This window comes from Campylobacter sp. DY7 (assembly GCF_057802535.1).
Genome location: NZ_JBYJAU010000009.1, coordinates 1 through 57,671, shown reverse-complemented (window position 1 = coordinate 57,671; position 57,671 = coordinate 1). Strand labels below are relative to the sequence as shown.

General features: G+C 28.0%; 58 protein-coding genes (1 of these 58 running past the window's edge). 53 read left to right on the top strand and 5 right to left on the bottom strand.

Translation table 11 applies throughout. The features are described 5' to 3' along the window. The 7 genes from grpE to AC1B00_RS06885 form a co-directional block, all read left to right on the top strand. Positions 1 to 74: the 3' end of a nucleotide exchange factor GrpE gene (gene grpE, locus AC1B00_RS06915; RefSeq protein ID WP_336611809.1), read on the top strand. Its footprint begins 490 nt before the window's first position; 74 of the gene's 564 nt are visible here — the last part of the coding sequence; the start codon falls outside the window, past its left edge; its stop codon occupies positions 72 to 74. A gap of 12 nt (positions 75 to 86) precedes the next feature. Then, positions 87 to 1,952, top strand: a complete 1,866-nt coding sequence (dnaK, locus tag AC1B00_RS06910) for a molecular chaperone DnaK (protein ID WP_488848952.1) — start codon at positions 87 to 89, stop codon at positions 1,950 to 1,952. 468 nt (positions 1,953 to 2,420) lie between these two features. Next, positions 2,421 to 3,788: a 2-C-methyl-D-erythritol 4-phosphate cytidylyltransferase gene (gene ispD / locus AC1B00_RS06905; RefSeq protein WP_488848950.1), complete on the top strand. Its 1,368-nt coding sequence runs from the start codon at positions 2,421 to 2,423 to the stop codon at positions 3,786 to 3,788. Then, complete coding sequence (locus AC1B00_RS06900) at positions 3,781 to 4,887, top strand: CDP-glycerol glycerophosphotransferase family protein (protein ID WP_488848948.1); 1,107 nt, start codon at positions 3,781 to 3,783, stop codon at positions 4,885 to 4,887. Before ispD ends, AC1B00_RS06900 begins: the two co-directional genes overlap by 8 nt. Further along, complete coding sequence (locus AC1B00_RS06895; RefSeq protein WP_488848946.1) at positions 4,884 to 5,816, top strand: hypothetical protein; 933 nt, start codon at positions 4,884 to 4,886, stop codon at positions 5,814 to 5,816. Before AC1B00_RS06900 ends, AC1B00_RS06895 begins: the two co-directional genes overlap by 4 nt. An 8-nt stretch (positions 5,817 to 5,824) precedes the next feature. After that, positions 5,825 to 7,498: a hypothetical protein gene (locus AC1B00_RS06890; RefSeq protein ID WP_488848944.1), complete on the top strand. Its 1,674-nt coding sequence runs from the start codon at positions 5,825 to 5,827 to the stop codon at positions 7,496 to 7,498. 1 nt (position 7,499) lies between these two features. Then, positions 7,500 to 8,546, top strand: coding sequence for a hypothetical protein (locus tag AC1B00_RS06885; RefSeq protein ID WP_488848942.1), 1,047 nt, complete (start codon positions 7,500 to 7,502; stop codon positions 8,544 to 8,546). A gap of 70 nt (positions 8,547 to 8,616) precedes the next feature. Here the strand turns inward: AC1B00_RS06885 and glnA are convergent, their stop codons facing one another. Then, a complete protein-coding gene (gene glnA, locus AC1B00_RS06880) occupies positions 8,617 to 10,047 on the bottom strand; it encodes a type I glutamate--ammonia ligase (protein WP_239817029.1) in 1,431 nt (476 codons plus the stop codon). 82 nt (positions 10,048 to 10,129) lie between these two features. Here glnA and AC1B00_RS06875 point away from each other — a divergent pair, with 82 nt between their 5' ends. The 37 genes from AC1B00_RS06875 to AC1B00_RS06695 all read left to right on the top strand — a co-directional run bounded on the left by AC1B00_RS06875 (position 10,130) and on the right by AC1B00_RS06695 (position 44,238). Next, positions 10,130 to 10,837, top strand: a complete 708-nt coding sequence (locus tag AC1B00_RS06875; protein ID WP_239817028.1) for a chemotaxis protein — start codon at positions 10,130 to 10,132, stop codon at positions 10,835 to 10,837. Beyond that, positions 10,837 to 12,084 (top strand): peptidase U32 family protein, encoded by a 1,248-nt coding sequence (locus tag AC1B00_RS06870; protein ID WP_488848941.1) that lies wholly within the window; start codon positions 10,837 to 10,839, stop codon positions 12,082 to 12,084. Before AC1B00_RS06875 ends, AC1B00_RS06870 begins: the two co-directional genes overlap by 1 nt. Positions 12,085 to 12,093: 9 nt before the next feature. Next, positions 12,094 to 12,576, top strand: a complete 483-nt coding sequence (locus AC1B00_RS06865; protein WP_239817026.1) for a DUF3972 domain-containing protein — start codon at positions 12,094 to 12,096, stop codon at positions 12,574 to 12,576. A gap of 165 nt (positions 12,577 to 12,741) precedes the next feature. Further along, positions 12,742 to 13,185, top strand: coding sequence for a 50S ribosomal protein L9 (gene rplI, locus AC1B00_RS06860; protein WP_239817025.1), 444 nt, complete (start codon positions 12,742 to 12,744; stop codon positions 13,183 to 13,185). Continuing rightward, complete coding sequence (gene hslV / locus AC1B00_RS06855; RefSeq protein WP_239817024.1) at positions 13,185 to 13,721, top strand: ATP-dependent protease subunit HslV; 537 nt, start codon at positions 13,185 to 13,187, stop codon at positions 13,719 to 13,721. The genes rplI and hslV overlap by 1 nt, the downstream gene beginning before the upstream one ends. Before the next feature lie 2 nt (positions 13,722 to 13,723). Further along, entirely contained in the window at positions 13,724 to 15,043 is a 1,320-nt protein-coding gene (gene hslU / locus AC1B00_RS06850; RefSeq protein ID WP_488848940.1) for an ATP-dependent protease ATPase subunit HslU, read from the top strand. Further along, on the top strand, positions 15,040 to 15,909 hold the full coding sequence (gene era / locus AC1B00_RS06845) for a GTPase Era (RefSeq protein ID WP_488848939.1): 870 nt from the start codon (positions 15,040 to 15,042) through the stop codon (positions 15,907 to 15,909). The genes hslU and era overlap by 4 nt, the downstream gene beginning before the upstream one ends. Positions 15,910 to 15,927: 18 nt before the next feature. Next, positions 15,928 to 17,616, top strand: coding sequence for a hypothetical protein (locus AC1B00_RS06840; protein WP_488848938.1), 1,689 nt, complete (start codon positions 15,928 to 15,930; stop codon positions 17,614 to 17,616). Then, the gene (locus tag AC1B00_RS06835) at positions 17,613 to 18,302 is read left to right on the top strand and encodes a hypothetical protein (protein ID WP_488848937.1); all 690 of its coding nucleotides are present in this window, start codon (positions 17,613 to 17,615) and stop codon (positions 18,300 to 18,302) included. Before AC1B00_RS06840 ends, AC1B00_RS06835 begins: the two co-directional genes overlap by 4 nt. After that, on the top strand, positions 18,302 to 18,670 hold the full coding sequence (locus AC1B00_RS06830) for a hypothetical protein (protein WP_488848936.1): 369 nt from the start codon (positions 18,302 to 18,304) through the stop codon (positions 18,668 to 18,670). The genes AC1B00_RS06835 and AC1B00_RS06830 overlap by 1 nt, the downstream gene beginning before the upstream one ends. Continuing rightward, positions 18,648 to 20,291 carry a pilus (MSHA type) biogenesis protein MshL gene (mshL, locus tag AC1B00_RS06825; RefSeq protein WP_488848935.1) on the top strand — a complete coding sequence of 548 codons (1,644 nt, stop codon included), beginning with the start codon at positions 18,648 to 18,650 and terminating at the stop codon, positions 20,289 to 20,291. Before AC1B00_RS06830 ends, mshL begins: the two co-directional genes overlap by 23 nt. Before the next feature lie 9 nt (positions 20,292 to 20,300). Next, positions 20,301 to 21,128: an ATP-binding protein gene (locus tag AC1B00_RS06820; RefSeq protein WP_488848934.1), complete on the top strand. Its 828-nt coding sequence runs from the start codon at positions 20,301 to 20,303 to the stop codon at positions 21,126 to 21,128. Beyond that, positions 21,121 to 21,933, top strand: a complete 813-nt coding sequence (locus AC1B00_RS06815) for a CDC27 family protein (protein ID WP_488848932.1) — start codon at positions 21,121 to 21,123, stop codon at positions 21,931 to 21,933. The genes AC1B00_RS06820 and AC1B00_RS06815 overlap by 8 nt, the downstream gene beginning before the upstream one ends. Then, positions 21,930 to 22,466 (top strand): hypothetical protein, encoded by a 537-nt coding sequence (locus AC1B00_RS06810; protein ID WP_488848931.1) that lies wholly within the window; start codon positions 21,930 to 21,932, stop codon positions 22,464 to 22,466. The genes AC1B00_RS06815 and AC1B00_RS06810 overlap by 4 nt, the downstream gene beginning before the upstream one ends. A gap of 44 nt (positions 22,467 to 22,510) precedes the next feature. Further along, a complete protein-coding gene (locus AC1B00_RS06805) occupies positions 22,511 to 24,205 on the top strand; it encodes a GspE/PulE family protein (protein WP_488848969.1) in 1,695 nt (564 codons plus the stop codon). Between the two features lie 3 nt (positions 24,206 to 24,208). Further along, a complete protein-coding gene (locus AC1B00_RS06800) occupies positions 24,209 to 25,444 on the top strand; it encodes a type II secretion system F family protein (RefSeq protein ID WP_488848930.1) in 1,236 nt (411 codons plus the stop codon). A 182-nt stretch (positions 25,445 to 25,626) separates the two neighbouring features. Next, positions 25,627 to 26,304 (top strand): response regulator transcription factor, encoded by a 678-nt coding sequence (locus tag AC1B00_RS06795; RefSeq protein WP_239817013.1) that lies wholly within the window; start codon positions 25,627 to 25,629, stop codon positions 26,302 to 26,304. Beyond that, positions 26,301 to 27,542: an ArsS family sensor histidine kinase gene (locus tag AC1B00_RS06790; protein ID WP_488848929.1), complete on the top strand. Its 1,242-nt coding sequence runs from the start codon at positions 26,301 to 26,303 to the stop codon at positions 27,540 to 27,542. Before AC1B00_RS06795 ends, AC1B00_RS06790 begins: the two co-directional genes overlap by 4 nt. 129 nt (positions 27,543 to 27,671) lie before the next feature. Next, positions 27,672 to 28,442 carry a 30S ribosomal protein S2 gene (gene rpsB, locus AC1B00_RS06785; RefSeq protein WP_336611825.1) on the top strand — a complete coding sequence of 257 codons (771 nt, stop codon included), beginning with the start codon at positions 27,672 to 27,674 and terminating at the stop codon, positions 28,440 to 28,442. Beyond that, on the top strand, positions 28,442 to 29,506 hold the full coding sequence (gene tsf / locus AC1B00_RS06780; protein ID WP_336611826.1) for a translation elongation factor Ts: 1,065 nt from the start codon (positions 28,442 to 28,444) through the stop codon (positions 29,504 to 29,506). Before rpsB ends, tsf begins: the two co-directional genes overlap by 1 nt. Next, complete coding sequence (locus AC1B00_RS06775) at positions 29,506 to 30,126, top strand: ABC transporter ATP-binding protein (RefSeq protein WP_488848928.1); 621 nt, start codon at positions 29,506 to 29,508, stop codon at positions 30,124 to 30,126. Before tsf ends, AC1B00_RS06775 begins: the two co-directional genes overlap by 1 nt. Then, positions 30,119 to 30,826, top strand: coding sequence for an SIR2 family NAD-dependent protein deacylase (locus AC1B00_RS06770; protein WP_488848927.1), 708 nt, complete (start codon positions 30,119 to 30,121; stop codon positions 30,824 to 30,826). The genes AC1B00_RS06775 and AC1B00_RS06770 overlap by 8 nt, the downstream gene beginning before the upstream one ends. Beyond that, a complete protein-coding gene (gene fliR, locus AC1B00_RS06765) occupies positions 30,814 to 31,572 on the top strand; it encodes a flagellar biosynthetic protein FliR (protein ID WP_336611829.1) in 759 nt (252 codons plus the stop codon). The genes AC1B00_RS06770 and fliR overlap by 13 nt, the downstream gene beginning before the upstream one ends. A 9-nt stretch (positions 31,573 to 31,581) precedes the next feature. After that, on the top strand, positions 31,582 to 33,300 hold the full coding sequence (locus tag AC1B00_RS06760) for a hypothetical protein (RefSeq protein WP_488848926.1): 1,719 nt from the start codon (positions 31,582 to 31,584) through the stop codon (positions 33,298 to 33,300). A gap of 2 nt (positions 33,301 to 33,302) precedes the next feature. Continuing rightward, on the top strand, positions 33,303 to 33,914 hold the full coding sequence (gmk, locus tag AC1B00_RS06755; RefSeq protein ID WP_488848925.1) for a guanylate kinase: 612 nt from the start codon (positions 33,303 to 33,305) through the stop codon (positions 33,912 to 33,914). 1 nt (position 33,915) lies between these two features. Further along, on the top strand, positions 33,916 to 34,146 hold the full coding sequence (tatA, locus tag AC1B00_RS06750) for a twin-arginine translocase TatA/TatE family subunit (RefSeq protein WP_488848924.1): 231 nt from the start codon (positions 33,916 to 33,918) through the stop codon (positions 34,144 to 34,146). Further along, positions 34,146 to 35,738 carry an arginine--tRNA ligase gene (gene argS / locus AC1B00_RS06745; RefSeq protein ID WP_488848923.1) on the top strand — a complete coding sequence of 531 codons (1,593 nt, stop codon included), beginning with the start codon at positions 34,146 to 34,148 and terminating at the stop codon, positions 35,736 to 35,738. Before tatA ends, argS begins: the two co-directional genes overlap by 1 nt. Next, positions 35,735 to 36,799, top strand: a complete 1,065-nt coding sequence (locus AC1B00_RS06740) for a YeiH family protein (protein WP_488848922.1) — start codon at positions 35,735 to 35,737, stop codon at positions 36,797 to 36,799. The genes argS and AC1B00_RS06740 overlap by 4 nt, the downstream gene beginning before the upstream one ends. Beyond that, positions 36,799 to 37,734, top strand: coding sequence for an agmatine deiminase family protein (locus tag AC1B00_RS06735; RefSeq protein ID WP_239817001.1), 936 nt, complete (start codon positions 36,799 to 36,801; stop codon positions 37,732 to 37,734). The genes AC1B00_RS06740 and AC1B00_RS06735 overlap by 1 nt, the downstream gene beginning before the upstream one ends. Positions 37,735 to 37,736: 2 nt before the next feature. Next, positions 37,737 to 38,675 carry a carbon-nitrogen hydrolase gene (locus AC1B00_RS06730; protein WP_488848921.1) on the top strand — a complete coding sequence of 313 codons (939 nt, stop codon included), beginning with the start codon at positions 37,737 to 37,739 and terminating at the stop codon, positions 38,673 to 38,675. A gap of 164 nt (positions 38,676 to 38,839) precedes the next feature. Continuing rightward, positions 38,840 to 39,904 carry a lysozyme inhibitor LprI family protein gene (locus AC1B00_RS06725; RefSeq protein ID WP_488848920.1) on the top strand — a complete coding sequence of 355 codons (1,065 nt, stop codon included), beginning with the start codon at positions 38,840 to 38,842 and terminating at the stop codon, positions 39,902 to 39,904. Between the two features lie 213 nt (positions 39,905 to 40,117). Then, entirely contained in the window at positions 40,118 to 40,585 is a 468-nt protein-coding gene (locus AC1B00_RS06720; protein ID WP_488848918.1) for a hypothetical protein, read from the top strand. A gap of 3 nt (positions 40,586 to 40,588) precedes the next feature. Then, positions 40,589 to 41,209: a hypothetical protein gene (locus AC1B00_RS06715; RefSeq protein ID WP_488848916.1), complete on the top strand. Its 621-nt coding sequence runs from the start codon at positions 40,589 to 40,591 to the stop codon at positions 41,207 to 41,209. 150 nt (positions 41,210 to 41,359) lie between these two features. Next, complete coding sequence (locus tag AC1B00_RS06710; RefSeq protein WP_488848914.1) at positions 41,360 to 42,352, top strand: c-type cytochrome; 993 nt, start codon at positions 41,360 to 41,362, stop codon at positions 42,350 to 42,352. A gap of 150 nt (positions 42,353 to 42,502) precedes the next feature. Continuing rightward, positions 42,503 to 42,823, top strand: coding sequence for a hypothetical protein (locus tag AC1B00_RS06705; protein WP_239816995.1), 321 nt, complete (start codon positions 42,503 to 42,505; stop codon positions 42,821 to 42,823). Positions 42,824 to 42,832: 9 nt separating this feature from the next. Continuing rightward, positions 42,833 to 43,957, top strand: coding sequence for a hypothetical protein (locus tag AC1B00_RS06700; protein ID WP_488848912.1), 1,125 nt, complete (start codon positions 42,833 to 42,835; stop codon positions 43,955 to 43,957). Next, a complete protein-coding gene (locus tag AC1B00_RS06695) occupies positions 43,954 to 44,238 on the top strand; it encodes a metal-sulfur cluster assembly factor (protein WP_488848911.1) in 285 nt (94 codons plus the stop codon). The genes AC1B00_RS06700 and AC1B00_RS06695 overlap by 4 nt, the downstream gene beginning before the upstream one ends. 69 nt (positions 44,239 to 44,307) lie before the next feature. On the opposite strand, the gene AC1B00_RS06690 is transcribed toward AC1B00_RS06695, so the two are convergent. The 4 genes from AC1B00_RS06690 to rpsU are packed head-to-tail and all read right to left on the bottom strand — an operon-like array spanning position 44,308 to position 46,022. After that, entirely contained in the window at positions 44,308 to 44,781 is a 474-nt protein-coding gene (locus AC1B00_RS06690) for a methylated-DNA--[protein]-cysteine S-methyltransferase (RefSeq protein ID WP_488848910.1), read from the bottom strand. Continuing rightward, on the bottom strand, positions 44,781 to 45,350 hold the full coding sequence (locus tag AC1B00_RS06685; RefSeq protein ID WP_488848909.1) for a UPF0323 family lipoprotein: 570 nt from the start codon (positions 45,348 to 45,350) through the stop codon (positions 44,781 to 44,783). The genes AC1B00_RS06690 and AC1B00_RS06685 overlap by 1 nt, the downstream gene beginning before the upstream one ends. Before the next feature lie 8 nt (positions 45,351 to 45,358). Then, positions 45,359 to 45,775, bottom strand: coding sequence for a helix-turn-helix domain-containing protein (locus tag AC1B00_RS06680; RefSeq protein WP_336611842.1), 417 nt, complete (start codon positions 45,773 to 45,775; stop codon positions 45,359 to 45,361). 34 nt (positions 45,776 to 45,809) lie between these two features. Further along, the gene (rpsU, locus tag AC1B00_RS06675; RefSeq protein ID WP_239816989.1) at positions 45,810 to 46,022 is read right to left on the bottom strand and encodes a 30S ribosomal protein S21; all 213 of its coding nucleotides are present in this window, start codon (positions 46,020 to 46,022) and stop codon (positions 45,810 to 45,812) included. A gap of 147 nt (positions 46,023 to 46,169) precedes the next feature. Between rpsU and ccoG the strand changes: the two genes are divergently transcribed. From ccoG to AC1B00_RS06630, 9 genes are read left to right on the top strand one after another with little or no spacing between them, the layout of a single operon-like run. Continuing rightward, complete coding sequence (ccoG, locus tag AC1B00_RS06670) at positions 46,170 to 47,510, top strand: cytochrome c oxidase accessory protein CcoG (protein WP_239818538.1); 1,341 nt, start codon at positions 46,170 to 46,172, stop codon at positions 47,508 to 47,510. Further along, entirely contained in the window at positions 47,489 to 48,082 is a 594-nt protein-coding gene (locus AC1B00_RS06665; RefSeq protein WP_275583443.1) for a TetR/AcrR family transcriptional regulator, read from the top strand. Before ccoG ends, AC1B00_RS06665 begins: the two co-directional genes overlap by 22 nt. A 56-nt stretch (positions 48,083 to 48,138) precedes the next feature. Further along, complete coding sequence (locus AC1B00_RS06660) at positions 48,139 to 49,275, top strand: efflux RND transporter periplasmic adaptor subunit (protein WP_239816988.1); 1,137 nt, start codon at positions 48,139 to 48,141, stop codon at positions 49,273 to 49,275. 2 nt (positions 49,276 to 49,277) lie between these two features. Continuing rightward, positions 49,278 to 52,418, top strand: coding sequence for an efflux RND transporter permease subunit (locus tag AC1B00_RS06655; protein ID WP_488848906.1), 3,141 nt, complete (start codon positions 49,278 to 49,280; stop codon positions 52,416 to 52,418). Then, positions 52,411 to 53,751: a TolC family protein gene (locus AC1B00_RS06650; RefSeq protein ID WP_488848905.1), complete on the top strand. Its 1,341-nt coding sequence runs from the start codon at positions 52,411 to 52,413 to the stop codon at positions 53,749 to 53,751. The genes AC1B00_RS06655 and AC1B00_RS06650 overlap by 8 nt, the downstream gene beginning before the upstream one ends. A gap of 7 nt (positions 53,752 to 53,758) precedes the next feature. Further along, positions 53,759 to 54,718 carry a bifunctional diaminohydroxyphosphoribosylaminopyrimidine deaminase/5-amino-6-(5-phosphoribosylamino)uracil reductase RibD gene (gene ribD, locus AC1B00_RS06645; protein WP_488848903.1) on the top strand — a complete coding sequence of 320 codons (960 nt, stop codon included), beginning with the start codon at positions 53,759 to 53,761 and terminating at the stop codon, positions 54,716 to 54,718. Beyond that, the gene (locus AC1B00_RS06640) at positions 54,719 to 55,243 is read left to right on the top strand and encodes a YqhA family protein (protein ID WP_239816984.1); all 525 of its coding nucleotides are present in this window, start codon (positions 54,719 to 54,721) and stop codon (positions 55,241 to 55,243) included. It abuts the gene before it with no gap. A 9-nt stretch (positions 55,244 to 55,252) separates the two neighbouring features. Continuing rightward, positions 55,253 to 56,254, top strand: a complete 1,002-nt coding sequence (gene hemE, locus AC1B00_RS06635) for a uroporphyrinogen decarboxylase (RefSeq protein ID WP_488848901.1) — start codon at positions 55,253 to 55,255, stop codon at positions 56,252 to 56,254. Continuing rightward, a complete protein-coding gene (locus tag AC1B00_RS06630; RefSeq protein WP_488848900.1) occupies positions 56,247 to 57,188 on the top strand; it encodes an asparaginase in 942 nt (313 codons plus the stop codon). Before hemE ends, AC1B00_RS06630 begins: the two co-directional genes overlap by 8 nt. Positions 57,189 to 57,671: the final 483 nt, after the last annotated feature.

The window sequence follows — 57,671 nt, the reverse complement described above, 5'->3', positions numbered from 1 at the left end:
CAGCTATGTTTCAAAAAGGCTATATGTTAAACGAAAGAATTATAAGAGCTAGCAAAGTTAGTGTATCAAAATAAAAGGAGAATATTATGGGAAAAGCAATAGGTATAGATTTAGGAACAACAAACTCATGTGTGGCAGTTTTTGAGCGTGGAGAAAAGAAAGTAATTCCAAACAAAGAAGGAAAAAACACAACCCCATCAATTGTTGCATTTACAGATAAAGGTGAAATTTTAGTTGGAGATAGTGCTAAGCGTCAAGCAGTAGCAAACCCAGAAAAGACAATTTATTCAATCAAAAGAATTATGGGTCTTATGATGAATGAAGAAAATGCAAAAGAAGCAGCAAAGCATTTACCTTATAAAATAGTTGATAGAAATGGTGCTTGCGCTATTGAGATTGCAGGTAATGTTTATACTCCACAAGAAATTTCTTCAAAAGTTTTAATGAAACTTAAAGAAGATGCTGAAAGTTATTTAGGAACACCTGTAACTGATGCAGTTATTACTGTTCCTGCATATTTTAACGACGCTCAAAGAAAAGCGACTAAAGAAGCAGGACAAATCGCAGGTCTTAATGTATTAAGAATTATAAATGAGCCAACAGCAGCAGCTCTAGCTTATGGTCTTGATAAAGTAAGTGCTGAAAAAATCGCAGTATATGACCTAGGTGGTGGAACATTTGACGTTACAATTCTTGAGACTGGTGATGGTGTAGTTGAGGTTCTTGCAACTGGTGGTAATGCTTTCTTAGGTGGAGATGATTTTGATAATAAATTAATTGATTATCTTGCAACTGAGTTTAAAAACGAGCAAGGTATTGATTTAAGAAACGACAAAATGGCTTTACAAAGATTAAAAGAAGCTGCAGAAAATGCTAAGAAAGAGCTTTCAAGCACAAACCAAACTGAAGTGAATTTACCATTCATTACAGCAGATGCAACAGGTCCAAAACACCTTGTAAAAACTATTACAAAAGCTCAATTTGAAGGAATGATTGATTCACTTGTGGCTGAAACTATCAAAAAAATTAATGAAGTTATAAGTGAAGCAGGAATTAGCAAGAGCGATATTAAAGAAGTTGTAATGGTAGGTGGTTCAACTCGTGTTCCTTTAGTTCAAGAAGAAGTTAAAAAAGTATTCGGAAAAGAACTAAATAAGAGCGTAAATCCTGATGAAGTTGTTGCGATGGGAGCTGCTACTCAAGCAGGAATTATTCAAGGCGATGTAAAAGATGTGCTTTTACTTGATGTTACACCACTTAGCCTTGGAATTGAAACTTTAGGTGGAGTTATGAGTAAAATTATTGAAAAAGGTGCGACAATTCCAACTAAGAAAAGTCAAACTTTCTCAACTGCAGAAGATAATCAAAGTGCAGTTACAATCAATGTTTTACAAGGTGAGCGTGAGTTTAGCCGTGATAATAAATCACTTGGTAATTTCAACCTTGAAGGAATTCCAGCAGCTCCAAGAGGTGTGCCACAAATTGAAGTAACATTTGATATTGATGCGAATGGTATTTTAACAGTAAGTGCTTTAGATAAAGCAAGTGGTAAAGCTCAAAACATTACAATCACAGGCTCAAGCGGACTAAGTGATGAAGAAATTAAAAATATGATAAATGAAGCTGAGAAAAACAAAGAAGCTGATAAACAAAGAAGAGAAGTAGTAGATGCTAAAAACCAAGCTCAAAGCTTAGTTCATCAAGTTCAAAAGAGCTTAGGAGAATTAGGTGATAAGGTAGAAGCTGCTACTAAACAAGAGATTGAAGGCGCTATAAATGAGCTAAATGATGTGATTAATAATGAAAACGCAACTAAAGCTCAAATTGATGAAAAAATGAAAAAGCTAAGCGATGCAAGTCATAAATTAGCTGAAAATCTTTACAAAAAAGATGAAAACAAAGACGCTAAAAAGAGCGAAAAAGACGACGCAGTAGATGCTGAAGTAGAGTAAAAAACAAACAAACTAGTCTAATTAGGATTTAATCCTTACTTTTTAGGAATTTCTTAATTGAAATTCCTAAAACTTCTTAAAACAAATCACACAACCTACATAAAAACTTAAAAATTAAAAACCAAATTCCTATTTCAAATTCTTTAAAATTTTCGTGGAATTTGAAATAGGAATTTGAAAGTATTTTTAACTAGAAAATAATAAATATTGATTTTTGTTTAAATATTGAAATCTTTTATTTTCAAATAAAAAAATATAAATATTTATTCTCATTTAATCACAATAAATAATTTAATATTGTCAATGGGGGGGGGTAATCCACATTATTTTATTTCAAAAATAAAACTCGCAAAATTTAATGATAAAGATTTAACAAATAGTTATGTTTTTTATTTAATAACAGACAAAAACCTTTATTAGAAGTTTAAAAAATATTGAAAATAAAAGATTTCAAGTTAAAGGTAAGGAATGAGAAAAAATATTGCGGTTATTTTAGCAGGTGGTAGTGGGAGTAGGTTTGGCCTTGATTATCCTAAGCAGTTTGTAAAATTAGCAGGTAAAACAATTATAGAACATACAATAGAAATTTTTGAAAAGCATAAGCAAATTGATGAGATTTGTATTGTATGTAAAAAAGAATATATTAACAAAATTGAAGAATTAAGTATCAAAAATCAATTTAAAAAAATTAAAAAAATCATAGCAGGTGGAAAAGAGAGAAAAGATTCATCATATAATGCAATTGTATCTTATAGTGATTTAGATGTTAATTTGATTTTTCATGACGCTGTAAGACCATTTTGTTCTAGTGAAATTATAACAAATGTTATAAAGGCTTTGAAAAATTATAATGCAATAGATGTAGCGATTAGCGCATCAGATACTATTATACAAACACAAAATGAGTTTATAAAATCAATCCCAAATCGAAGCGATTTAATGCAAGGACAAACACCGCAAGCTTTTAGATTGCAAACTATAAAACAAGCTCATGAATTAGCAAATATTGATAAAGATTTTATTTTTACTGATGATTGCGGAATAATAAAGAAGTTTTTGCCTGATGAAAAAATATTAGTAGTAAAAGGCGATGTTAAAAATATCAAAATCACTTATCAACAAGACTTACTCTTTGCTGATAAGATATTTCAATTAAATACCCAAAATATTAGTAGTGAAAATAGTTGTCTTGAAAAGTTAGAAGATAAAGTTATTATGATTTTTGGTGGCTCATCAGGTATTGGCAAAGAAATATCAACGCTTGCTAAATCTTATAAAGCTAATGTAAAAGTATTTTCAAGAAGTACAACAAATACAAATATCGCAAACATTAATGATGTTAAAAAAGCATTTTTAGATACTTATAATGAATTTGGAAAAATTGATTATGTTGTTAATTCAGCAGCTATTTTGATTAAATCTGCCTTAAATCATACCGATTTTGAAGATGTTAAAACGATAATTGATACTAATTATTTAGGTGCTATTAATATTTGTAAGATTGCTTATGAATATTTATATAAAACTAAAGGCTCTATTCTTAATTTTACATCAAGCTCTTATACAAGAGGTAGGTCAAATTATGCCTTATATTCAAGCTCAAAAGCTGCTATTGTAAATCTTACTCAAGCTTTAAGTGAAGAATATATTTTAGATAATATTAAAATAAATTGCATAAACCCACAAAGAACACTAACTCCTATGAGAATAAGAGCTTTTGGCAAGGAAGACCCTGCTACTTTATTAGATGCAAAACATGTAGCAAAAATTTCTTTAGATACTTTAATAAGCGAGCAAACTGGTTTAATTGTTGATATTGGGGTAAAAAATGCTTAAAAGATTATTTAAAAAATTAAAAAAAATTGAACAAAAAGAAATAGTAAATAATTATAAAGAACCTAGTATCTTTAAAGATTTTGAATTTGCTGTTTTTTCTGGAGAAGTAGGAGAGAATGCCTTTTCTCATATTAATATTTGGTATAAAGAATTTGAAAAATCAAATATGAATTTTTTAATCCTTTTAAGCAATGAAGAAGCCTTATTGATGCTTAAAGCATCGTATCCTTTGGCTAATTTTATTTTACTTGATAATAAAAGTAAAATAGATGATTTTTTCACTCGTTATACTACACTTAAGGCAATTTTTTATATTTCTAATACTGGTAATATTGCTAATTTTTTATACCAAACTCATTTAAAGCATATTTTTATAGGGCATGGAGATAGCGATAAAAGTTCAAGCGCTCATAAATTTTTTAGAGTTTATGATGAGATTTGGGTAGCTGGTGATGCTCATATTGATAGGATTAAAAATGCTAGATTTAATCTAAACGGCTTAGAGTTTAAAAAAGTAGGACAACCTGCAATGTTAGAAATACTAGAGAAAAAAGCTATTATAAAAGATAAGAAACTTTTATATCTTCCTACTTGGGAAGGGTATTTGCTAGAGCAAGATTATTCTTCTTTAGCACATATTCAAGATATTATTTCTTGTATAGATTTTAAAATATCAATAAAATTACACCCTTTAACGGGTAATAAAAATAAAAATTATCAAAACATAGAAGAAAAGATACAAAATGCTAATGTAATAGATAGAAAAATCAAATTAAGTGATGTTATAAATGATTACAATTATTTTATTTGCGATATTTCATCAGTTATTACAAGTGTTTTAGCGCTTGATTGTCCTATATTTTTATACATACCACAAGATAAAGTTATCAAAATAGCAAAATCAAATATGCATTATTGTGAGTATTGCTATGTATTTTCTAATTTAGAAGATTTTGAAATCGTATTTAGAAGAGTTGTAAATGGCGATGATTATTTAAAGACTAATAGGCAAAAAGCAATTGAGTATATTCTAAATATCAAAGATACTTTAAACAATACTTTTATAAAAGAACTTCATAATTTAAGGGGTATAAAATGATACTTTTAGCAACTTGTGAAAATGAAAAATTAGGCTTTAATCATATAAATTATTTTTTAAATGATTTTAAATCAACAAAAATAGATTTTGCTATTTTAGTAAGAAATGAAAAATTACTCAAAAAGCTCAATTCTTTAAATTTAGAAACTAAAATTTTTTATACCAAAAGTGCTGAAAATATAGAAGAATTGTTTAATGGTTTAAAAAATTTAAAGGCTATTTTTTATATGAGTAATAGCTCTAAAAACATTCATTTATTAAGATATAACGAATATAGACATATTTTCATAGGTTCAAAATATTCTAAAAGAGATTCAAAAGTTACTAATATGTTAAAAGCTTATGATGAATTATGGCTTCAATCTCGTGCAGAGTATAATAAACTAGCAGTTAATTTACCTTTAGATAAAATGCAAATTTCTTTAGTTGGTAAAATAGGTGCAAAAGAGTATTTAAGTAAAAAAACTAAAGATAAAAGCTTGTATATTTTCTCTAGCTTTGATGATGTGCAAATGAAAGTATTAAGATATGCACTAAAATCAAATGATACGATAGTTATTAAAGATAATGAAAATAATTATTTTACTTTTGCTGAATTACAAGATTATTTAAAATCAAACAACTTAGAATGTAAATTAGATACAAGTATTCAAGCGCAATATATAAAAGAAGCTAACAAAATTATTTGCGATGAAGCTAGTTTTAATGAAGATTTTTTGATAAATAACGCTCAAGTCATTGTTTATTACAAGAATAATGATAATAAATTAAATGATTTGTTAAAACACTTGCAATTTTATAAAACTTATGATGAATTTTTAAGCATTGATAATAATGATAAGGTTGCTTTAGGTAATTTCGTAGAGTATTACTTAGGAAAAAGCTTTTTGCTAAATGATATTTTTTGTAATAAATTAAAAAAGATTTAGGAATTATTATGAATGTAGTATTGCTTTCAGGTTCAAACGGAGTTAGGAAAAATAGTTTAAATGATGGAATTATTGATGCATTAGCTAAGTACGATAAGGCTAATAAAACAAAATCAAATTTTTATAATTATTCTTTAGGTGCAAGCACTTCAAATCAAAGATTATATGAACTATATAAAAATTATGAGATTATAAAAAATTGTGATTTAATTATTCTTGATTGTTTTTTAAATGATGCTGAGCATGGAGCAGATATGCCACTTGATTACTGCCATCGTGATATTGCTATGTTTTATGAAAATATTAGTAAATTAAAAATAAAAATTATTAATTTATTTATCGTTTTAGCAAGAGATTTTGAGCATGTTAAGATTGCTTATAATATGCATAAATATTATTCAAATCTTTACAATATAAGCACTTATGATATGCACGAAGACTTTATAAAATATGATTTAATGAGATTTTGTAAAGCAACAGATCCACTTCATCCAATGCGTGCAATTTTGTATGAAATAGGCAAAAATATAATTAAAAATTATGATAATTTTAAAGTTCCAATCGAGCAAAATACAAAAATTACAAATTTTAAGTGTGTTTTAGCAAAGGACTTAGCTAATAAAAATCAAATAATAAGACATAAAAATTCATTTTTTGAAGAAGAATGTATAAGAATAGATAAATCTAATTTTATTAGTTTAAGTGCTTTTAAGGGTTGGTATTTGCTAGGAATTCAAATATGGAATTATGATTTTAAAAAAGAAAGTGAAATCTCGTATGTAAAAGTAAAGAATAAAACTCAAGAAATCATCCGTGGTCAATGGTCGCAAAATGCTTATAAGACTTTTTACAGTACTTTTTTAATTGATGAAAATAGTGGGATTTTTATAGAAGATGAAAAATTAGAAAATCAAACAGATTCACAAATAAGAAAAGCAAAAAAAGAAGGCTGCAAGCGTGTATTTTATAGCGATATCATAGGTATATTTTTATGCGATAATTTTGTTTTAGAAGATTTAAAAAAACTAAAAAAGCAGTTTAGTAAAGAGCAAAAAGAATTAATGTTTAAGGTAGATTTATTGCCAAATATTAATTTTATTCAAAATCTTTTAAGTGAATATTCATCGTTTTATGAAAATAAATTATTAGCTTTAAAAAATAATGATTTAATTGAAGAAATTTTAAATGATTTAAACACTATAAGACTTGATTTTCATATAGAAAATAATATAAATCCAATAGAAGTGCTTAGCAAGCAAGATTTATTAATTGAGTATCCAAAATGGTTTAGAAGAGATGGCTATTACGGAATAAAAATAACTAACAATAAAAAAGATAAAAACTATCATCTACAAATAAAAAGCGCAATAAATTCAAAGTATGAATTAAAATTTAGAGGTTTAGCTAGAGAAGATGAAACAGGTAAAAAGCAAAAATTTTTAATTAATTATAAAAATATAAATATAGATGATAATTATTATGGAGATTTTTGTGTTTGGCATGATGAATATAAAAGCTTTAAAGCATCTTGTAAAAAAGATGAGGTTATCAATATTAGATTTAGTTTTGAAACTTATAAATTTAGCTATGAAGAAATTAAAGATTTATTAAAAAATGTTTATTTATGTGAAGATAAAAACATAATTGATTTAATATATGCTTATGTAAATACAAAGTTTTAAAATGATAGTAATTTATTTAGATAATAAAATCAAAGGTGCCATAAATCAACTAATAAGCTATTTTTTAGAAGGCATTTTTGATAAAGATAAAACTTTGGTGGTGTTTAAATTTTATTTTAAAAGTTATTTTTATTATAAAAAGGAACTTAGAAAATATGGTATAAAATATATTTGCTTTTATAAAAACCCTAAGTTAGAAAATGTGAAAATAATTTTTTATCCATTTAATTCTCAATCAAATTGTAAAATGCTTGCAAATTATAAAGCTAAGCATATTTTTATTACACATGGAGAAAGCAATAAGCTCTCAAGTATTAAGCCTATTATTAGAATTTATGATTATATTTTTTGTGCTGGAGATGTAGGAATTTTAAGGCATTTAAAATATAAAAATTGTAATGAATTAGATATAAAAAACAAAAAAATCATAAAACTTGGAGATACCTTTGTAGGTTGTAATAATTACGAAAGAGATTTAAAAAGTTTTAGTATTTTATACGCTCCTACTTGGGAAGGTGGGCTTAAGTCTGAATGTTATACAAGTCTTAGCAAAGATTTAAAATCATTTAAAATTATCGCAGAGTTTGCTAAAAATCATGCTTGTAATGAAATATTATTACAAGCTCATCCAAATACTGGACATAGAGATTTTAGATATAAAATATATTTAATGCAAGGAGAAAAATTTTTAAAATCACTTGGATTTGTAGTAAAAAAAGTAGGTTGGTATTACAATACAAATATTAAAAATTATAAGATTTTTCATGCGTTTACAGATATTTCTGCAATGGAAATAGGCTTGCTTAATAAAAATATTCCTATGAATATATTTTTTACAAATGCAAAAAATTCTATGATTGATGATGAGCTTTTAAACGATTATTACGAAAAAATAAATGCTTATAATATTGATTTAAATTTTAACTACGATGAATATTTAAAGAAAGTAAAGAATAAATATATTGGTTATACTTTTGATAATCTTTGCAATTTAAGTAAAAATAAAAGACTTGAAGTCATTATTGATTTTATTTTAAAAAATCATTAAAAAATATTTAATTAAAAATTGAAATTCCTATTTCATAATTTTTTGGAATTTGAAATAGGAATTATAAAAATTAACAAGAATAAGTTGTCTTAAATTCATAAGCAGTAGGGCGTTGTTCTACTGGCCAAACTTGATTTTTAAACTTCATATGTTGATAATCTTGTATGCAAACATCAGTAAATGCAGGCTTTAAGTAAGCATTATCACGAATAAGACTTTCTAAAGCACCCCTTAAAGTGTGTGGTAATTGCTCTATGCCTTTTTCTCTAATCTCATCAAGGCTTAGTTTAAATAAGTTTTCATCCATAGGACCTGCTGCTGTAAGCTCATTTTTGATACCATCAAGACCAGCTAAAAGCATTGATGAAAATGCCAAATACACATTGCTAGAGCTATCAGGGAAACGCATTTCAACTCTTGCGCTTTTTTCATTAATTCCATAAGGAACTCTACAACTTGCAGAGCGGTTTTGGCAAGAGTAGGTTAGAATTGATGGAGCTTCAAAGCCTGGTATTAATCTCTTATAAGAATTCGTAGTAGGATTTGTAAATGCTGTTACACTTCTTGCATGTCTTAAAACACCGCCTATATAATGGATTGCAGTTTTGCTAAGTCCTGCATAGCCGCTTTTATCATAAAATAAGTTTTTGCCATTTTTAAACAAACTCATATGAACATGCATTCCGCTACCATTATCAAGATGAAGTGGTTTTGGCATAAATGTAGCTGTTTTGCCATTTAGATGAGCTACCATTTTTACAACATATTTATAAATTTGTACATTATCAGCAGCTTCTACTAAGGTATTAAACTTAACTCCGATTTCGCCTTGACCTTGTGCGTTTTCGTGATGATGAACGAAGCATTCAAGCCCAACTCTTTCTAATACTTGAACCATTTCAGCTCTTAAATCTTGCATACTATCTACTGGTGGCACTGGAGTATAACCACCTTTTCTTCTAGGGCGATGACCTGTATTATACGCATCATCGTAGTGTTTTGCGTCGTTCCATTCGCCTTCTTCTGTATCTATTAAATACATAGAATGATTCATAGTATCAACAATCTTTACATCATCAAAGATGAAAAACTCATTCTCAGCTCCAAAATAAGCCTTATCAGCGATACCGCTTTCATCTAGCATTTTTAGTGTTCTTTTTGCTATTGTTCTAGGGCATTTTTCATAAAAATCATTTTTATAAACATCAAAAATATCGCAAATTACAATAACAGTATTATCACTCGTAAATGGGTCAATAAAAGTTGTTGTAACATCAGGGATTAGTATCATATCGCTTTTTTCAATAGGCTGCCAACCTTTATATGAACTTGCATCAAAAGGTATTCCGTTTTTAAGAACATCTTCATCTACGCTTTTCATTGTATAGGTATGATGATTCCAAGTGCCATCAAGAGAAGTAAATCTAAAATCTACAAACTTAATTTCATTGCTTATACAAAAATCAAAGAATTCGGTAACATTATTTACAAATTTAGCCATTTTTTTAACCTTAAGTTAGATTTGTTAGGCTATGATTTTAACTAATATTTTTTAATTAAGTATTATTTTAAGGAAGAAAATAATGACGCAAGAAGAATTAGACGCTTTAATGGCGGGAGGTCTTGATGATTTTGATGATGAAATCATTGATGAACCAAAAGCTAATGAAATCCAAGAAGAAGTAAAGATAGAAGATGAAGATTTAGCTTTAGAAGAAGAATATAAATCATATAGACCAGATTCAAGAAAATCATGGCCGCCACCACCACCAACAGAAGATCACAAAGTTGTAAATCAATTAGATGATGTTACTCGTGATAGCGAAGTTAAGGCTACTGAGTTGCTTGAAAAAATTGAAACAATGATGGATTATTTTGCAACTGCTGAAAAAATTATAAAGACATTTAAAAAGTCAGTTCAAAATCAAGTTGATTTATTTACAACTTTAAATGAGAAGTTTCCTAATGTTAATAAATTTAGCGAAGCTTTAGAAGATTGTAAAAATCAATTATCAAGCATTGATGAAGCGTTAGATAACTTAGCTATGGGTCAAGATGAAGCTATGATGGCAATGGATGCTATGCAATATCAAGATATTCATAGACAAAAGATCGAGCGTGTTATAAATGTTATGAGAGCATTGTCTAAATATATGAATAGCTTATTTGAAGGTAGAATTGATGATGAAAAAAGAGTTAGCAGTGCTGTTCATATTGAAGGTGATAGCACGGCTGATTTAGTAACAAACGATGATATTGAAGCATTAATTGCATCGTTAGGTAAAAAATAATGATAAGACCACAAATAATTGCTCCAGCAGGTAATTTAAAAAAATTAAAAATTGCTGTAAATTATGGTGCTGATGCTGTTTATGCAGGGCTTTCATCATTTTCTTTGCGTTCTCGTGCTGCTAAAGAATTTGATGAAACTAGCTTTGCAGAAGGTATTAAGTATGCTCATGATAGGGGTGTGCAAGTTTATGCAACTGTGAATGGTTTTCATGTAAGCGCACAAATTGAAGGGCTAAAAAGACACTTAGCATTGCTTGCTGAATTAAAGCCAGATGCTTTAATAATTGCTAGTATAGGTGCGATGAAATTAGCAAGAGAAATTGCACCAAATATTCCTATACATGTAAGCACTCAAGCAAATATTTTAAACTATGAAGATGCTTTAGTTTATAAAGAATTAGGAGCAAAAAGAGTTGTAATTGCTAGAGAATTAGGCTTAAAAGATGCTTGTGATATAGCAAAAAATGCAGATATTGAAATAGAAGCTTTTGTTCATGGTTCTATGTGTTTTGCTTATAGTGGAAGATGTTTAATCTCAGCAGTTCAAAGTGGCAGACGCTCGAATCTAGGAGCTTGTGCGAATGATTGTAGATTTCCTTATGAATTGTATGCCAAAAACTCAGAAAATAATGCTTTATTTAGAGTTGTAGAAGATGATTTAGGAACTCATATTTTCAATTCAAAAGATTTAAAATTAGCTAATTATATAGATAAAATTATGGAAAAAAATGCCATAAATGCTTTTAAAATTGAAGGAAGAACTAAAAGTGAGTATTATGTAGCATGTGCTACTAGAACTTATAAGCAAGCAGTTCTTGATACTTTAAATAATCAATTTGATGCTAAAAAATATGATGATGAATTAAATACCTTAAAATCTCGTGGTTTTACAGATGGATATTTAATGGCAAGACCTTATGAAAAAGAAGATACCCAAAATCACGAAACTTCTATAATGCAAGGAACTATGCAAGTTCATGGATTTAGCGAAAATGGTAAGAGTATTGCTAGTAAAGGTGTTATTAAAACAGGTTTTGAGTATGAAATTTTTGCACCTTTAAATGCAAAAATTGAGCTTGTTAGCAATGAAATAGGCGAAATTTATAAGCGTGATGATAAATATTTTTGTAAGTTTAAAAAACTTATAAATGAAAATAAAAAAGAATTTATTGAACTACACAGCGGTAATGTAAATGAGATTTTAAGTCCATCTTTATTACCAGAGTTTAGTTTTTTAAGAGCATAAAGGATAAAAATGCAAACATATCTTGAACTTAGTGAATTTTGTAAATTAGTTCATTTAAATGAAGAAGTTGTAATGGCTATGGTTAAAAGTGGTTCTTTAAAACATAAATATGAAAACGATAGACTTTTAATTGAAGCAAATGCAGGAACTTTTGCTATCGTTCCTGTTAAGGATAAAAACATTGAAGTTCAAGATATTGCAAATACTCCAGCAGGTAATTTTATAGAAAAAACTATCGGAACTATTTTAAATCTTCATGAAAAAGTATTAGATGCAAAAGATGAAACGCTAGATGTTTTAAGAGGAGAAAATGCTTTTTTAAAAGAAGCACTTTATTCTATGCAAGAACTTTATGATGAAGATAGAAAAATAATTGATACTTTAAATGCTGAATTAAAAGACGCTAGAGAAGAGATAGAGTATTTAAAGCGTAAATATAAGCTAATGTGGAATAAAGCCGTAGAAAACTATCAAAAGGATAATAAAGAATAATTAAGCTAATTTTAGCTTAATGTTTTTATTATTTATACTATTTAATAGAATATCAAAAAGAATTTGAAATAGGAATTTGAAAAATAAATTCTATAAAAACTTATATAAATTTGTTAAAAAATACCTTTTTTTATTACAATCTACATTATTATCAAAGGAGAATTAATGAAAGTACTATTAATTAAAGATGTAAAAGGCTTAGGAAAAGCTGGAGAAGTAAAAGAAGTAAAAGATGGATATGGACAAAATTTCTTAATCGGTAAAGGTTTTGCAAAAGTTGCTAGCACAGAAGTTTTAAGAAAACATGCAAGTGATGTAAAGAAAAAAGAAGAGCAAGACAGATACGAACTTGAATTAATGAATAAATTAAAAGAGAGTTTAGCTGATAAAAAAGTAATCGTTAAAAAACAATTAGGAGCTAATGGAGCATTGTTTGGTGGAGTTACAAAAGATGAAATTTCACAAGCTATTAAAGAGCAATATAATCTAGAGCTTGATAAAAAAAGCATACAAGATTATTCAATAAAAGCAGAAGGCGAATATAAAGTTAGTGCGAAATTAGGTCATGGCATTGTTGCTGAATTTGTTGTAGTAGTTAAAGGTGCTTAATGTTTCACGCTACAACGATATTGGCTTATAAAGGCAAAGAGGCTTCAGTTATTGGTGGAGATGGACAAGTTACCTTTGGTAACACCGTTTTAAAAGGTAATGCTGTAAAACTTAGAAAGCTTTATGAAGGAAAAGTATTAGCAGGATTTGCAGGAAGCACTGCTGATGCTTTTACTTTATTTGATATGTTTGAAAAAATGCTTGAAAGCAAAAAAGGTGATTTAGAAAGAGCTGTTATTGAGTTTTCTAAAGAATGGAGAAAAGATAAATACTTAAGAAAACTTGAAGCTATGATGATAGTTTTAAATAGAAAACAAATATTTTTATTAAGTGGAACAGGTGATGTTGTTGTTCCGCAAGATGAATGTATTTGTGCTATCGGAAGTGGCGGAGCTTATGCGCTTAGTGCTGCAAGAGCATTACACAATCATGCAAATCTTGATGAATTAAGTCTAGTTAAAGAAAGTCTTAAAATAGCAGGAGAGATTTGTATTTATACAAATACTAATATAACTACTTATGAATTAAGGGATTAATAATGCAGATGTTACCTAAAGAAATAGTTGAATTTTTAGATGAATATGTAATAGGTCAAGAAAAAGCTAAAAAAATTATAGCAATAGCTCTAAGAAATAGATATAGAAGATTAAAGCTTGATGAAGCTATGCAAGATGATGTTGTTCCTAAAAATATTTTAATGATAGGAAGCACAGGTGTTGGTAAAACAGAAATTGCAAGAAGAATTGCTAAATTAATGGGCTTACCTTTTATTAAAGTAGAGGCTAGTAAATATACAGAAGTTGGCTTTGTTGGTCGTGATGTTGAAAGTATGGTAAGAGATCTTGCAAACGCAGCTTTAAGCTTGGTAAAAAACGAACATTTAGAAAAAAACAAAACAAAATTAAGCGAATTAGTAGAAAATAAAATTTTAGAAAAATTATTACCACCTTTACCAAAAGGTGTGAGCGAAGAAAAGCAAGCAGAATATGAAACAAGCTTAGAAAAAATGAAAGAGCGTTTAAGAAATAAAGAATTTGAAGATAGAGTTATAGAAATTTTTGTAACTCAACGCTCACTTGAAACAAATCCAAATTTACCACCAGAACTTGCAAGTATGCAAGAAATGGTAAAAGTTATCGGTATTGCTGATAAAAAAATCAAAAAAGAGCTAAAAATAAAAGATGCTAGAAAAGTTTTAGAAAGTGAATTAACCGATAGCGTATTAGATAATGAAAGTATTAAAGATGAAGCTTTAAGAAGAGTGCAAAATGAAGGCATTATTTTTATTGATGAGATTGATAAAGTTGCAGTAAGTAGTGGTAACTCAAATAGACAAGACCCAAGTAAAGAAGGCGTTCAAAGAGATTTATTACCTATTGTAGAAGGTAGTGTTGTAAATACAAAATTAGGTAATGTCAAAACCGATCATATATTATTTATTGCAGCAGGTGCATTTCATTTAAGTAAGCCAAGTGATTTAATCCCTGAATTGCAAGGAAGATTTCCGTTAAGAGTAGAGCTTGATAGTTTAGGAGCTGATGAATTATATGAGATTTTAACAAGACCAAAAAATTCACTCTTAAAACAATATAAAGCATTATTAGAAACCGAAGGTGTTAATTTAGTATTTGAAGATGATGCTATTAAAAAAATCGCTAAAATTGCAGCTCAAGCTAATGAAAGTATGGAAGATATAGGCGCAAGACGCTTACATACTGTTATTGAAAAATTAGTTGAAGATATTTCATACGAGTGTGATAAATATCAAGGTAAAGATTGTGTAATTGATACTAAATTAGTAGATGAAAAATTAGGCAGTATCATAGAAAATCAAGATATAGCAAGATACATCTTATGAAAAGTGGTTTTGTAAGTGTAATTGGCAGAACAAATGCCGGAAAAAGCACTATGGTTAATTCATTACTAGGCGAAAATCTTTGCCTAGTATCACATAAAGAAAACGCTACAAGAAGAAAAATGAATGTAGTCATAATGCATAAAGAAAATCAAATTGTATTGATAGATACTCCAGGCCTTCATGAAAGCAATAAAAGTTTTAATCAATTGCTAATTGAGGCAGCAAAAAAAAGTATAGATGAATGTGATTTGATTTTATTTGTTATGAGTGTTTTTGATAAAATTGATGAGTATAAAAAATTTTTAGAATTAAAGCCTAAAGTAGAGCATTTAGTGGTTTTGAATAAGGTTGATTTAATAGAACCAGAAAAACTATTAGCAAAATTAAGCGAGTTTAATGCTTTAGAAAAAGTTCCAAATATTATTCCTTATACTTCAAAAAATAAATTTTATAAAACTAAATTATTAGATGAAATTATCAAGTATTTGCCAGAACATCCGTATTTTTTTGATCCTGAATATACAACAGATAAAAATACTAAAGATGTTATTAAGGAATTAATCATAGAAAGTATTTATCAAAATTTAAGTGATGAATTACCATATTGTTGTGAAGTTTTGATTAGTAAAGTTGTAGAAAAGGATAGTTCTTTAACAATTTATGCAGATATTGTTACAGATTCAGAAAATCATAAAGCAATGTTAATAGGCCGCGATGCTAATACTATTAAGCGTATAGGAATAGTTGCGAGAAAGAGAATTTCTGAATTATTTTTATTAAAAACCAATTTAAAGCTTATTGTAAAAGTTCAAAAAAAATGGTATGATAATGAGAACTTTTTGAAAAAAGTAGGCTTAAAACAATAAATTTTTAGAGGTATTTATATGGCTAAAACAGCGAAAAAAAGAGAAATAGTTGCTTACGATTCAAGCACCAAAAAACTCTATAAACTTGCTGATAATGTCCTTAGTGAAATAACAGTTAAAGAAAGAGCTAGCTCAGCTTATAATATCACTTATATGCCGGGTGATAATGTAAAGTATGTTTCTGTTGAAGTTCCTAATGGTTCTGAAGAGGATGAAATCAGTATAATTACAAATAAAACTTATGAGTTACTTGAATTGGATATAGAAAAGGAATATAAGATTTCTTATAGTATTTCTAATGCAAGTATTGGAATAAATACGGTTTATAATGTATTTGTTGTAGAAAATGAAAAAATTGAATCAGAATTTAAAGAGGTTGCAAACAAACTGCAATATATTGATTATATTGATATAGAACCTCTTATGTATCAAAATTATTATACAAGTAAAATAATTGAAGGTGATGGGGTTCAAGTATTCATATATTTTCATAAAACTTATGCTACACTTACTGTTTATAAAGATGGAGAATTGATTAATTACAAAATACTTAGCAAATTAAGTATTGATATGCTACATAGTAGTTTTTCTCATGATTTAGGAGAAAGAATTCCTGAGCATATGTTCTTAAATGAATTATCTAAGTATGGATTTGATCATATTGATGATGCGAAAAGAGTTTCTTTAAACAAGATTTTAGGTGATGCGTTTAAGTTTTTAACTTCAAATTTAGCAATTATTCTAAAAACTGCTCAGTTAGACAAAGCTACAATAAGTAAAGTTTTTGTTGGAACAGATATAGGGCTAAGCCAAAATTTCTTAAAAAAAGTAGAAGTATTATTTGCTAATTTTAAAAACATAAATGATGATGAAATTCTTGAAATGCTTTTAAATAATAAAGTTGTAGTTGGAATTAATAGTTTAGAAGTTACAGAATTTGTTAATATCCATAAAATTAAATATGATTTATTTAAAAACATTAGAAATTTTACCGTAGAAGTTAATTCGCCTTCAGAATTTACTAGCACTCCGGAAAAAGAAGGTGGAGAATTAAGAATTAACCCTTTTGTATTATTAAGCTTTTTAAGGGCTAATGAACAATTAAAATTACCTAATGATGTATTTAATATATCAATGTTTTTAAGACCACCGCCTTTTGCTAAAAGGTATTCGGGAAAATTAATCTTATCTATTCTTGCGATAGTTATTTTAGCTAGTATTTATCCTGTTTATAATTATGTAATAGGTCAATTATTAGAAATTGAAACAAAAGAAATAACAGAAAAAATACCGCCAAGACAAAACGAGTATGAAAGAATTGATAATGAGATCAAGAGTTTACAAGCACAATTAAATGACTTAAGAGATAGGACTAATGAAGCAGAAAGAACTCTTTCATTTAGATATGAGCTTTTAAATAATATACATGATAAAAAGGTTAATTATTTATCAAAAGCAAATGCTTCAGTAAAATTAGCTAATATTTTAAACTCAAGCCATATTAAAGTTACAAATATTACTTTTAACGACAAAGTTATTAACTTAAGATTAAAAGGAACAACTAGTGGTGTAACTGCGTTTTTAAAAGAAATAGGAGCTGATGATACTTATACAATAGAGTCTAGAGATGTTTTAATTAAGTTCTTAAATTCAGAAGATAAAGAAAAAGAATATGAAAGCAATATCGTAATAAGGATATTAAAATGAAGCAAGAAAGTTTATTTGATAAAATAGATAGCTACTATGAGAAACAGCCAAATAGTAATGTGTTTTATATGACTATTTTTTTATTTCTTATGCTTTTTGGGTATTTAATTTATGATTATACTTATGAATCATCTGAGGAATATGTAGCTACCGAAACACAAAAGTTAGACAATGCTAAAGCAGAGTTACAAAAGCTTGATGATTTTATTGAGCGTGAAAGACAAAATTCACAAATTCAAAGATTAACACAAGAAATAATGAGCGTTGATAAAAGAAAAAAAGAAGTTGATGCAGAGAATTTATATTTTGATGAAAAATTAAGAGATGCTTCTAGACTTCTTTATAATCAAAAAAATTGGTCTGAATTTATGGCTAAAATTGATGATATTTCAAGAAAATATAATGTAGTTTTAGGCGATGTAAACAGCAGTGTTAATGATTTAGTAAGCCAAAAGGTTGAAGAAGTATTTAATGTTAATTTCTCAATTGTAGGTAAATTTCAAAATATTTTACAGTTTGTAAATAGTTTAGAGCAATCAATTGATGTTGTTGATGTTAATATGCTAAAGCTTGATAAAATCAATAACAATAATGATTCAAATGAACAAGCAAATAATTCTGAAGTAAAATATACTAGCGATATTAAAGCAGATATTAAAATCTCAATATGGGGGATTAAATACTAATGAAAAAAATATTTTTTATACTTATTTGTTTTCAAGCTTTATTTGCAATGACAAGGGCTGAAATAGATAAGAAGTTTAGCGAATTAGTGGAAATTAGAGATACTATTGAGTATAGCGAAATAGTTAGAACTAATGACCCGTTTTATAAAGATAAGATTAAATCAGATGAAGTTATTACTTTTACTTTACATGCAATAGTTGATAAAAGAGTGAAAATAAATCAAAAGTGGTATGGATTAAATGATGCAATTGCAGCAGGTTACAGAGTTGTAAGTATCAATAAAGAAAGAGTAGGGCTTTCTAATTCAATTAATTATATAGAACTTAATTTAAAGGATAATCAGTATGTTAAAATCAATGTTAAATAAGACAGTTTTATCTATAAGTGCAGCATTAATATTATCAAGTTCTTTGAATGCAGCAGATTGTTCAAAAAGAGCTTTTGATATAAAGGTTAATAAAGAAGATACATCAGCGTATGAAATTATAAATCAATTATCAAAAGTTTGTGATTTTAGTGTCGTTTATAAGGATTCTTATTCTAAGAATATTTTAAATACAAGACAAGATGGAATAAGTATTAAAAATATGCATATTAATAATGTTTTTGATTTACTTATAAAAGAACAAGGTTTAGATTATGAATTTGCAAATAATATTTTAAAAATTCAAGGTCTTCAAACAAAAACTTTTAAATTAGATTATATTACATCTGTTCGTAAAGGTAGTGCAATTACTAAGGCAAATGTTGAATCTCAAGCTTCAAGCAGTGATAGTAGTAGTTCAAGTTCTAGTTCAAGTTCTGATAGCGATAATATGATTGAGACTAAAGAAGAGTTTGATTTTTGGAAGAATATAGGTAAAGAAATATCAGATATTGTTCAAAACTCAGGACAAAATATTCCTATCGTTCCACCTACGATTAACTCAAATGCAGGTTTAATAACTGTTACTTCAAGTAATGAAATATTAGATAGAATTGAAACATATTTAAATCAAGTTCAAGAATCGCTTAAAAAACAAGTAATAATTGATGTTTCAATTATTGAAGTAAGCCTAAATAAATCACATAAAACCGGTATAGATTGGACTCAGTTTAATTTAGGTTTTGATACGACAGGATTATTACCGGGTCAAGGAATTTCAAGCATAATTCCAAATGATGTTATCTTTGGTGGAACTGGTAGTATAAGAGATAAAAGTGCTAATTTTACTGGCGTTACTTTTGGAAAAACTCATAATGGAAGATGGAATGGAAAAGAAAATATAGCTTTAAATATGGGTGTTAACTTAACAGGTATGATAAATTTTCTTAAAGAAAGCGGAGATGTTAAAGTTGTATCAAGTCCAAAAATAGCTACTTTAAATAACCAACAAGCATTAATTACAGTAGGTAATACTTATAATTATAAACTTAAAGGAAGTAGCACAACAACTGATAGCGGTAGCACAGGCGATGCAGATGAAGAAAAATCAATATTTGTAGGTATTTTATTAAATATCTTACCTGAAATATCAGATGATAATAAGATTATGTTAAGAATTAACCCAAGCATTAGTGAATTATTACGCCCAGAAGATTCTAGGGTAAATAGTGCTAAAGGTTATAGAGAAGTTGCGCCTGATACAAGACAAAAGAAATTGTCGACAGTTGTTCAAGTAAGAGATGGTGAAACTATTGTTTTAGGTGGTCTAATAACTGATTCAGATACATTTAAAAAGAATGGAATTCCTGTTTTACAAGATATTCCTTTAGTAGGTAAATTATTTGGTTCAAAAGAAAAATCTAAAGATAAAGCAGAGCTTGTATTTGTTATAACTCCACATATAGTTGATTTTACTAAAGATAAAGAAGATATTAAAAAATCTTTAGAAGATTTAGGATATACTTTAGCGATTGATTATAAAGAAGATTTAAAGCCAACTGCAACCAAAAATATATTTAAAGAAAAAGCAGAAGAATTTGATTCAGTAAATGAAACTGAATAAAGGTTTGTTTTGAATAAATATACATTAGCAAAAGAATTATTTATAGATAATTTAGAAAGTCTTAGATTTATCAATCTTGATAAATCTAAGATTGCTTATCATAAGATTATCACTTCATTAGAAAAACCATTAAAATTAGTGTTATTTTATGGAAAACCAGGTTGTGGCAAAACATTTTTACTACATAAAATTGAAAAAGATTTAAAGGAAAAAAATAAAAAAATTATATTATTAGAACAGCCATTTTACTCAGAATCAGGATTTTATACTGAACTGCATAAAAAAATTTTTAATGAATATATTGAAATTGAAAAATATGAAGATTTTTTAAATATATTTAAATCAAAAATAACTCAAACTCCAGAAGAATTAAAATATGATGGCTATATGATAATGCTTGATGAAGCTCAAATGTATCCTAATATTTTGCTAGAAAAAATTAGATTATTATCAGATACTAGAATGTTTAAATTTTTATTTACTGTTCATAAGACAATAGCAGATGAAGATATATTAGCTCAAGAACATTTTACAACTAGAATTTGGGAAAGCATTGAGCTTAGTGAATCTAGTGAAAGTGAAATAAAAACATATATAGATAAAAAACTAGAAACTTTAAAAAATGGTTTAGACAAAGGATTTTTTAATAGCAAAAATTATAAGTTCATTTATCAAATTACAAAAGGTAATCTAAGAACTGTAAATATGTTATTATATAAAGCTTTTGAAATATACGAATTTTATGAACAAGAAAGATTTAGTGAATTTAATAATCCTAAAATTAATGAAAAAGTTTTAGAAATGGCTGCAATTGATAAAGGTTTATTGCATGCTTAATTTACATGAAGTTATAGAGCTTGAAAATAAATGGCTTGCATATACAAATAAAAAAAAGAAGAAGAAATATTTTATTGCGTATGTATTATTAGCAATATTCTTTGTATTGATTCTTTTATCTATTATTTTTTATGCATATTCAAAAGGTGCTAGTGAGCTTGAAATGAATGTTAAAAAAAGTAATCAAGAGATTAAAAGACAAATTGATGAAAAAAAAGTAAAGATTGAAAAAGAGAAAATACTTGAAAATAAAACAAAAATTGAAAATAAAATAATAGAGCCTATAAAAGAAGAAAAGCTTGTAGTTAAAGAAAATCAAATAATTGATGATAATAGTGATGAAATTTTAACTTTGAATATTATGAATATTGATGTTAAAAATACAACTTTTAAAAAATCTCAAGAAACACCTCAAAAGCAGATAATAAAAACAATACCTAAGACAGTAAATACAGGTAATATTGTGATTACTGATTTAAACACAAAAACATTAGATGCTAAAGAAGAATTAAATGATTTAGAATACTTAAAACTTAAATTTGCAGAGACAAATAGTATTTATTTTGCATTAGATATTGCAAATACATATTATTCTAAGGCTAAGTATAAGGATGCAAGAGATTGGGCTTTAACAGCAAATAAAATTAATCCTAAGAATGATGATAGCTGGATATTATTTGCTAAATCAAGTTATAAATTAGGTTTTAAAGAACAAGCTATTAATTCTTTAAATAATTATTTAAAACATAGTAATTCTAAAAAAATAAAAGATACTTTAGATTTAATTAAAAAAGGTCAATTATGAAAAAATTTTTATTCTTAATAATAGCTATTCAAAGTTTTGCTATTAATATTGCTGATATTAATAAAGCAATTACAAATAAAGAATATTCAAAAGTTTGTAATAATTCAATTTATGATATAGCTATAAAAAATAAAGATGATGGCTTATTAAATTTATATGCCATTGCTTGTTTAAAATCTGATTATATAAATAAATTATCGGCAGTAATTATAGCTTTAAGAAATTCTAAAGAAGCAAGAGCTAACGCTGTGTATTATTCTACAATTTTGTATAAGAAAAAACTATTGCATTCTGCCTTGGTAGATGGATTAAATATAAATGCAATTAAATTACCTAAATGTGATTATATTTTATCAGATATTTATGATGATTATATTAGTCAAAATTATACTAAACAAGATGATAAATATATTTTTAGCTATAATGATAAAATATATGAATTAAGTTTAAGAGAAGATAAGCCGTTTACAAAAATGGTTGTAAAAATAAAAAGTTTAAATAATGAAATTTTAGATGTGAAAGAGTACTGGTAATGGAATTTGTAGATCGTTTAGGAGTTTTAGTTTATAGAAGAAAGATGGAATTAAAGGATACTATTTCATCTTATGAAAATCCAGAAGAAAAATTACAATATTTAAAAAGTATATTAGATGAGAGCACCTTAGAATCTTTATTAATGGATTTATATAGGTCAAATGGAATAAGTTTAGATGATATTGCTATGTATTTTGAGATTAGCAATAGAGATTTTTTAGAAAAAGTAGCTCAAAAATTAAGATTTGAATATATAGATTTAGATTCGGTAGATATAAACTATAAGATTTCTGAGAAAATTCAATATTCAGTATTATCAAATTTTGGTTTTTTACCTTTTAAAGAAGATGAGATAAATCTTTATGTAGCATATAAAGAGCCATTTAATTTAGAAGCACAAGATAAAGTTCAGCATTTATTTAATAGAAAATTAGTTAAAAACTATGTTGCAAATCCAGCTCAAATTGATAGATATTTAAGCAAAATTCAATTAAATGAAAGTATAAAAGATATTATCAACGATATTAGAAAAGAATTAAGCTCTGATCCTACAATGGCTTCTGGAGGAGATCAAGATAGTTCGGGTATTTTAAAACTAATTGAAGTAATTCTTAGAACTTGCATAGTAAATCGCTCAAGTGATATTCACATAGAACCAACTGAAACCAACTGCATTGTTCGTGGAAGAATTGATGGTATGTTAACTGAGATTTTTATATTTGATAAAGATATTTATCCACCGATGGTTTCAAGAATGAAATTATTATCAAATATGGATATTGCAGAAAAAAGAAAACCACAAGATGGTAGATTTTCAGCAAGGGTTTTAGATAAAGAATATGATTTTCGTATTTCAACACTGCCTATAATCAATGGTGAAAGTATAGTTTTAAGGATTCTTGATAAATCAAAAATTTTAATTAGCTTAGGTAATCTTGGTATGCACCCAACTAACCTTGAAAGATTTCAAGCTGCAATGCATGCTCCTTACGGCATTATACTTGTAACCGGCCCAACAGGAAGTGGTAAGACAACAACACTTTATGCAGCACTTAATGATATGAAGAGTGTAGAAACTAAGATTATTACAGTTGAAGACCCAGTTGAATATCAACTTAATTTAATTCAGCAAGTTCATGTTAATGAAAAAGCAGGACTTACATTTGCTGCGGCGCTTAGATCTATTCTAAGACAAGACCCTGATATTATCATGATAGGTGAGATTAGGGATGCTGAAACTCTTACTATTGCTATACAAGCAGCACTTACAGGGCACTTAGTGTTTTCAACCCTTCACACAAACGATGCTGTATCAGCTGTAACTAGGATTGTTGATATGGGGGTTGAGCCTTACATGGTAAGTGGTGCATTAACTGCTATTGAAGCACAAAGGCTTGTAAGAAAACTTTGCCCTGCTTGTAAGCAAGTTACTAAAATACCTGATAATTTTTATTCAAGAATAGAAAAGTATTTACACGAAGTAGAAAGCCCACAATTTTATAAGCCTGTTGGCTGCCCTAAATGCTCTCAGACAGGTTATACAGGTCGTGAAATGATTAGTGAAATTCTTCCTATAAGCGATAGAATATCATCTATGGTTGCTGCTGGTGCATCTAAAGAAGAGATTAGAAAAGTAGCGTATGAAGAAGGTTTTGTTGATATGTTTCATGATGGTATTGTAAGAGCTGCTAAGGGCGTTACTAGTGTTGATGAAGTATTAAGAGTTGCGAAAGAGTAATAAATGAAGAAATTTCAAGTTGAATATATAAGTAAAGGACAAAAAAAAGTTTTAACTCTAACAGCACAAAATAAAGCAAGTGCAGTAGAGCAAGCTAAAAATAGAAATTTAGGTCGTATTGTAAAGGCTGGCGAAGTTCAAACGGTTTCTTTAGGTAGTGCCGTTGATAAATTGAAAAATTTATCATTCTTTAAACCGACTGTAAAATTACCTGATTTAATAGCTTCTATAAACCAACTAGGAGTTATGGCAGGTGCTGGTATTTCCATTCATGATAGCGTAAGAGAAGTTGCTAATTCTAGTGCTAATAAAAGAGTAAAAGAAATATTTTCTAAAGTTTATGAAGACTTAAACGCAGGTCTTAGTATAAGTTTATCTTTAGAGCCTTTTCAAGCTGAATTAGGGGATATCACTTTAGCTATGGTAAAACTTGGTGAGAGTACTGGTAAATTAGGTGAGAGCTTAAAAAAACTTGCAGAAATTTTACAAGAATTATATGACAATCAACAAAAGTTTAAAAAAGCTTTAAGATATCCTATTATAGTTGTTACAGCAATTGCAATTGCATTTACTATCTTAATGCTTGTTGTTGTTCCGCAGTTTAAAGAAATATTTGAACAATTAGGTGCTAATTTACCACCTGCAACAAAGGCGTTATTATTTATAGAACATACTTTAAGAAATTATGGTTTATATGTTTTAGCTGTTTTAATAGGTGGGATATTTATTAGTAGAAGATTTTATAGAATTAATGATAATTATAAAGCTTTAGTTGATAAATATGCGCTTAAGACCTATTTGATAGGTAAGATTATTTTATTTGCAACTATGAGTAGATTTAATCTAATTTTTACTGAGTTAGTAAGAGCAGGTATTCCTATTGCAGATGCTTTAGATACTTCTCTTAGAACAATAGCAAATACAACAATGAAAAATAAATTAAATGCAACCAAGGTTTCAATTTCAAGAGGTCTTAGTTTAACAGAAGCTTTTAAAGAAACTGAATTGTATGAAAATATGTTAATTCAAATGATTAAAGCAGGAGAAGCCAGCGGTCAGCTAGATGCAATGCTTGAAAAGGTAACTGCATATTATAAAGAAAGATTTAATAATATTATTGATAACTTATCAAGCTATATTGAGCCTATTCTTATGCTTTTTATTGCAGGTATGGTTTTATTCCTTGCTTTAGGTATTTTTATGCCTATGTGGGATTTAGGAAGCGCAGTTAAGAGCTAATTTTGATTTTTAACCATATTTATATATGGTTAAAAACTTTTTAAATTTACAATAATTTAACTAAGTTCTATACAATCTATATTTTAGAAATTAATTATTAAAATTACTCGGAATTTGAAATAGGAATTTGAGAATATAAATTATTGTAATTTCTAACAAAGTAATTCTTTAAAGGAGCAAAAATGACTAAAATATTAATGATAGAAGATGATTTAGAATTAGCAGAGATTTTAAAAGAGTATTTAGAACAATACGATATGAAAGTTGATGTAGCAGATGAACCTTATATAGGATTATCTAAATTAAATCTTACTACCTATGATTTAATTATTTTAGATTTGACTTTACCTGGTATGGATGGTCTTGAAGTGTGTAAAGAGATTAGAAAAAAACATACAAGTCCTATAATAGTTTCATCAGCAAGACATGATATAAACGACAAAGTAGAAGCTTTGGAATTAGGGGCTGATGATTATTTACCAAAGCCTTATGATCCAAAAGAATTAAAAGCAAGAATTACTTCTCATTTAAGAAGATTTGAGCAAATTCAAATAAGTGCAAATGAACATTCAAATAAGACTTTAGAATACGATGAATTTAAACATGCTATCTATTTTAAAGGTAAAGAATTAGTATTAACAAATGCAGAGTTTGATATATTAAGCTATTTGATTAAAAAAGAAGGTGGAGTTGTAAGCCGTGAAGAGCTTATATATAATTGCTCATCAATTAATGAAGAGAGTTCAAATAAAAGTATAGATGTAATTATTTCAAGAATTCGCCAAAAAATAAGCGATGATAGTAAAACTCCAACTCATATTCACGCAATTAGAGGAATTGGCTATAAGCTTACACAATGAAATCTAGTATTTTTTATGTAATAACATTTATTTTTATACTAGCAAGTTCTACGATAGGAGTAGCGTTTATTTGGCTTATTAATTATGATAAGATTAATTATTCAAATGAGCTAAATGCAAAATACTCTTATCTAGCAAACTTAAAACTTCAAGAATTAAACGATTCAATAACAAAAGAAGAATTTGATAATAAACAAAAGCAATTTAAATTAAAGCTAATTAGCAAAGACAATAAAAGAAGTATAATTAGTGATTCAATTATACTTGCAGAAGATAGTAATAACCTAGGAACTAGTAAAATTCTTACAAATAATGGAAAGAATTATTTGTATATAATGGCAAATGATAAAGAATTTTTATATGAAGATACTAATTTTAATTCATATAGATATATGAGTATTCAAATTATTTTATGTATTGTTATTTTGGTTTTACTAATTAGTTATATATTCGTTATAGGAAAATTAAGACCTATTAGAAGACTAAAAAGACAAATTACAAAATTTGCAAATAATGATTTAGATAATATAGAAAATATTAGTAAAGGTAGCGATGAGATTTCTCAAGTTTCTGATGCCTTTTATCAAGCTATTAAAAAAATTAAAGATTTAAATACTTCAAGACAATTTTTTTTAAGAAATATAATGCACGAATTAAAAACTCCTATTACAAAAGGTAGAATTACTGCTGAAATGCTTGAAGACACGAAATTTAAGCAAAGATTAATAAGTGTATTTGATAGAATGGTTATATTAATTGACGAGTTAGCAGCAGTAGAACAAATCACAAGTGGAGTAGCAAAAAACCCAAAAAAAATCTCTATAACTCATATTTTTAACGAAGCTAAGGAAATGCTTTTATTAGAAAATGAAAAAATAAATATAATTATAGATAATACTTTTTTAGTTTATGTAGATTTTAAGCTATTTACAACTGCTGTAAAAAATTTATTAGATAATGCAATTAAATATTCAGATGATAACGCTGTAAAGGTTATAATTTGTCAAGAGAGTATAAAATTTTATAATAAAGGTAAAAAATTAGAAAAGAATATAGAATATTATCTTGAGCCTTTTACACAAGGTGGAACTAAAGCTTCAAATTCATTCGGTTTAGGGCTTTATGTTGTAAATACAATCTTAGAAGCTCATAAATTAAAATTAAATTATAGCCATGATAATGGATATAATATTTTTTCAATAACTAATCTTACAAGCATTATAAAAGAAGAAAAATAATAAAATAACTCTATATTTACTTTTAAATAGTTAAAATAACGGCTTATTTCACACACACCAATCCTTATTTGTTGCAACTTTAGTTGTATTTGGGTGTGGAGGTAAAAACAATTTTTTAAGGAGAAACCTATGGTTACAATGAGAGATTTATTAGAATGTGGTGTGCACTTTGGGCATCAAACAAGACGCTGGAATCCTAAAATGAAAAAATTCATTTTTGGCGAGAGAAAAGGTATTTATGTAATTGATTTACAAAAAACAATTAGATATTTTAGATATACATACAATATCGTTCGTGATGCAGCAGCTGAAGGTAAAACAATTTTATTTGTAGGAACAAAAAAACAAGCTACTGATGCTATTAAAGAATACGCTATTAAATGTGGAATGCCGTATGTAAATCACAGATGGTTAGGCGGTATGATGACAAACTTCGAAACCATTCGCCAATCAATCAGAAAACTTGAAGTTATTGAAAGTATGCAAGAAGATGGAAGCATTAATCTTTTAACTAAAAAAGAAGCATTAATGTTAAACAGAAAAAAAGAAAAATTACTAGACTATTTAGGTGGTATTAGAGATCTTAAAACTCGCCCTGATATGATTTTTGTAATTGATACAGTAAAAGAAAGAATTGCGGTTGCAGAAGCAAATAGATTAAAAATCCCAGTAGTTGCACCAATTGATACTAACTGCGATCCTGATGTTGTAGATTTTCCTATCCCAGGTAACGATGATGCTATTCGCTCAGTTCAATTATTCTGCCAAGAAATGTGTGAAGCTATTCTAGAAGGTAAAGCTTTAAGAGAGCAAGATGGTGAAGTAGTTGAAAAAGCTGAAATTAGCGAAGATGAAAAACAAGAAGTTCTTGAAGAAGCTATGATGGAAGGAGAAGAATAATGGCAGAAATTACAGCAGCTATGGTAAAAGACCTGCGCGAAAGCACAGGTGCTGGAATGATGGATTGCAAAAACGCTCTTAAAGAGTGTGATGGAGATATGCAAAAAGCTGTTGAATACTTAAGAGAAAAAGGCTTAAGTAAAGCAGCTAAAAAAGCAGATAGATTAGCAGCTGAAGGATTAGTAGGCGTTAAAATTAGCGCTAATCTAGCTAGTTTAGTAGAAATCAACTCAGAAACAGATTTCGTTGCTAAAAACGATAAATTTGTGGATTTAGTAAATAAAACAGTAGAACAAGTTCAAGTAAGTGGTGTTAGCGATGTTGAAGGCTTATTAAATAGTTCTATTGATGGTGCTAAATTTGAAGATTATTTAAAAAACCAAATCGCAACAATAGGAGAAAACCTAGTTGTAAGAAGATTTGCTACTTTAAAAGCTAGTGGAAATGAAGCTTTAAGTGGATATTTACATACAAATGGTCGTGTAGGTGTTATCGTAAAAGCTAAATTTAATAATGCAGCAAATAAAGAAAAAGTAGAAGAATTTTTAAAACAACTTTGCATGCATATTGCTGCAATGAAACCAAGTGTTTTAAGCTATAAAGAATTAGATAAAGATTTTGTAGAATCAGAATATAGAGCTTTATGTGCTGAGCTTGAAAAAGAAAATGAAGAATTAGTTCGCCTTAAAAAACCACTTCATAAAATTCCACAATTTGCAAGTAGATTACAAATCACTGATGCGGTTTTAAAGCAAGCTGAAGAAGATATTAAAGCTGAATTAAAAGCTCAAAATAAACCTGAGCAAATTTGGGATAAAATCATTCCTGGTCAAATGGCTAGATTTATAGCTGATAACTCTATACTTGATTCTCGCCTTACATTAATGGGACAATTTTATGTAATGGATGATAAAAAAACTGTAGAGCAAGTAATTGCTGATAAATCAGCTGAATTAAAAGATGAATTAGTAATTGAAAGCTTTGTTAAATACGAAGTAGGCGAAGGCTTAGAGAAGAAAAACGAAGATTTTGCAGCAGAAGTTGCAGCTCAAATGGGTAATTAATGTTACAAGCAAACGGCATTTATAAAAAATATGATGCCGTTTTGTTTGATAATTTAAATTTAACTTTAAGGCCACAACAAACTTTAGCAGTTTTAGGCAGGAGTGGTTGTGGTAAATCTACTTTATTACATATTTTATCAACACTTTTAGAACCAGATAAAGGCGAAATTTTTTACAAAGGTAATAATATTTATAAAATAAGCGAAGACGAAAGATTAAAAATAAGAAGAAATGATTTTGGAATTATCTTTCAGCAACATTATCTTTTTAAAGGATTTTTAGCTTACGAGAATATTGAACTAGCAAGTGTTTTATCAAATCAAAAAATAGATGAAAATATTATTGATTTTTTGGGAATTAGAAATATTTTAAGCAAAAAAGCAAATGAATTAAGTGGTGGAGAACAGCAAAGAATTAGCATTGCAAGGGTTCTTTGTAAAAAACCTAAAATTATTTTTGCAGATGAGCCAACTGGAAATCTTGATCCAAATAATGCAAAAATAGCTATGAAGTTGCTAATTGATTATGTTAAAAATAATAATTCAGCATTATTTTTAATCACACATGATGAAACTTTAGCTTTAATGTGTGATGATATCCTAAGGATTAGCAATGGGTAAATTAGTGTTTTTAAGTGGAGCAGGGCTTAGTGCTCCATCAGGCTTAAGCACATTTAGAGATAATAATGGTCTTTGGGAGCAGTATGATTTAGATGTGGTTTGTAATTATGAAACTTGGCTTAAAAATTATGATTTAGTTCATGAGTTTTACAATAAAAGAAGGCTAGAGTTAAAAAAAGTAAAACCTAATAAAATGCATGAAAAAATAGCTGAATTATCAAATAGATTTGAAGTTATTAATTTTACTCAAAATGTTGATGATTTATTAGAGCGTGCAGGTTGTAAAAACGTTATTCATTTGCATGGAAAATTATTAGAATTGCATTGTGTTAATTGTGGTGATAAAATTAGATTAAATCTTGAAGATGATTTGGAATTTGAATTCGGAAATTGCAAAAAATGTCAAAGTAAGATGATGAAGCCAAGCGTTGTATTTTTTGGAGAACATGCACCATTTTATGCTGAATTATATTCAACTTTTTATAATCTTAAAGAAGATGATTTGGCTATTATCATAGGAACAAGTGGAGCAGTTATAAACATTAATTCCTTACTAAGATTTGCAAAATCAAAAAATATTTTAATAAATTTAGAAAAAAATAAATATATAGATGAATGTTTATTTTCTAATGTAATTTACAAATCTTGTGATGAATGTATTAATGAATTAGAGCAAATTATTCAAGAATGGAACTCGTAAGATTATTTAGCGAACAAAATATAGTTTTGTTTATGTTGCTATTAGCAAGAATGAGTGGTCTTTGCTTATTTTTTCCTTTTTATTCACATTTGCAAATTCCTGTGATTATTAAAACTAGTTTTATTATGATTTTAGTTTTCTTTTTTTATCCATTAGCCCATACAAACATAACTCCTAATTTAATAACCTATGCGATTGTGATGGAACTAATTTTTGGTTTAATTGCAGGATTATGTTTGCAGCTTACATTTGCTATTTTGCAAATGTGCGGAGAGCATATTAGTTTTATTATGGGTTTTTCTATGGCAAGTGTGCTTGACCCAAATACTGGTGCAAATACACCTATTATAGGACATTTTATTTCACTTTTAGCATTGTTATTGTTTTTAGCTTATGATGGACATCATTTGGTTTTAATGTTTTGGGCTAAGAGTTTAGATAGTGTTTTATTAGGTGATTTTATGTTAAGCAATGTTTGGTTTAATCAAATTATGCTTGAAGTAAAAGATATATATTTAATAGGGCTTAGTTTGGCATTTCCTATTATTGCTATATCTATGCTTAGTGATTTTGTATTTGGCTTACTTATGAAAACTATGCCACAATTTAACCTTTTAGTGGTAGGCTACCCTATAAAAATAACTGTCGCATTTATTGTTTTGATGACAATTTTAGCTACAATTTTATTTTATTTTAAAGAATTAGTATTGAAAGTGTTTAAACAACTTGAATTATTTATTAGTTAGGAAGGTGAAATGAAAGCTATATTAATAAACAAAAATCCAGCAATTTCAAGATTGATTAGTCTTAGTTTGCAAAAATTAAATATTGTTTATAAAGAAATAGATAGTGTTGAAGGTCTTGAAGAGTGCGATATTATAATAGCTGATAGTGAGTGTGATATTGATATTAATAAATGCAAAGAGATATCAAAAAAACTTATATTATTACTACCTAAAAACGAAACAAGTGATGAAGCTTTAGTAATTCATAAGCCATTTTTACCTACTGATTTTATAGATTTAATAAATAGTTTTAAAGATGAACTTAAAGAAGAAAAATTAAATATACATGATGAATTAGAAAACATTGATTTATTAAATGATACTATTGATTTAGAAGATTTTAAAGTTGATGATATTAACGATGAATTAGATATTTCATTTTTAGATGAGAATAAATTAGAAAATGATTTAGATTTTGAATTTAATGATTTAGATACTTTAGAAGAAATTGAAGAAAAATTAGAAAATAATTTTGAAGAAGACCCAATAAATTTAGATGATTTAGAAAATGATTCTTTAGAAGATATTTTAGACGATGATAATGGCAAAGAGCTAGAGGATAATTCTTTAGAATTAAATGAAGAGAATTTAGATAAGCCTTTAGATGATAATTTAGACTTTTTAGAAGAAGATTTAAATAATAATGAGTTAGAAGAAAATATTTTAGAAAATGATTTGGGTATTTCTAATGATGAAGAACTAGCTTTAGACAATGAATTTGATAATTTAGAAGAAAACGAATTAAGCAATGAAGAATTATCAAATGAATTGAATGATTTACATAATTTAGATGATTTTTCAATGCCAGAAAGCTTTGAAGAATTAAGAAGAGATTATGAAGATTTATTGCAAGATGATGATAAATTAGAAGAAACAATTTTAAGCGATGATTTAGAAACAAATTTAGATTTAAATGAAGAATTACTTGATGTTGATAATAATTTAGACTTAAGCGAAGATTTAGAAATAAAAGATGATTTAATAAATAATGATTTTAATTTAGATGAAGATTTAAGTTTAGATGATTTAGATACTAATCAAGATATGAAATTATCAAATTTAGAAGAAGAACTTAATTTAGATGAAGAAGTATTAAATGAAGATTTAGCAAATAGAGAATTTGATTTAGCTGAAGATTTTGATAATTTAAGCGAAGAATTACTAGAAGATGAAAGTAATTTAGAATTAAGCGAAGAATTAGATTTCAATGAAGATTTAGCCAATATTGATGAAGAAAATGCAAACAATGAAGGCTTTGAAAATTTAAATGATTTTGATAGCGAATTAAAAGAATTTGAAGATGATAATAATATTGAAGAAGAAATTATAGCTAATGATTTGGATATTCAAGAAAGTGATTTAATTAGCGATGAGATAAAATTAGAAGATTTAAAAGAAAAAAATGAAATAGGAGAAGAGCAAGTGAGCGATTTTGATGAATTAGACGAAATTGAAATTAAAAAAGCTTTAGGTGAAGAAATATCTTCAGATGAACCTATAATAAGCAAAGAAGAAGCTAAGCAAAATGAAATAATGAATAATATTGAAGTTAGTTCAGATGATGATATAAGCGAAGTTAGCGAGAATGTAACAAAGGCAGTAAATCAAGCTATTATAAATAGCACTAAGAGTACTAAAAATCGTATAAAAGATATAAATATATCAATTAACATAAGTTTTAAAGATTAATTATGGCAGGAATTTTATTAATATCAGGCCCAAGTGGTGCGGGCAAAAGCACCCTATTAGAGCGTTTAGCACAAGATTATAATGACTTTTATTTTTCTATATCAGCTACTACTAGAGCTCCTAGAGTAGGCGAGAAAGAAGGTGTAAATTATTATTATTTAACCCATGAAGAATTTGAATTAGGAATTAAGAATGATGAGTTTTTAGAATATGCAAATGTTCATGGTAATTATTACGGAACACCATTAAAACCAATATATGATGCTTTAGAAAATGGTAAAAATGTTATTTTAGATATTGATGTTCAAGGTTTTAGAATTGTTAAAGATAAATTAGGTAAAGACTTTTTATCAGTTTTTATAAGTCCTGAGAATGAGAAAGTATTAAAAGAGCGTTTGGTATCTCGTGGGACAGAAAGCGAAGATGTAATATCAAAAAGACTTCATAATGCAACAGCAGAAGTTCAAGCTATCGGAAGATATGACTTTTTTATAATTAACGATGATTTAGATAAAGCTTATAAAGAACTTAAATTGCTTTACCAAGCAGCAAACTTAAAAGTGTTAAATAAAGATATCAAAAAATTTATTTCAGAATGGAAAAAAGGAGAATAAAATGGGAATAGGTAGCGGATGGCACTGGATTATAGTTTTACTTGTAATAGTGTTATTATTTGGCGGTAAGAAATTACCTGAACTTGCAAAAGGCTTAGGAAAAGGAATTAAAACTTTCAAAAAAGAAATGGCTGATGATGCTCCAGCAAAAAGCATTAATGAAGTTGATGAATTAGCTGATAATACAAAAAAAACAGAGGCTAATGAAATAAAAAGCGAGCAAAAAGCCTAATGCTAAAGGATAGTGTTAAAGAATATTTAAGTAAAGAATTAGATTGTAACTTTAGTTTAGAAAGTCCAAAAGACAGAAGTTTAGCTCATTTTGCAATGCCGTGTTTTAGCTTTGCAAAAGAGCTTAGAAAATCTCCAAATCAAATAGCTCAAGATTTTGCAAACAAGCTTAAAAATTGCGATATTTTTAGTAGTGTTGAAGCTGTTAATGCTTATGTTAATTTCAAATTATCAAATGAATTTTTAGATAAATTATGTAAAAACGCTTTAAATAATCCTAAAGATTTTGCAAAAAGTCCTAAGAAAGATTATAAAATACTACTTGAATATGTAAGCGCAAACCCAACAGGACCACTTCATATAGGTCATGCAAGGGGTGCTATATATGGAGATAGTTTAAATAGAATTGCAAAACATTTAGGCTATACATTTGATACCGAGTATTATGTAAATGATGCAGGAAATCAAATAGATTTATTAGGAACTAGTGTAATTTTAGCTATAAAAGATTTTGTTTTAAAAGAAAAGGTTGAATATCCAGAAAGCTTTTATGGTGGCGAATATATGCAAGAGCTTGCTTTTAAATTTTATGAAGAATTTAAAAACGATTACGAGAGTAAAAAAGCTGAAATTGCAAGTTTAGCTAAAGATGAAGTTTTAAAAGAAATAAAGCAAACATTAGCAAATGCAAGAATTAAAATTGATAATTATGTAAGCGAAACTTCTTATTATTTTAAATTAGATGAAACTCTAAACAAGCTTAAAAATGCTAATGCAACTTATGAAAAAGAAGGTAAATTATTCTTAGTATCTACTAAATACGGCGATGATTTAGATAGAGTAATTGTGCGTGAAGATGGAAGAGGCACTTATCTTGCAGCTGATATTGTTTATCATGACGATAAATTAAGTAGAGGCTATGATAAGGTGATTAATATTTGGGGAGCAGATCATCATGGATATATTGCTCGTGTAAAAGCTGCAATGAGTGCTTTAGGTCATGATGCAAACAATCTTGAAGTAATACTTGCTCAAATGGTTAATTTGCTAAAAAATGGTCAGCCTTATAAAATGAGTAAAAGAAAAGGTAATGTAATTTTATTTAGCGATGTTTTAGAAGATATTGGAGCAGATGCTTTGCGTTATATTTTTATAAGCAAGCGTTGTGATAGCCCGCTTGAGTTTGATGTTGATGAGTTTAAAAAACAAGATAGCTCAAACCCAGTATTTTATATAAACTACGCACATGCTAGAATTCATCAAATTTTTGCAAAAGCAAATAAGAGCTTTGATGATGTGATTAATGTTGATTTAAGTAATTTTAATGATGAAAATGCACTTAATTTATTGTTTGATTCTTTAACTTTAAATGATGTTTTAGAAGATGCCTTTAATAGCAGAACTCTTTCTAAGGTTTGCGATTATTTAAAACAAATCGCAAGCTCATTTCATAAAATCTACAATGAAACCAGAGTAGTAGGTCATGAAAATGAAGAGCAATATTTAAAGATTTTTGCTCAAGTGGCATTAAGTATTAAAACAGGTTTTGATTTAATAGGAATTAACGCTCTAACAAGAATGGAAAAAGAATGAGCCATAAAAAACACAATAAATCCCCAGAGCAAGTAGCTTTGGGGATTAATAAAATTTATAAAAGTAAAAAAATAGAAAGTTATGTAGTTTTAATAGTCTTAGCATTTTGTTCTTATGCTATAGGAGAGCTTAGTTTTTTTAAGAAATTTGGAATATCAGCTTTAATAATTGCAGTTGTTTTGGGAGCTGTTATTGGAAATTTCGCACATCACAATGTAAGCTTACTTAAAAAAACAGGAGCTTTAGGGGTTTGCACTAAGCAAGTTTTAAGACTTGGAATTATTTTATATGGTTTTAGAATATCTTTAAGTGATATTGAGAGCATAGGCTTAAGTGGGGTAGGGCTTGCTGCTTTTATTGTATTTTCTACATTCTTTTTTGGTTTATTAGTTGGAAAAATTTTAAAAATAGACTTTTTGCAATCAGCATTAATTGCGAGTGGTTCTAGTATTTGTGGAGCTGCTGCAGTTTTGGCAAGTGAAAGTGTGCTTAAAGGTGGTTCTGCTAGAGTTGGGGTTGCGGTTTGCACTGTTGTTGTTTTTGGTAGTTTAGGAATGTTTCTTTTGCCTTTAACACAAAGTTTTTTTGCTTTAGATGAAAGACTTTTTGGCTTTTTAGTAGGTGGGACTTTACATGAAGTCGCACATGTGGTTGGTGCTGGTTCAAGCATAGGTGCTGAGGGTGCTACTAGTAGTATTGTTGTAAAAATGGTAAGAGTTTTAATGCTTGTTCCGTTTTTGATAATGCTTAGTTTTGGTTTTAAAAAAGAAGAAAAAAACGGCAGTTTCCTAAATCAAATTCCTTGGTTTGCTATATGGTTTTTAATAGCTTGTGGTGTATCTAGTATGCCTATTTTAAATACTGATTTTGCATTAAGTGTAATAAAACCAAATATAGCCGTATTTGATACATTTTTACTAAGTCTTAGTATGGTTGCACTTGGAGTAAATATAAGAAAGGATATGTTAAGCAAAGCTGGTCTTAAACCATTCATTATGGCTATTATTTTATGCGTTTGGCTAATAGTTTCAGCTTATGCTTATATAAAGGTGTTTTGTTAATGAGAGCAGAATGGCAAAAATGTGAATATATTTTACTTGCGTTACCGCACAAAAATAGTGATTGGTCGCCTTATTTAGAAGAGATTTTAAGCTCTTATTTAGATTTTGCAAAGGCAATTTCTAAACATTGTAAGGTGCTATTAGTTCATCACGAAAGTGCTGATTTAACTGAGTTTAAAAAGCTTGATAATATTGAGTTTTATTGCTTTAATACAAATGATACTTGGATAAGAGATTTTGGTCCTATTGATAATAATTTGGATTTTATCTTTAATGCGTGGGGTAATAAATTTAGCTCAAATCTTGATAATGCTTTTAATGAAAGTTTGTTTAAAAACTATCTTAAAAAGGATTTAAAGAAGATTGATTTTATTCTTGAAGGTGGCAGTATTGATACGAATGGTAAGGTATTACTAACTACAAGCGAGTGTTTATTAAACGATAATCGTAACAAACTTAGCAAAGAAGAAATTGAAAATACCTTAAAAGAGCATTTAAAGGTTAGCGAAGTTTTATGGCTTGAAAATGGCGTTATTATAGGCGATGATACGGATTCTCATGTGGATACTTTAGCAAGATTTATTGATGAAAACACCATAGCTTATAGTTCTTGCGAAGATTTAAACGATGAAAATTACGCAAGTTTAAAAGCAATGGAAGACGAGCTTAAGAAAACAAAATATAATTTAATTTCTTTACCAATTCCTAGCAAAAAGTATTATGAAGGAAAAAGATTAGGCTGCACTTATGCTAATTTCGTTTTTGTAAATAATGCTTTAATAATTCCTTGTTATGATGATAAAAACGATGAAATCGTAAAAGAAAAATTACAAGCTGCATTACCAAATCATGAAATCATAATGGTAAATGCACTTGTATTTGTAAGACAAAATGGCTCACTTCATTGTTCTTGTATGAATATTTTTAAGGATTGATTATGTTAAAAATCGGACTTGTATCTCAAAAATATAGTGAAAATATGAGAGAAATCACTAAAGAAAAAATAAAAAATGTAGCAAACAAGGGAGCAAAATTAGTAATTTTGCAAGAATTACACCAAAATGCTTATTTTTGCCAAGTTCAAAATACAAATAATTTTGACTTAGCAGCAAATTATGAAGATGATTTGAAGTTTTGGAGTGAAGTTGCAAAGCAAAATAAAGTGGTTTTAGTAACTTCTTTATATGAAAAACGCCTAGAAGGTTTATATCATAATACAGCAGTGGTTTTTGAAAGTGATGGCTCTATTGCAGGTAAATATCGTAAAATGCACATACCAGATGATCCGCACTTTTATGAGAAATTTTATTTTACCCCAGGAGATTTAGGATTTAAAGCGATAGATACAAGTGTAGGTCGCTTAGGCGTGCTTGTTTGCTGGGATCAGTGGTATCCTGAAGCTGCAAGACTTATGGCACTTGATGGCGCACAAATTTTGATATATCCTACGGCTATTGGTTGGCTTTATGAAAACGGCGTTAGTGATGATAATGAAACCATGCAAGATCAATTAAACGCTTGGCTAGGGGTTCAAAGAGGTCATGCGATAGCAAATTGCTTGCCAGTAGTTGGGGTTAATCGTGTGGGCTTTGAAGATGTAACTTTAAGCGGAGAAAGTAGCGTTACTCAAGATGAAGCAACTCACACTAAACAAAGCAAAGAAAACTCTAAAAATGGAATTGATTTTTGGGGTAATAGCTTTATTTATGACGCTCAAGGCAAAGAAATCTTTAGAAGTAATACAAGCGATGAGCTAGAAATTGTGATTGAAATTGACATGAAAAAATGCGAGCAAATAAGACGCTGGTGGCCATTCTTAAGAGATAGAAGAATTGAACACTATAATGACTTAACCAAAAGAGCTATAAAAGATTAAAACACTTTAAACCAACTCCTAATTCCTAATTCAAATTCCATTAAAATTTAAGGAATTTGAAACAGGAATTTCATATTCACAAAAAGTAGTAAATAATTAAATTTGATAAAGATTTTTAATACTTTATTAAATAAATGCTATGATATGAAAAATAAAGGAGAGTTATGTTTAAAATATTAATGATTTTACTAATTACAAATATTTATTCATATCAAATAAATAAGTTAAAAATAGAGCTAGATAGTATTTATAAAAACTTTCCTTATATTACAAAAGAAATAAGACAAGACCAAGATGAATTTTTAAAAAGCATTAATAATTGCAAAGATGATAATAATTGCATTATAAGTTCTTATAAAGCTAGAATAAAAGAGCTTAGCACTAGTCTTGAAAACTCAAAAACCTATCCTAAAGAACTAATAGAACATATAAAAATAATTCAAGAAAACTCAATAGAATGCAATAAAGATAACTATATGCGATATGAGCATGGACGATTTATTGATGAGCCAGAAAAATGTAGAAAATTACTAAAACTCAATAATTTTTGGCAAGATTTTTTTAGATATAAGGATATAAAAATAAAGCCAAAAATTGTAGATGCTAAGCCTTACGCAAGCCAAGAAGTAAAAGATACTCTTAAATACTGCTGGGATTTAGGGCTTGATAGAAAAGTTTATAAGTATATAAAAGATTATAGTTCAGATGATAGCAATGATAATGTCAGTTATCGTTTTATAGAAGTTGATAAAAATAATGAGCTTTATATTATAAGTAAAATTAAAGGTAAAAAATACATAGAAAAACATAAAAGTATAACTATAAGTGATGTAGTTTTAGATGATAAAAATTACTTAGCTTTATCAGGTGAAATTGGAAATATATTATTTATAGAAAAAGATTTTTGCAATCATCCTATGAAGAATAAAAATCTATTAGAACTTTTAAAAAATTCTAATAAAATGAAAATGTCAAATAAATATTACGAAGAAGCAAAAGAAACTTTTATTATAGAGTATAAGGGTAGTGATTATATTTTAAATTATCATAAATTTAATAATTTAAATCATATTAGATATGACAGTTATTATAATATAACTTTTATTGATATTTTAGATATGGTATCTAATGTAATTTATCAACCATATTCAGAAAAAACTATTGATAGATGTAATAAATTTAAAATTTTTGGTTGTGAAATAAATCTAAAAAAACATGGCAAATTTTAGATTAGATTTAAATGGTGATTTTATAAATATTAGAATTATATAGACAAAAACAAATCTCATAACAAAGTAATTATAAAACTTCTAATTCCTATTTCAAATTCCTTAAAAAATTATGAGAATTTGAAATAGGAATTAGAAATATTTTAATAAGCATAAAATTATTTTAAATTGATAGTTGATATAATCAATAAATTTTAAAATTAAGGAGAAATAATGGCTTTTAAGAACGCAGTAGTTACAAAAGAACTTGATGAAAAATATAAAATGACAGATATTTTTTGCAATTATACAGATAGCTTATATTATAAGCAAAATCGTATGTTGCCTGATGAAAAAAGAATAGTAATAGATGAGGAATTAGATTGTTTTATAATGCAAGCTTATAATTTTTTAGACCCTGAATTAGAGCGAGCAAGACTTAGTAAAGGCTTGTGGGTTTTATATTATAAAGGCAATTTGATTGAAGTTATACTTGATTATGATTTTGATATAACAATAGATGGTGTTTTATATGATAAAGTTTGGAGTATTTTTGATATTAAAAACAATGAATTATTAAGCGAAAAAGAAGTTATAAATCTTCTTAAAGAAATATTAGTTGTTTATAATGTAGCTGGTGCTTGGGGCGAAATTGAAGAAGACTATAAAGTATATGTAATAGATGAGATAATAAAAGAATAATATATGCAAAGAGATTATGATAAAGAGCCGGTAATTATCAAGGATATTAATACAATTTTTGATTTTTTACCTGCTTTTGTTTGTATGATAATAAGTTATATTGCATATTTTCTAACAGATAATCCTAGCACTTCACTTCATAGAAATGTTTTTATAATTATGCCATTTTTAGCACTACCTTACATAAGACCTTTTGTAAAGTGTAAAAGAGAAATCATAATTACTAAAAATACCATTAATTATCTAAATAATGGTGAAGTACTAGAAAGTATTGATTTAAATAAGCCTTTTAAGATATACAAAAGCTTTTCGGTAGTTCATCATAAATCGCAAAAACCCCATGAAGTAATTCAAATTTTATGGCTTTTTTTATTGCCTGCTACTATCTTGCAATACTTTATAAATTTTATTCTTAAATTATTTTATTATATATTTACGCTTAAACTAAAACACTATAAGGTAATGGACTCGGTAATGTTATTGCAAGATGAAAAGATTATAAATATCTTAAGCATTGAAAAATATCACGAGCTTGAAAAGTATTTTAAAGATAATCATAATATCAATATAAAAGAGCTTAAAATTTATTTTCATAAATATGGTTATATTTATGAAAAACTTTAATTTCAAATTCCTATTTCAAATTCTTTTTGTTTTATTTATTTTTTGTAAAATTGTAATATCTTTGTAATAAATTTTCTAAATTCGCCCCATTTTTCACAAAAAATTCACATAGATTTTTTAAGATTTAATAAATCAATTTAAGGAGAAGTTATGAAAACAAAATTAAGTTTTATACTTTTATTATCATCAGCTGTATTTGCAATTGACCCAAGTGTAGCAAAGATAAAATCAGCCACCGGACAAGAGCCAAAAGTAGTTCCTTGGGTAGTGCCAAGTGCTATGGATGATGATGGATATTTAGATGAGAGCAAATTGCCAAAGGGTTCAAAATATATTGAAGCTGTAATTTTAGGTAATAAAATAATGAATGAAACTTCGTATTACATAGGTCCAAAAGCAAAAGATGAGAGCAAAAGATATGCAGGAAATAATCTATCTTGCAGTAGTTGTCATGCAGCAGGTGGAACCGTGCCTTATGAAGCTGGATATGTAGGCATTTATGCTAGATTTCCACAATATTTAGCAAGAGGCGATCAAATCGCAACCATTGAAAATAGAATAAATGGCTGTATGGAACGCTCTATGAATGGTAAGCCACTACCTATTAATTCGCCTGAGATGAAAGCAATGGTAACTTATATGCACTATTTAAGCCAAGGTGTTCCTGTGGGTGCTAAGGTTGAAGGGCAAGGACTTACCAAAATAAAATTATTAAGTAGAGCAGCAGACCCTAAAAAAGGTAAAGCTATCTATGAAGATAAATGCTCAGCCTGTCATGGTGAAAACGGAGAAGGTGTTGTAAATGATGAACAAAGGGGTGGATATTATGTATATCCTGCACTTTGGGGAGATGATAGCTATAATACTGGTGCTGGTATGTATAGATTAATAAAAGCTGCTCAGTATATTAAAGGCAATATGCCAAAAGGAGATGCAACTTTAAGTGATGAAGAAGCCTTTGATGTAGCATCATATATTAATTCAAAACAAAGACCTATAAAGGCTAATCGTGAAGCTGATTTTCCTGATAGAAGAACAAAGCCACTTGATATGGATGTGCCACCTTATGATGATGATTTTGATGTAAATGAGCATAGATTTGGACCATATATTGAAATGGGTAAGGTAAGTAAAGCGAAATGATATTAAAGGAATTTCTTCATTGAAATTCCTTAAAACTGCAAAGAATTTGAATTCGGAAATTAATTTTCTAAATTACTTTTCAAAAATTGATGAAAATCAAAATTAATTTTTAAAACTTTTTTTACAATGCAAAATAAAAAAGGAGAAAAAATGTTTGATTTTAAATCTTGGAAAAAAGTAAGTTTAGCAAATGCTACTGTTGATTTTTATGAAAATGATGAATATTTAGCATTTGATAGTAGTAAATGTATGCCGCCTGAGCCTATGATAAATGCAAGAGTAGGGCTTAATAGCTTAAAGCCAAATCAAAAATTAATCATGCTAAATCACAAAAATCCATTAGGATTACTTCCTAGCGTTAAGCCTTATTATGAGATTGAAACTACTCAAAAAGATGGCTTATTTTGGTTAGTTTTTACAAAAATTAAAGAGCATGATAATTTTGATGAAGCTTGTAAAGATCATCCTTAAGGATTAATTATGTTAAACGCTTTTGCTCCACCATTTAAAGTGGTGGCGATTTATTTTATAATGGCATTTTGCTATTTGTTTGCTTTAATATTTTTGTTTTCTTATGCGAGTGATGATTTTTATTCTTATTCATTTAAGGCATTTTTGCATTGTTTTTTCGCTGGATTTAGTTTAAATATAATAATAGGAAGCTTGTATCAGCTAAGCTCAGTAATTTATGAAAAAGCATTTATCGGTATAAAGGGCGTATTTATGATAGCCTTAGCAACAAATATAAGCCTAGCTTTTATGATTTATGCTTTTATTACCTTAAATTATGAATTATTAAAAGTATGCGTAATTTTAGTAGCTTTATGTGTTTTTTATTTTATTATTTTATTTAAATTATCATTTTTTGATTTTAAAAATATAGCTAAAAGTGCTTTATTTTTAGGTGTTTTGTTTTTAGCTTTAGGTTTAATTTGTGCGGTTTTTTTAGTATTTATTATAAATGGCTCAATCGCTTTAGAATATGAATTGTTTTTAAATTTGCATATTTATTTTATGCTTGGCTTTGTTTTGTTTATTTGCATTGGAGCTGCTAGTGTTCTTTTGCCTATGTTTGCACTAACTCATAAACATAAAAATTATTTATTATGGCTTAGTTTTATTTCATATTTTTTTGCATTTTTTAATAAATTTATAGCTGTTTTTTCATTTTTAGCCTTTGTTTTGTGGTGCTTGTATATTTTGTATTTAAGGACTAGAAAGGCTAGGGATTATTGGAATTTAAATATAGTTTTTGCAAGTGTTGGGGCAATTTTGGCTTCATATGAATTTGTTTTAAATGATTTTGCAATGGCTTTAAGATTATTAATATTTTCTTGTATTTTGCCATTTATTATCGCTCATGTTTATAAGATTTTGCCTTTTTTGATTTGGTATCACTTCATTTCAAAGCTAATTGGCAAATGCAAAGTCCCTTTATTAAGTGATATGGTTTTAGGTAAGGTAGCGTATTTTACTATGTTTATTAATATTGCTTTGGTTTTTAGTCTTTATTTTAAGCCTTTAGTTTATTTATATATAGCTTTATTAATAGGGCTTTTTATTAATGTGATTAATTTTTTTACTTATATAAGGAGATTTAAATGAAAAAGCAAATAATTGATGCAATTAGCAGTGTAATTGATCCTGAAGTTGGCTTTGATATTTTGGCTTTAGGGCTTATTTACGATATAAAATTAAGTGATAATAAATGCGAAATCACAATGACTTTATCAACTAAATCATGCCCTATGCATGATTTATTAATAACTTGGGTTAAAAATGCCGTTAGTAAAGTAGTAGAAGATGTAGAAATTAATCTAGTTTTTGAGCCTGCTTGGAGTATTGAAATGGCTAGTGATGAGGTTAAAAAGGCTTTAAGTTTTTAATATAAATTACAAAGAATTTGAATTCGGAATTAGACTTTTAATTCCTATTTTAAATTCTTGTGTTTTTGCTTAAATATTTGTGCTTTTATATTTTTGTTCGTGTTTATTTAAAAATTCTTTCATATTTGAGACTTCGCAAGTAAATCTTCCTAAACTAGCATCAGAGCGAATTACTCTATGGCAAGGTAGAATGATTAAATAAGGATTTTTTGATAAGGCAGTTCCAACTGCTCTATAAGCTTTAGAATCTATTCTAAAGGCTAATTCTTTATAACTTATTGTTGTTGCATAAGGTATGTTTTTTAATTCATTTAATACATTTTGACTAAATTCTGAGAATTTACTTAAATCTAGCTTGATATTTGAAAAATCATATTTTTTACCATTAAAATAATTTTGCAATTCATCTTTTGCTAGCTTAGTAATATGATTTGGTTTATCTTTTAGGCTTTTTAGATTTGTAATATCAATAGAGATTAAATATTCATCATTAGCTTTTATTAATATTACAAAATCTTTTAATTTTAGTGTTTGAATATACATTAAGAGCCAAAGCCACTACTTTTAGTAGAGCTACTACTTCCGCTATTTTTAAAAAATCCACTACTTTTATTAGCACTAGTTGCGGTTGTGCTTTTAAAGCTATTTACGCTTCTTTGATAAGCACTTGGGTTTTGATAATGAGTAGCTTTGTTTGCATTAAAATGTGAATTGCCAAATAATTTATTTCCTATCCAAGAGCCTATGATTGCACCTGCAACAGAGCTAAGTAAAACTTCTCCTAATGAATGATTTGAGCTTATGCTTTCATTTGTTAGTGAGCTTTTTCCAGCTTCAATTTTAGCATTTTCAGCTTTTATTAGCTCATCCATTTCAGCTTTAGTTAAAACTCTTTCATTTCCATTGAGCTCTTTTAAAACAACTCTTGTTTCATCGCTTGGGAATTCATCTTTAATTCTATATTGTTTAGGCGCATATTCTTCTATGATTAAAAACGAACCTTGAGCCTTGTTTTGATTTTGCTCTTCACCGCCACAAGCACTAAGTAATGCACCAGCACTAATTGCTGCAAAGGTTGCTTTATAGCTTAGATTACTTAAATTCTTAAACATATATCCTCCTAAATCTTTGATAGTTTTTTGTTTCTTATGAAAACTTGATTATTTTCTAGCTTTATTCTTTTGCTTTTAAAAAGTCTTGATATTAAATATTTTTTGATTTTTTCACGCTTTTTTTTCTTAAATTTTAATAAATATTCATCTATTAAAATCCATTTTGCTTTTATAATTACTGGTAGATTAACTTTATTTTTTAATTCTTCGTTTTCTTTTCTTAATTCTTCGTTACTAATTTTTAGAATTCTAATTTGCTCTAACAATTCATCTTTAATAGCTACGCTATTTTGTTCTTGCTCTATTATTACATAAGTTTTGTTATCTTCTTTGATTGATTTTAATGAGCCTCTTCTAATTCTATTATAAATGGCTTCCTTGCTTATATTTAGATATTTTGCAGCGTCTTTTACTAAAAGTTTCATTACTAACCTTTAAAAAGGGGCGAACCCCTTTTTATTAAAGCTTTGCTTCGTAGTGTCTTAACATATATAGGCGTTTTAGCATTTTCTTTCTAGCTGAAATTTTTTGCTTTTTGCGAATTTCAGTCATAGGTTCAAAAAAGCGTCTTGCTCTAACTTCTGTTACGATTAGGTTACGATCAGTTTGCTTTTTAAATCTGCGATAAGCCTCGTCAAAAGATTCGTTATTATGAACTTTAATCCCTGGCACGGCAATCACTTCCTTTCGTTGTAAAATTAAAAAATGCTAATTTATAAAAAAATTGTAAATAAACAAAATTATTTTTAATTTAATATTCTTAACTTTAAAAGACTAGAATTATCTTAAACTTACAAATTAAGTTAAATTTAAGGAGAGATTATGCTAAGAATTACTAATTATTTTAAAAAACGCGTAGTTTTTTATGCTATTTTAACCTGTATTATCTTCATTACTCCTTTTATAAGGATTAATGGTAATCACCTTTTTTTATTAAGTTTTGATAAGAAAATGCTTAATTTATTCTTTGTATCTTTTAATACAAATGAACTTTATTTAATGCCTTTTTTACTTATTATGATGTTTGTTTTTATATTTTTTATTACAAATCTTTTAGGTAGAGTTTGGTGTGCTTGGAGCTGTCCTCAAACAATATTTAGAGTAATTTTTAGAGATTTAATACAAACAAAAATATTTAAACTCTATGGTGGAAGAAAAAATAAGCAAAATAATGCAAGAGATAAAATATTTGCTAAGATTTTTAGTGTTGCATTGTTTTATCCTATTAGTATAATTGCAGCTAGTAACTTCTTATGGTATTTTATACCGCCTGAAGATTTCTTTGCTTATATAAAAGAGCCAAGCGAACATTTAATATTAATCGGTATTTTATTCTTTTTATCTTTATTTATTACTTTTGATATTACTTATATTAAAGAGAATTTTTGTGCTTATATTTGTCCTTATGCAAGAATTCAAAGTGTAATGTTTGACAATGATACAAAAAGCGTTATATATGATGAAAGTCGTGGCGGAATAATCTATAAAGATGGCTTAAAAGTTAGCAAAAAACCTGTGGGTGGAGAATGTATAGGTTGTGAAGCTTGTGTTAAAGTATGCCCAACTCATATTGATATTAGAAAAGGAATGCAACTTGATTGTATTAATTGTCTTGAGTGTGCTGATGCATGTTCTAGCGTTCAAGCTAGATTTAATCGCCCTTCATTAATATCATGGTCTAGCACAAAAGAGATTAAGACTAAAGAAAAATATAATTTCTTAAGACCTAGAACTATTATTTATGTTGTAGTATTAATCGCTATGTTTATTGGTTTAGTATATAAAGCAGAACATAAAGAAACAATGCTTTTAAATATCAATAGAACAACAGAGCTTTATAGTTTAGAAGATGATGGAAAAATTGTAAATAATGCTTATTTAGTTTTATTTCATAATACTAGCGATAAAGACCATAGATTTTATATTCAATCACTTGATGATGATATAAAAGTAATAAAGCCAAAGAAAGATTTTAGAGTTAAAGCTGGTGAGAAAGTAAAACAAATAGTTGTTTTGAGTAGCGAAAATAAAAAAGTTAAAAAACACCACAAACATATCAAGCTAAAAGCTTATGCCTTAGATGATGAAAAAGTATTTACTATACAAGATACAATATTTATTTATCCTAAGGAGAAAAAATGGAAGGAAAAGAAGAAGTAATCTTGAAAGTAGCCCTTGAACTATTTTTAGAGAAGGGCTACGAAAATACAAGTTTAAACGATATAGTTAAAATTACTGGCGGCTCACTTGCTACAATTTATAAAAAATTTGAAAATAAAAACAATCTATTTTTAAAAGCTTTAAAATTTAGAGCAGACACAAGGCTTGATAATTTAAAGGATATAATCGCTTCAAAAATACATTTAGATTTACCTGAATTTTTGGAAGTTTTTGGTAATGAGTATTGTAATTTTTTTGTAGGCGAGGATAATGCTAAGTTTTTAAGGCTTGTGCTTGAGAGAACCTATAAAGATGTAATTGTGAAAAGAGAATGTGCAAAGGCTGATAAAGATGTGATTGTTAGATTTTTGTGCATGGTATTTGAGCAAAAAATAGATAAAAAGGTTTTAGAAGAAATTAGTGCTTATGATTTAGCGAATTTGTATTGTTCTATGATTAGAAGCAATAAAATATTTGATTTGATTTTTAACTCAAAAGAAACATTTTCAAAAGCTGAATTAAGTGAGCATGTAAAAAATGTAAATATATTATTTTTACGAGCTATTAGGTAATTTCATTTACTTTAATGTAATTATAATTACATTTTAAATCATAACAAGGAAATTTTATGAAGAAAATTATTAAATTAAGTCTTGTTGCAAGTATGTTATTTTTCGCAGCTTGTGGTGAAAACAAAGAACAAAAAAAGCAAGAAATGCCACCATCAATAGTTGATGTAAAAAAGATAGGTTTAGAGGATGCTAGTATTTACTACGAATACGCAGCAAAACTTGAAGCAAGTAAAGATGTAGTTGTTTTGCCTAAAGTTTCTGGCGAGATTAAAGAAATACTTTTTAAAGATGGTGATTTTGTAAAAAAAGGAACTGTTTTATATAAAATTGATGATGAGCAATATAAAGCAAATTTAGATTTAGCTTTAGCTGATATTAGTGTTGCTCGTGCAAACTATGAGAATGCAAGTGCTGATTTTAATAGAACCAAAGATTTATACAATAAAAAAGCAGTATCTAAAAAGGAATTTGATGCAAAAGAAGCAGCATATAAGAGTGCAAAAGCAAGTTTAAATAAAGCAAACGCATCTTATAAACTAGCTAAATTAAATTATGATTATACAAGCGTAAAAGCTCCTTTTGATGGATATTTACAAGCATCATTGATTGATATAGGAAGTTATGCAGTTGCAAATAATACAAAGCTAGTTCAAATAGTAGATCAAGATAATTTAAAAGCAACATTTTTTATATCAGATACAAATATGGAACAAATCAAAAGAAATAATAACGATTTAAAAAAAGCTAAAGCAAGTTTTATTTTAAATGGCAAAACTTATGAAGGCGAAGTTGAGTTTGTATCAAATTATAATGAATTAGCAAGCACAAAAGCTTATGCGGTATTTAAGAATTTAAATCAGGAATTAAGTGCAGGAACTTTCGTAAGTTTAAAGCTTAGCGAAATTACTCAAGCAAATTCTTTAGTAATTAGTAAAGAAAATTTATTACAAGATATAGATGGTTATTATGTATTTATAAAAGACAAAAATACTGCAAAACAAATTCATGTTAAAACTATTTTTGATGATGAAAAAATAGCAGTAATTGATGCTAGCAATAGTAGTTTAAAAGTTGATGATGAACTTATTTTAAATAATTATAAGAAGATTTATCCAGGTGCAAAAGTTGCTACAAAAGCAGAATTTGGTGCAATGATGCAAAAACAAGCTTCAAAAGAGCCAACTAAGGAATAAAAATGTTTTCTAAATTTTTTATTTATAGACCTGTTTTTGCGATAGTTGTCTCAATCATTATAACTATTGCCGGTATTTTAGGAATGAAAGGCTTGCCTATTGAAGAATATCCTAATGTTACTTCTCCAACGATTAGGGTTAGTGCAAGTTATTCAGGCGTTGATGCAGCTACTTTATCTCAAAATGTAGCAAGTATTTTAGAAGACGCAATAAATGGTGTTGAAGATATGATATATATAAGTTCAAGCTCAAGCTCAAGTGGTTTGATGCTAATGAACGTATATTTTAAAGTAGGGAAAGACCCATCAAAAGCATTAATTGATGTAAATAATAGAGTTCAAAGTGTATCAGCAAAAATGCCAGAAGAAGTTAAAAAATTAGGCGTTAATGTTAGCGAATCAAGCTCTAGTATTTTAGCAGTTATTAGTATTTATTCTCCTGATGAAAGTCGTGATGAGATTTATCTTAGCAACTATGCTACATTAAATATTGCTGATGAATTAAGAAGAATTGATGGAGTTGGAAACGTTGATGTTGTTGGCTCTAAAGATTATTCAATGAGAATATGGCTAGACTCTCGTAAATTAAATAAATATGACTTAACACCTGCAGCAGTAAGTGCTGCTATAAGAGAGCAAAACTCACAATATCCAACAGGAAGCATGGGTGATTTACCTTTAGAAGAAGTAAGTCCATTTGTTTATTCAATGAGTGCAAAAGGAAAATTAAGTAAAGTTAGTGATTTTGAAAATATCATAATCAAAGCACTTCCTAATGGAAATATTTTATATTTAAAAGATATAGCTAGAGTTGAAATTGGTTCTAAAAACTACGGCTTTACAGGTCTTAATAATGGTAAAAAAATGGTTCCATTAATGATTAATCTAAAATCAGGTGCAAATGCAATTGCAGTAGCGCAAGCTGTAAATGATAAGTTAAAAGAACTAAGTGCATTCTTCCCTAGTGGCATTGCTTACGATATGCCTTATGATACAACCGAGTTCGTTAAGGATAGTATTAATGAAGTTGTTCATACTTTTATTGAAGCAATTTTACTTGTTTTAATAGTTATGTATATGTTCTTAAAAAACCTTCGTGCAACTATTATTCCACTAATTGCAGTTCCTGTATCACTACTTGGAACTTTTGCGTTTTTATATCTTTTTGGTTTTACAATAAACCTAATTACGCTTTTTGCACTAGTTCTTGCCATAGGAATTGTTGTTGATGATGCTATTGTTGTGGTTGAAAACGTTGAGCGTGTGTTTAGAAGTGGAATTACTAAAGATGTAAGAGAAGCTACAAAAATAGCAATGGATGAGGTAACAGGACCTGTTATTTCTATTGTTTTGGTTTTAAGTGCTGTATTTATTCCTGTTTCATTTTTAGATGGTTTCGTTGGACAAATCCAAAGACAATTTGCAATTACTCTTGTAATTTCAGTTTGTATTTCAGGTTTTGTTGCATTAACTCTAACTCCTGCTTTATGCGGATTATTGTTAAAAGATCATGAAGATAAGCCGTTTTATTTAGTTAAAAAATTTAATGACTTTTTTGACTGGAGTACTGGGCTATTTGGAGCAGCAGTGGCAAAAGTTTTACGCCATATAATTCCTAGCTTAATAGTTGTAGCGATATTCTTTTATGGGATTTTTGCACTACTTAAGATTATTCCAAGTTCGCTTGTTCCTAGTGAAGATAAGGGTGCTATTTTAGTTTTATCACAATTAAAATCAGCAAGTTCGTTAGAAAAAACAATTAATTTCAATAATAAAATTTACAATATGGTTAAGGAAAATCCTGCAGTAGAAAGTATGATTTCTCTTAATGGTTTTGATGTTGAAAGCTCTGCATTATCTACAAGTGCAGGAATTTCATTTATTACTTTAAAAGATTTTAAAGATAGAAAAGACTTAGGTATTAATGGAGATAGTCAAAACTTAGCAAATACTTGGATGAAAAATATGTGGCTTGACCCTGATGGATTTGCGTTTTTCTTAAACCCACCACCGATTATGGGCTTATCGCTTACTGGTGGTTTTGAAATGTATGTGCAAAATAAATCAGGTAAAAGCTATGAAGAAATTAAAAAGGATATAGATGTTTTACTTGCAGAGGCTTCAAAAAGACCTGAATTAACACAAGCAAGAACAACTTTAAGCACTGATTATCCTGAGTTAAAAGTAAGCGTTGATGAGAAAAAAGCTAAAATTTTAGGCCTTAGTTTAAGTGATATATATACTAACTTAAATCTAATTTTTGGCTCTGTTTATGTTAATGATTTTACAGCTTTAGGTAAGAACTTCCAAGTTAATGTAAGAGGTGATGAAGATTTTAGAAATAAAAAATCAAGCCTTGAAAATATTTATGTAAAAAATAATGAAGGAAATAGTATTTCTTTAGCAAGTGTAGTTGATATTAAGCCTAGTGTTGCACCATTTTCAGTAACTAGATTTAATCTCTTCCCTGCTGTAAAAGTTACAGCAAGTCCAGCTGCAGGCTATACGAGTGGTGATGCAATCGCAGCAATTGTTGATGTATTCAATAAGACTATGAATAAAGATGAATATTCTTATGCTTGGGCAGGAAGTTCTTATGAAGAAGTAAATTCTAGTGGTTCAGGCTCAACTGCTTTTGCTTTAGGAATGGTGTTTGTATTCTTAATTCTTGCAGCTCAATATGAAAGATGGCTAATGCCTTTAGCAGTAATTACTGCAGTTCCTTTTGCTGTATTTGGTTCACTTGCTGCAACTTATTTAAGGGGTATAGATAACGATATATATTTTCAAATAGGTCTATTATTATTAATAGGTCTTAGTGCAAAAAATGCTATATTAATAGTTGAGTTTGCTATGGAAGAAAAATATAAGCATGGTTTAAATACAAAAGATGCAGCTATTAAAGCAGCTAAACTTAGATTTAGACCTATTATTATGACTTCTTTAGCATTTGGTATAGGAATATTGCCTTTAGTATTTAGTGAAGGCTCAGGAAGTGCTGCAAGACATGCACTAAGCACTGGGCTTGTTGGTGGAATTATTGTAGCTTCAAGTGTATCTATTTTATTTGTTCCGTTATTCTTCTATATGCTTGAAAGTTTTAATGATTTCTTGAAGAGAAAAAAAGGAAAAACAAATGAATAAAATTATCTTAAGCAGCTTTGCTGCTTTATTTTTAATATCTTGCTCTAGTGTAAATAATTATGAGTTAAAAACTCCAAACAACTTAGATACTCAAACAAAATTTGAGATAAAAAATTGGAGAGCTTTAGGAAAAGATGATAATTTAAATCGCTTGATAGAAATAGCAATGGAAAATAACGAAGATGTTAAAATGGCTTTAAATAATCTCTTAATCGCTGAATCAAACCTTGTTAGTGCAGGAATTAAAAGAGAGCCTAGCGTTAATTTAAGCTTAAATGCAAATGAAAGAATTGCTAATAATTCAAAACCTATTTACGGGCATACTTTAGGGCTTAATTTATCTTATGAAATTGATTTATTAAATAAGCTTGGTAAAGCAAAAGAAAATGCTTTATTTAGTGCAAATATAAGCGAAATTGATGTAGAAAGCACTTATCAAACAATAGGTTTTAGTATTGCTAATCTTTATTATAAAATCGTTGCAACAAATAAAAAAATTGAGATTTTAGAAGACTTTGTAAAAAGCTATGAAAAGACTTTAAAACTAAAAGAAGAGCAATATAAATTAGGCTTTATTACAAAATCAGTTCTTTTGCAAACAAAAGAGCAAGCTAGCTTAAATCAAACAAAATTAAGAAGCTTAAAGCTTGAGCGTGATTTATATGAAAATTCTTTAAATATTTTAGTTTATGGTCTAAATCAACAAAAAGAAGAAATCAAATACGCAAATGATTTATTAGATGATTTTGTTATGCCAAAATCAGTTCCTAGCTCAGTGATGACAAATCGCCCTGATATTGCAAAAGCAATTTTGAATGTAAAAATAGCTCATAATAATGCAAAAATTGCTTGGGATAATTTCTTTCCTACATTTACAATAGGAGCAGGAATTAGCACAAGTGGAGATACTCATAAGGTATTTTCAGATCCAATAGGCACAATCAGTGCAAATCTTTTACAGCCTTTATTTAATTTAGGCGAAACAGATGAGCAAGTAATTAGAGCTAATTTATCTCAAGATAATGCGGTTTTAACTTATGAAAAGGTTGTAAAAACAGCATTAAAAGAAATTGAAGATGCGATTTTACAATACAACAACGCAGAATTAAAACTAAAAGATTATGACGCAATTATCAAGCTTGAAGAAGAAATTTATGAGTTTAATAAGCTTAAATTTAGTGAAGGAGAAATAAGCTTTTTAGAATTCTTAGATAGCGAAAGAGCCTTACAAAATAGCTTAATGGAGCAAATAGATTTAAGACTAGGCAAAATTACTGCTGGAATTGATGCTTATAAAGCTATTGGAGTAAGAGAGCTTGAGTTTAGGAAATGATTTTTATATGAGCCTAGCCTTAAAAGAGGCTTGGAAATATCAATTTTTAACCTATCCAAATCCTGCCGTAGGATGTCTAGTTTTAGATAAATACGGCAAGATTTTATCTATTAAAGCACATAAAGCTGCTGGCACATTTCACGCTGAAAGGCTTTGTGTTAATGAAATACTTGAAAATTATGGAAAAGATGCATTAAAAGATAGCACTTTTTATGTTACTTTAGAGCCTTGCAGTAAGCAAGGTCGCACCCCACCTTGTCATGAATTACTTATAAAATATGGTGTTAAAGAAGTTTTTATAGGCTCAAGTGATGAGAGTCAAAACGGAATAAATGAGCTTAGAAAATCAGGTATAAATGTGGTTTTAGGCGTATTAAAAGATGAATGCGATGAGCTTATAAAACCATTTAAATTTTGGCTTAAAAATGAGCCTTTTATTTTATTTAAACTTGCAATTAATCTTAATTTTAATAATGAAGGCTCAATCAGTAATGAATATTTAAGAGCTTATTTTCATGAAATTCGCTCAAAGCTTGATACTTTAATAATTTGTGGAAATACTTTAAGGCTTGATAATCCTATGCTTGATGCAAGATTTTCAACTAGCAAAAAAGCTCCTAATTTATTAATATTCTCAAGACATTTTCAAAATCCAAATTCCGAATTCAAATTCCTTAATATTTTTAAAGCAAATAGAAGCGTAGAATTTGGCAAAAACCCTTTAAATCTAAAAGAAGAATTAAAAGCAAAAAATATAAAATTTGCAATGATAGAAGGTGGCTTTAATGCCTTAGAACTTTTTAAAAATCAAATAGATTGGTTATTTTTACAACAAGGAAATTCTACCTATAATAATTCAAGTGATTTTAAGCTAAGTTTAAGCCCTATTTATCAAAGCACTACAAAAGATTTTTATAATAAGCCCCACGAATTTCAGCAATTCGGATTTTATGAAATAAGGAAATAAATGTTAGAAAAGTATTTTGAGAAATTTCTAGTTAATTCTAGATTTATTACAATTTTACCTGTAATTTTTGGTCTTTTAGGTGCTTTTATATTGTTTTTTATAGCTAGTTTTGATGTTTATAAGGTTATAAAAATCGCATATTCTTATTATTTTCAAAAAGCTGATTTAGATATTCACGAAGAAGCTGTTAGTATGATAGTTGGAGCTGTTGATTTATATTTAATGGCTTTAGTATTTTATATATTTTCTTTTGGAATATATGAGCTTTTTATTAGCGATGTTGAAGAGTTTAAGCAATATAAACAAAGCAAAGTTTTAGAAGTGCATAGCTTAGATGAGCTAAAGGACAAGCTTGGTAAGGTTATTGTTATGGTTTTGGTTGTTAATTTCTTCCAACACGCATTAAACCTTAAGTTTAATTCAAGTATTGATATGCTATATCTAGCTATCGGCATTATGTGTATTTGCTTAGGATTATGGGCTTTACACAAGAGCGATCATAAAGAGAACAAAAAAGAGCACTAAGGAGCAAAAATGATTTTTATAGATACTTGTTTTGGTAAAAAAAGTGATGTTATGCCTATATGGATGATGCGTCAAGCAGGCAGATACCTAGCTGAATATAAAGCTACTAGGGCAAAAGCAGGAGATTTTTTAAGCCTTTGTAAGGATTATAAATTAGCAAGCGAAGTTACACTTCAGCCTGTTGATATATTAGATTTTGATGCGGCTATTATATTTTCAGATATTTTGGTTGTGCCACTTGAAATGGGCTTGCCATTACGCTTTGCTGCGGGTGAAGGTCCTATTTTTGATGAGATTATTACAAATAGTGATGATGTAGCAAGACTTGATATAAAAGCAGCCGCTAAGCTTAATTATGTTTATGATGCTATAAAACTAACTCGTGAAAAATTAGCCCCTAATAAAGCTTTAATAGGATTTTGTGGAGCACCTTGGACGCTTGCAACTTATATGATAGAAGGGCAAGGCTCAAAAACTTATGCAAAAAGTAAAAAAATGCTTTATCAAGAACCAGAATTAATGCATAAACTATTAGCAAAAATAACTCATGTTTTAAAAGAATATTGCGAAAATCAAATAAAAGCAGGAGCAAATGCTATTCAGATTTTTGATAGTTGGGCGAATGCGCTTGAACCTAGTGCGTATTTAGAATTTTCTTGGAAATATATAAGCGAATTAGCCGAATATTTAAAGACAAAATATCCACATATTGCAATAATAGCATTCCCTAAAGGAGTTGGCGGATTTATTGAATGTCTTGAGGCAAAAATTGATGTTTTAGGCGTTGATTGGAGCACACCACTTCAAGTAGCTTTAAAAACTCCTTATGTATTGCAAGGTAATCTTGAGCCTTGTAGATTATATAGCAAGCAAGCTATTAAAGATGGTGTAAGTATTATTAAAGAATTAGTAAAAGATAAAGCTCATATATTTAACCTTGGGCATGGAATTTTACCTGATATTCCTGTAGAAAATGTAAGATACCTAATAGAGTGCGTAAGAAATGCTTAGTCTAATTTCACTAGGCGGAACAATTTCTATGCTAAGCAGTGGCGAGGGAGCAATCCCTAGCCTAAATGCAAATGATTTAACAAATTCTTTTAAAGACATAAATGCAATTACATTTAGCAATATTTCAAGTCCAAATATTACTTTTTCTATGCTTTTAGAAGTTTTAGCATTAGCAAAAGAAGAAATCAAAAAAGGCTCTCGTGCAGTAATAATCACACAAGGAACTGATACACTTGAAGAAAGTGCGTTTTTTTGCAATCTTTTTTGGGATTTAGATGAGCCTTTGATTTTTACGGGTGCTATGAAAAACCCTAGCGAATTAGGAAGTGATTATTTAGCAAATATTAATAGTGCAATAATCTTAGCGAATAGCGATTTGGCAAAAGGTTTAGGAGTTTTATGTGTATTAAATGAAAGTGTTCATTCAGCTAATTTTATTCATAAAAGCAATACCTTTAGCTTAGAGACATTTACAAGCTTTAATCGTGGTTTGGTTGGAGAGATTAAAGAAGATAGATTTTATTTATTTAATAATTTTTATAAGCGTTTAAAACTAGAACTTCTAAAAGAAATAAACAAAAAAGTAGCCTTACTAAAAATGTGCCTTGATTATGATGATGATTTGCTTAAATTTGCTAGTGATAATTACGATGGCATAGTGATTAGTGGTTATGGAGCAGGGCATGTAATGGCTAAAAATATGCCATGTATAAAAAATATCAAAAAGCCTATAATTATGACAAGTAGATGTGAAAGTGGTAAAACTGGTCTTAAAACCTACGGCTACGCTGGAGCTGAAATAGATTTAGCTAAAAATGGCGTAATTATGAGCGAATATTTAAGCGATGTAAAGGCTAGAATTTTACTTTTAGTAGCACTAAGTTTAGGGCTTAATAAAGACCAAATAAAAGATTTAATACAACAATTTAATTAAACTAAGAATTTGAATTAACAATTCAAATTCTTAATATCTTACTTAAAGCTTTTTTATAAATGAATAAAGAATTTGAAATAGAAATTTAAAAACAATTTTAGATTTTATAAAATAAAAAGCATTAATTAGTTTTATACAAATTCAAACTAAAAGCTAACTTCCAAACTTCTTAAAAATATTCTTGTAAGTGCTAAAGCAAAGTTTAAAGCAAATTCCTATTTCAAATTCCTTTTTTTAAATACTTAAATATAGATTTAAAATACTTCTATATTTTTTCTAACTATTGCATGGTTTTGGGGTGTTTGGGGTGTTTGGGGTGTTTGGGGTGTTTGGGGTGTTTGGGGTGTTATTCCGAGCTTATAATGATTATCAATAGTTTTTGCTTAAAATTTAAAAGAATTTGAAATAGGAATTACTAAAAAATATTTAGATTTTATAGAAGAAAAAGCATTAATTAAAAAGCTAATTTCTAAACTTTTTAAG

Coding starts and splice junctions, on each gene's coding strand:
- dnaK (WP_488848952.1), top strand. CDS start 87: ATGGGAAAAGCAATAGGTATAGATTTAGGAACAACAAACTCATGTGTG.
- ispD (WP_488848950.1), top strand. CDS start 2,421: ATGAGAAAAAATATTGCGGTTATTTTAGCAGGTGGTAGTGGGAGTAGG.
- AC1B00_RS06900 (WP_488848948.1), top strand. CDS start 3,781: ATGCTTAAAAGATTATTTAAAAAATTAAAAAAAATTGAACAAAAAGAA.
- AC1B00_RS06895 (WP_488848946.1), top strand. CDS start 4,884: ATGATACTTTTAGCAACTTGTGAAAATGAAAAATTAGGCTTTAATCAT.
- AC1B00_RS06890 (WP_488848944.1), top strand. CDS start 5,825: ATGAATGTAGTATTGCTTTCAGGTTCAAACGGAGTTAGGAAAAATAGT.
- AC1B00_RS06885 (WP_488848942.1), top strand. CDS start 7,500: ATGATAGTAATTTATTTAGATAATAAAATCAAAGGTGCCATAAATCAA.
- glnA (WP_239817029.1), bottom strand. CDS start 10,047: ATGGCTAAATTTGTAAATAATGTTACCGAATTCTTTGATTTTTGTATA.
- AC1B00_RS06875 (WP_239817028.1), top strand. CDS start 10,130: ATGACGCAAGAAGAATTAGACGCTTTAATGGCGGGAGGTCTTGATGAT.
- AC1B00_RS06870 (WP_488848941.1), top strand. CDS start 10,837: ATGATAAGACCACAAATAATTGCTCCAGCAGGTAATTTAAAAAAATTA.
- AC1B00_RS06865 (WP_239817026.1), top strand. CDS start 12,094: ATGCAAACATATCTTGAACTTAGTGAATTTTGTAAATTAGTTCATTTA.
- rplI (WP_239817025.1), top strand. CDS start 12,742: ATGAAAGTACTATTAATTAAAGATGTAAAAGGCTTAGGAAAAGCTGGA.
- hslV (WP_239817024.1), top strand. CDS start 13,185: ATGTTTCACGCTACAACGATATTGGCTTATAAAGGCAAAGAGGCTTCA.
- hslU (WP_488848940.1), top strand. CDS start 13,724: ATGCAGATGTTACCTAAAGAAATAGTTGAATTTTTAGATGAATATGTA.
- era (WP_488848939.1), top strand. CDS start 15,040: ATGAAAAGTGGTTTTGTAAGTGTAATTGGCAGAACAAATGCCGGAAAA.
- AC1B00_RS06840 (WP_488848938.1), top strand. CDS start 15,928: ATGGCTAAAACAGCGAAAAAAAGAGAAATAGTTGCTTACGATTCAAGC.
- AC1B00_RS06835 (WP_488848937.1), top strand. CDS start 17,613: ATGAAGCAAGAAAGTTTATTTGATAAAATAGATAGCTACTATGAGAAA.
- AC1B00_RS06830 (WP_488848936.1), top strand. CDS start 18,302: ATGAAAAAAATATTTTTTATACTTATTTGTTTTCAAGCTTTATTTGCA.
- mshL (WP_488848935.1), top strand. CDS start 18,648: ATGTTAAAATCAATGTTAAATAAGACAGTTTTATCTATAAGTGCAGCA.
- AC1B00_RS06815 (WP_488848932.1), top strand. CDS start 21,121: ATGCTTAATTTACATGAAGTTATAGAGCTTGAAAATAAATGGCTTGCA.
- AC1B00_RS06810 (WP_488848931.1), top strand. CDS start 21,930: ATGAAAAAATTTTTATTCTTAATAATAGCTATTCAAAGTTTTGCTATT.
- AC1B00_RS06805 (WP_488848969.1), top strand. CDS start 22,511: ATGGAATTAAAGGATACTATTTCATCTTATGAAAATCCAGAAGAAAAA.
- AC1B00_RS06800 (WP_488848930.1), top strand. CDS start 24,209: ATGAAGAAATTTCAAGTTGAATATATAAGTAAAGGACAAAAAAAAGTT.
- AC1B00_RS06795 (WP_239817013.1), top strand. CDS start 25,627: ATGACTAAAATATTAATGATAGAAGATGATTTAGAATTAGCAGAGATT.
- AC1B00_RS06790 (WP_488848929.1), top strand. CDS start 26,301: ATGAAATCTAGTATTTTTTATGTAATAACATTTATTTTTATACTAGCA.
- rpsB (WP_336611825.1), top strand. CDS start 27,672: ATGGTTACAATGAGAGATTTATTAGAATGTGGTGTGCACTTTGGGCAT.
- tsf (WP_336611826.1), top strand. CDS start 28,442: ATGGCAGAAATTACAGCAGCTATGGTAAAAGACCTGCGCGAAAGCACA.
- AC1B00_RS06775 (WP_488848928.1), top strand. CDS start 29,506: ATGTTACAAGCAAACGGCATTTATAAAAAATATGATGCCGTTTTGTTT.
- AC1B00_RS06770 (WP_488848927.1), top strand. CDS start 30,119: ATGGGTAAATTAGTGTTTTTAAGTGGAGCAGGGCTTAGTGCTCCATCA.
- fliR (WP_336611829.1), top strand. CDS start 30,814: ATGGAACTCGTAAGATTATTTAGCGAACAAAATATAGTTTTGTTTATG.
- AC1B00_RS06760 (WP_488848926.1), top strand. CDS start 31,582: ATGAAAGCTATATTAATAAACAAAAATCCAGCAATTTCAAGATTGATT.
- gmk (WP_488848925.1), top strand. CDS start 33,303: ATGGCAGGAATTTTATTAATATCAGGCCCAAGTGGTGCGGGCAAAAGC.
- tatA (WP_488848924.1), top strand. CDS start 33,916: ATGGGAATAGGTAGCGGATGGCACTGGATTATAGTTTTACTTGTAATA.
- argS (WP_488848923.1), top strand. CDS start 34,146: ATGCTAAAGGATAGTGTTAAAGAATATTTAAGTAAAGAATTAGATTGT.
- AC1B00_RS06740 (WP_488848922.1), top strand. CDS start 35,735: ATGAGCCATAAAAAACACAATAAATCCCCAGAGCAAGTAGCTTTGGGG.
- AC1B00_RS06735 (WP_239817001.1), top strand. CDS start 36,799: ATGAGAGCAGAATGGCAAAAATGTGAATATATTTTACTTGCGTTACCG.
- AC1B00_RS06730 (WP_488848921.1), top strand. CDS start 37,737: ATGTTAAAAATCGGACTTGTATCTCAAAAATATAGTGAAAATATGAGA.
- AC1B00_RS06725 (WP_488848920.1), top strand. CDS start 38,840: ATGTTTAAAATATTAATGATTTTACTAATTACAAATATTTATTCATAT.
- AC1B00_RS06720 (WP_488848918.1), top strand. CDS start 40,118: ATGGCTTTTAAGAACGCAGTAGTTACAAAAGAACTTGATGAAAAATAT.
- AC1B00_RS06715 (WP_488848916.1), top strand. CDS start 40,589: ATGCAAAGAGATTATGATAAAGAGCCGGTAATTATCAAGGATATTAAT.
- AC1B00_RS06710 (WP_488848914.1), top strand. CDS start 41,360: ATGAAAACAAAATTAAGTTTTATACTTTTATTATCATCAGCTGTATTT.
- AC1B00_RS06705 (WP_239816995.1), top strand. CDS start 42,503: ATGTTTGATTTTAAATCTTGGAAAAAAGTAAGTTTAGCAAATGCTACT.
- AC1B00_RS06700 (WP_488848912.1), top strand. CDS start 42,833: ATGTTAAACGCTTTTGCTCCACCATTTAAAGTGGTGGCGATTTATTTT.
- AC1B00_RS06695 (WP_488848911.1), top strand. CDS start 43,954: ATGAAAAAGCAAATAATTGATGCAATTAGCAGTGTAATTGATCCTGAA.
- AC1B00_RS06690 (WP_488848910.1), bottom strand. CDS start 44,781: ATGTATATTCAAACACTAAAATTAAAAGATTTTGTAATATTAATAAAA.
- AC1B00_RS06685 (WP_488848909.1), bottom strand. CDS start 45,350: ATGTTTAAGAATTTAAGTAATCTAAGCTATAAAGCAACCTTTGCAGCA.
- AC1B00_RS06680 (WP_336611842.1), bottom strand. CDS start 45,775: ATGAAACTTTTAGTAAAAGACGCTGCAAAATATCTAAATATAAGCAAG.
- AC1B00_RS06665 (WP_275583443.1), top strand. CDS start 47,489: ATGGAAGGAAAAGAAGAAGTAATCTTGAAAGTAGCCCTTGAACTATTT.
- AC1B00_RS06660 (WP_239816988.1), top strand. CDS start 48,139: ATGAAGAAAATTATTAAATTAAGTCTTGTTGCAAGTATGTTATTTTTC.
- AC1B00_RS06655 (WP_488848906.1), top strand. CDS start 49,278: ATGTTTTCTAAATTTTTTATTTATAGACCTGTTTTTGCGATAGTTGTC.
- AC1B00_RS06650 (WP_488848905.1), top strand. CDS start 52,411: ATGAATAAAATTATCTTAAGCAGCTTTGCTGCTTTATTTTTAATATCT.
- ribD (WP_488848903.1), top strand. CDS start 53,759: ATGAGCCTAGCCTTAAAAGAGGCTTGGAAATATCAATTTTTAACCTAT.
- AC1B00_RS06640 (WP_239816984.1), top strand. CDS start 54,719: ATGTTAGAAAAGTATTTTGAGAAATTTCTAGTTAATTCTAGATTTATT.
- hemE (WP_488848901.1), top strand. CDS start 55,253: ATGATTTTTATAGATACTTGTTTTGGTAAAAAAAGTGATGTTATGCCT.
- AC1B00_RS06630 (WP_488848900.1), top strand. CDS start 56,247: ATGCTTAGTCTAATTTCACTAGGCGGAACAATTTCTATGCTAAGCAGT.